Raw genomic sequence first — 54,765 nt, forward strand, 5'->3', positions numbered from 1 at the left:
GCGCGCGGCGTTTGTGTCGGTCTGTGGCTGGTGGCCGGGATGGGTCGGTCGTTCAGGCCTCGCGGCGGGATGTCACCGTGAACTGGGCGCCGTCCGGGTCGCGGGGTACGGCCTTGTCGGGGCCCTCGCGGGACGCTGTCGGCGTGGATCTTGGCGGCCGTGGGCGCGCGGCGTTTGTGTCGGTCTGTGGCTGGTGGCCGGGATGGGTCGGTCGTTCAGGCCTCGCGGCGGGATGTCACCGTGAACTGGGCGCCGTCCCGGTCGCGGAGTACGGCCTCGTCGGGGCCCTCGCGCAGGACGCTGCCGCCGTGGACCTCGGCGGCGCGGGCGCAGGCGGCCACGTCGGCCACGCGGAAGTGGATCTGCCAGTGCGGGCGGATCGTGGGGTCGGGCGCCTCCTCCAGCGCGCCGGACTCGATACGCGCCACGACCTCGCCGTGGCTGCGCAGCACCACCTCGTCGCGCTCGTAGCGGACCTCGCAGCAGCCGGGCCGCCGTGAGGCCCAGTCCAGGACCTCGCCGTAGAAGATCGCGGCGTCGAAGGCGTCGCGCGTGTGGAGCCGGATGAAGGCCGGCGCGGCCTTGCGCCAGGTCTCCCAGTCCGTGAAGAGGTCACCCTCCCAGATCCCGAAGGTCGCGCCGTCCCGGTCGGCCAGCAGCGCCGCGCGCCCCGGCGGGAAGGAGATCGGGCCGACCGCGGCCGTACCGCCGCGTTCCTGCACCCGTGCGACGGCCTGGTCGGCGCTGGGCACGGCGAAGTACGGCGTCCAGGCGACCGCCATCTGCCACATGGTGGCCACCGCGCCGATCCCCGCGACCGGTGCGCCCTCCGCGAGCGCGATGCGGAAGTGGTCGCCGAGTCTGGCGGGACGCCACTCCCAGCCCAGCACCGCCTGGTAGAACTCCTCCGTGGCCTGGAGATCGTGGCTGGTCAGGCTCACCCAGCAGGGCGCGCCGCACACCGAGTGCGTGGAGATGACGTCGGGGGAACTGCCGGAAGGTGTCCTGTCGTGGTTCATGGCCCGTCCTGGTGGTGTCAGACCGGTTTCCACCAGCCTGACACCAGTGTCCGACCGGCGCGCGGAAGACGCCTGCCGAGTACCCGCCGGACGCCGCCGAAACGGCGCGGGACACGGCCGCCCCGTCGGGCGAGCCGCGGCGAGGCTCACCCGGCCTCGGCGAGCAGCTCCTCGCGCAGATGGGCGAAACACCCACTGAGCAGGCGCGAGACATGCATCTGCGAGATGCCCAGCTGCTGCGCGATCCGGCTCTGCGTCATGCCCCGGAAGAACCTGAGGTACAGGATGGTGCGCTCGCGTTCGGGCAGCGCCTCCAGACAGGGCCGGACCGCCACCCGGTCCACGACCAGGTCGAACCGCGCGTCGGCCTCGCCCAGCCCGTCGCCGAGCGCGTAGCCGTCCGTACCGGGGACCTCCGCCTCCAGCGACAGCGCGGCGAAGCAGTCCAGGGCCTCCATCCCGGTGTGCACGTCGCTCACGCTCAGTTGCGCGTACTCGGCGATCTCGGCCACGGTCGGCGTCCGGCCGGGCGTGGTCTGCGCCAGCTCCTTCGTGGCGCGCCGTACCCGGTTGCGCAGGTCCTGCACCCGGCGCGGCACGTGCAGCGTCCACATGTGGTCGCGGAAGTGCCGCTTGATCTCCCCGGTGACCGTCGGCACGGCGTACGCCTCGAACGCGTAGCCACGCGCCGGATCGTAGTGGTCGACGGCCTTGACCAGGCCCAGCGCGGCCACCTGGTACAGATCCTCCAGGGCCTCGCCGCGCCCGCGGAACCGTACGGCGATCCGCTCGGCCATGGGCAGCCACACCTGTACCAGCTCGTCCCTCAGCGCTTTGCGCTCGGCGCCGTCGGGCATGCGGGCGAGCCGCTCGAACGCCTCGGCGGTGTCGGGGGCGTCGTCGTGCGGATGGGTCTTCGTTCTGCCGGTGGTACGCATGAGCTGCGCCTCCCTCAGCAGGTGCTGGATGGACGGACACCTTGGGAGGGGCGGGGCTCGGACCGGACGGAGATGAACATCGGGGCCCGGCGCGCCGGCTCCCACGGACGTGCCTCCTGTCCGAAGCACTGGACTCGGGATTCCCGAAGTCGGCGATTTCAAAACTGTTCCGGGAATGCGGTGACGGTATGCGACCGCACGAATATCAATTGTTGTCCAGAATCCGGAGAATCGCCACCGGAGGAAATGCGTGCATTTCCATGGCGGTGCGAATGCGGAAGCGCCCGCCGGTTCCGTGCCGTGCCGGAGCCGCCTCCGTACCCGCCTCCCGCCCGCCTCCGCCCCCGCCTGCCGCCGCGGCATCCTTGACCGGCTTTTTGGGGTGATTACCTCTACTACAGAGGTAATCTGGCGGACGTGACCCCGGAGACCTTCCCCGAAGAGCTGGCCGACGCCCTTGTCGGCGTCCAGCGGCTGATCCGCCGCCGGCTGCGCGCCGGGATGACCGTGCCCCGGCTGCGCGGCGCCGAGAACGAGCTGCTGCGCCTGGTCGAGGGCCGCCCCGGCATAGGCGTCTCCGAGGCCGCCAAGGAACTGCACCTGGCGGGCAACTCCGTCTCGACACTGGTCAACCAGCTCGTCCGGGACGGTCAGTTGATCCGTGAGACGGACCCCGCCGACCGGCGGGCCGCGCGCCTGCTGCTGACGGAGGTCGCCGGGACCCGCCTGCGTGACTGGCGGGAGCGCCGCGCGGCACTCGTACGCCATCAGGTGGACCGGCTCGACGAGGCGGACCGGGACGCGCTGCGCGCGGCGATCCCCGCCCTGCGCAAACTGGCCGAGAACCTGCACGAGGAGGCCGATCGCCCATGACCCGGAACGCTGCCGCCGAGCCGGCCGACGACGCCGTCGCCTGCACCCGACTCGCCTACGCCTTCGGCGACACCAACGCCGTCGACGGCGTGGACCTGTCCGTGCGCCCGGGCGAGGTGTTCGGGCTGCTCGGTCCGAACGGCGCCGGGAAGACCACGGCGATCCGCTGCATCACCACCCTCCTGCCGGTCCCCTCCGGCATGGTCCGCGTCTTCGGCCACGACGTCGCCTCCGACCGCATGGCGGTACGCCGCCTGCTGGGCTACGTCCCGCAGCAGCTGTCCGCCGACGCCGCCCTCACCGGCCGGGAGAACGTCACCCTGTTCGCCCGCGTCTTCGACGTCCCGCGCCGCGAACGCGCCGACCGGGTCGCCCAGGCGCTGGCCGCGGTAGGTCTGGCCGACGCCGCCGACCGGCTGGCGAACACCTACTCCGGCGGCATGGTCCGCCGCCTCGAACTCGCCCAGGCCCTGGTCAGCTCACCCCGCCTGCTGATCCTCGACGAGCCGACGATCGGCCTGGACCCGATCGCCCGCACCGGGGTGTGGGAGCACATCGGCGTCGTCCGCGCCGCCACCGGCATGACGGTCCTGGTGACCACCCACTACATGGACGAGGCCGACACGTACTGCGACCGGGTCGCCCTGATGCACCGCGGCCGCATCCGGGCCCTCGGCACCCCGGCCGAACTGCGCGAAGGGCTCGGCGAGCGCCTCCGCTCCCAGGGCGCCCCGGCCACGGACCCGCTGCCCACGCTGGAGGACGTCTTCCGCGACGTGGCCGGCAGCGGCCTCGACGACACCTCAGGAGGCTTCCGCGATGTCCGAAGCACCCGCCGCACCGCGCACCGCGTCGGCTGACGCCGTCAGCGCCGACGACATCGGGCTGTTGCTGCGGCCCCCGCAGCCCCGCGCCGGCTGGCGGCTGCTGCCCGCCCGGGTCGTCGCCATGTGCGCGGTGGAGCTGCAGAAGCTCCGCCACGACCGCACCGAGCTGTACACGCGCGCCGTGCAGCCCGCCCTGTGGCTGCTGATCTTCGGTCAGACCTTCACCCGCATCCGGGCGATCCCCACCGGCGGCATCCCGTACATCGACTTCATGGCACCGGGCATCATCGCCCAGTCCGCCATGTTCATCGCGATCTTCTACGGCATCCAGATCATCTGGGAGCGCGACGCGGGCGTCCTCAACAAGCTCCTGGTCACTCCGACCCCGCGCTCCGCCCTGGTCACCGGCAAGGCGTTCGCGGCCGGGGTGAAGGCGCTGATCCAGGCGATCGTCGTGATCGTCATCGCCGCCCTGCTCGGCGTGGCGCTGACCTGGAACCCGCTGAAGCTGCTGGGCGTCGCCGCGGCCGTCGTCCTCGGCTCGGCGTTCTTCGCCTGCCTGTCGATGACCATCGCCGGCATCGTGCTCAGCCGAGACCGGCTGATGGGCATCGGGCAGGCGATCACGATGCCCCTGTTCTTCGGCTCCAACGCCCTCTACCCGGTCGCCGTCATGCCCGGCTGGCTCCAGGCCGTCAGCAAGGCCAACCCGCTCAGCTATCAGGTCGACGCCCTGCGCGGGCTGCTGCTCGGCACCCCCGCGCACCTCGCCACCGACTTCGCCGTCCTCGTGGTGGCCGCCGCGCTCGGCATCACCGCGGCCTCCACGCTGCTCGGCCGGCTGGCCCGCTGACGACGCCCGGCGGACCGCCGCCCGTGCCGCCCGTGGGAGTGATGTGCGGCACGCCTCGGAGGCCGCCTCGACGGACCGCCGGCGAATTCCTCCTGTCCACGGCTTGATCAGCGATCAAAGACGGCGAATTCCCCGGCCACGGCGCATTCCGCACATTTGACAGTGCGCTGAGCGCGCGGATAGGAAGCAGCTCTTGGAAGTCGAGAGGTGCATTGTGTACGAGCCGAACGTGGTCGGGGACTGGCAGGAGTACGAGGAGCATGCCGGTCTGCGCGTCCGCGTCCACCGCCTGGAGCGGTCGGAGCCGCCGAGGGGGCGCGACGAGGCCGCCGAGGGTCTGACGTACTTCCGCCTCCGCGTCACCGTGGAGAACCGCGGCACGCGGCGTTTCTGCGTCCACCTGGAGGACGGGCAGATCGACGTGCGGATCGGCCCCGACGGGGAGGGCGCGTTCGTCGACTGGCGCAACTCGCAGTTCGTCGAGGGCTTCGACGTCTATCCGCTGCGCCGGGTCACTGCGGTGCTGTACGCGGCGGGGCCGGAGGCCGCCCTGTCCCAGATCGACGCGCAGATCCAGCTGCGGGTCGACGACGAGTGGACCTCTCGCGCGCTGTGGACCGGCTGTGTCGACGGGCACGAGGAGTCCGCCGGGACCGGCACGCCCGCGGCCGGCGGGCAGGGCGGGCTGGCGCACCAGATCAGCACCTTCCTGCGCGACCAGGCAGGACCGGGAACCGCGGGCTGATCCCGCCGCCGTTCCGTGGGCCGTCGTGCCCCGCCGGGCTCCGGTGCGCCCGCGTCGTCAGTGCGGGATGCCGTCGATGATCTCCCGGGCGCCCTGGCGGAGCAGGGCGACGGCGACCGATGTGCCGAGTGTGGCCGCGTCCAGCCGGCCCGCCCACTCGTGGGCGTTCAGCCGGGTCTTGCCGTCGGGGGTGAACACACAGGCCCGCAGCGAGAGTTCCCCACCGCCGTCGACGTGCGCGTACCCGGCGATCGGGCTGTTGCAGTGGCCCTGGAGCACATGCAGGAACATGCGTTCCGCGGTGGCCGCGCGATACGTGCCGGGGTCGCCGAGCGCGCCGACCGCCTCGATGAGTGCGCCGTCGCCCTCCCGGCACTGCAGGGCGAGGATGCCCGCGCCGATCGGCGGCATCATCGCCTCCGGGGACAGCACCTCGCTGGCGACGTCCGCACGTCCGATGCGCTCGAGTCCGGACACGGCGAGCAGGAGCGCGTCCGCCTCTCCCGCGGCGAGTTTCTCCAGCCGCCGGTTGGCGTTGCCGCGGAACGGCACGCACTCGAGGTGCGGGTGGGTGGCCGCGAGCTGGGCGATGCGGCGCACCGCGGACGTGCCGACGCGGGTGCCGGCCGGCAGCTCGTCCAGGGTGAGCCCGCCGGGGTGGACGAGGGCGTCGCGGACGTCGTCCCGCTTCAGGAACGCGGCGAACGTCGTACCGGCCGGAAGCGGCCGGTCGGCGGGCACGTCCTTCAGGCAGTGCACCGCGAGGTCGGCCTCGCCGGCCAGCAGCGCGGCGTCGACCTCCTTGGTGAAGGCGCCCTTGCCCTCGACCTCGGACAGATCCCCCAGCCACTTGTCGCCGGTGGTCCGCACCGGGACCACCTCGGTGCGCACACCGGGGTACGCGGTGGCCAGTTCGGCGCGGACCCGTTCCACCTGGGCGAGTGCCATGGGGGAGTCACGGGAGACGATACGGATCAGTTCGGGGACGGACATGCGGGACACAATAGACCTCGGCGCGGGCGCCCGGTGCCGCTGTCGGTCGCCGGTGTACGGAACTTGACGCCCTGTCACCTGCCCCGGGCCCGCGCTTCTCCCGGTCCGTCACCCCTCCAGGTCGTCGGGCAGGTCCACCACCGCGGCCTCCTCGGGAGTGAGGTCGGGGCGCAGCCGCAGCCAGGAGGGCTGGCGCAGCATCCCCGCCCGGGTGCGCACGCTGTAGCGGACCTCGCCGACCAGGCGCGGCAGCACCCAGTGCGCCCCGCGCACCGCCGGTACGGGGTCGAAGGGGCACGCGTCGGTCGCCAGGACCGCGAGCAGCGCGGCGAGCTCGGACCTTTCCGCCTCGCTCCAGCCGGTGCCCACACTGCCCACGTAGCGCAGCCGCCCGCCCGCGCGCCGGCCCATCAGGACGGCGCCCGGCAGGCCTGTCAGCCGCCCCTTGCCGGGCAGCCAGCCGCCCACGAGGACGTCCTCGCTGCGCATGTTGCGGATCTTGATCCAGGCCCGGGAGCGCACCCCCGGTTCGTACACCGAGTCCAGCCGCTTGCACATCAGGCCCTCCAGGCCGTGCTCGCGGGTGGCGGCCAGGGCCTCGGCGCCGTGGCCGACGACCGCCGAGGGCGTCGACCAGTACGGACCCGTCAGGCCGAGGTCCTCCAGGCGCTCGCGGCGCCGGACGTAGGGAAGCGCGAGCAGCGGGCGCGCGCCCAAGTGCATCACGTCGAACAGGACGAGGTGGACGGGGACCTGGGCGGCCCTGCGCGCTGCCCGGCCGGGGGCGTGGGCCAGCCCCATGCGCCCCTGGAGCAACTGGAAGCTCGCCCGGCCCTGCTCGTCCAGCGCCAGTACCTCCCCGTCCAGGATCGCGGGCGTGGCGCCGAGCACCCGGCCGAGGGGCCGCAGTTCGGGGTAGGCGGCGGTGATGTCCTCACCGGAGCGGGCCCGCAGCAGCAGCCCGCCGTCACCCGGCAGATAGGCCACCACGCGCTGGCCGTCCTGCTTCGTCTCGTACGCCCACCGCGCGTCCTGAGCGGCCGGCGGGAGCGGGCCGGGCGTGGCCAGCATGGGCGGGATCAGCGGCAGGGTCACAGCAGAGATGTCGACGAACCGACATGCCGCCACGCGCGTAGGGCGGCACTTTCCCCTGAACGGGTTCCGTGCGGCTGAAAGGGTTCCCCGCGGCGGCCTGTGCGCCGCGGCCCTGCCGCGGACGGGGGAGCGGAGGCCCTGTCGCCGGGGGTGGAAAACGCTGTCACGATCGGCGGAGACCGTTACGACGACCATCGGAGCGCGCGGATGACGACGGACACGGGCACAGCGGGCGGGCGCGGGGCCGGCGGGATCGAGGTGAGGCCGGTCGCCGGGTACATCGGGGCCGAGATCACCGGAGTGGATCTGGCCGGAGGGTTCGACGACGCCGTGGCCGCGGAGATCCGTGCGGCGGTACTGCGCTGGAAGGTGGTGTTCTTCCGCGGGCAGCGGCTGGACCACGCCTCCCACGTGGCCCTCGCCCGCCGCTTCGGCGAGCCGGTGGTCCTGCGGCGTCGCGGTGGTGCGTCACCGCCGGACGTGCCCGAGGTGGAGACCACCGCGGACCGGCTGGAGCTGGGCGGGCGGTTCGGCATGGACCACGAGGAGTGGCTGCGGCGCCGCCGGCACACGCTGCTGCGCGGCTGGCACTGCGACCACGGCGCCCGCGCCGACCCGCCGGCCGCGACCATCCTGCGCGCCGAGTCCGTCCCGCCGTACGGCGGCGACACCACCTGGTCCAACCTGGCCGCCGCCTACGCCGGGCTGTCGGAGCCGGTGCGCGCCTTCGTCGACGGGCTGCGCGCCGAGCACCGGCTCGGGGTCGGCTACCAGCCGCGGCCCGGGGCCGACGCGTACGTCCGCCACCTGATGGGCCATCAGATCGTCACCGTGCACCCGCTGGTACGCGTCCATCCCGAGACGGGCGAGCGGCTGCTGTTCGTCAACGGCTACTACGTCGAGCAGATCGAGGGCCTCTCCCGGGCGGAGAGCGCGGCGATCCTGGAGATGCTGCTGGAGCAGGCCGTCCGGCCCGAGTACACGGTCCGGTTCCGCTGGGAGCCGGGCAGCGTGGCCTTCTGGGACAACCGGGCCACCATCCACCTGGCACCCGGCGACAGCGCCCATCTCGGCTTCCCGCGGATCATGCACCGGGTGATGCTCGCCGGTGACGTACCGGTCGGAGCGGACGGCAAGCCGTCCGAGCCGGTCACCGGCAGTGAGCCGGGCCGCTGGTGACCGGTTCGGGCGGGGCCGGAACGCCGGCGGTCAGGTCAGGGGGATGGTGACCTCGTCCTCGACGGGCGGGGCGATCTCCTGGGCGCGCCCGCCGGTCGCCGCGAAGCAGCGCAGCCGGACCGCCTCCCCGGTGACGTCCAGACGCAGGAACGACTTGAAGAACGGCGGGCTGTACGTCGCCGAACTCGGCGAGAACAGCTGGGTGTAGAGCTCGCGCACCGGAAGGCGGAAGCGGGCCCGGCGCTCCGGGCGGCGGCCGGCGCCGAGCAGGCTCGCCACCAGGCGGACGCGCCGGGTGACCCGTACCGGCGCGCCTCTGGGACGGACGGACGGGATGCCGAGCCGCTCGGCGACGACGGCCATCGCCTCGGCCTCGCTGATCGTGAGGAAGCGGCGCAGCCGCAGCCGGCGGGCGTACACCCTGCTGTAGAAGGCCAGGGAGTCGCCGCGCAGCGGATAGCAGCGGAAGTCCGACTCGGTGACGTTCGCGACGGAGACGCGCGGGATGGTGTGGGTGGCGTGCATGAACGCGCCCCCGCCGCCGGAGACGACGTACTGGACGGTGCGGCCGTCCACGTCGACCGGATAGCGCTGGTAGTTGTGGATGTCGCCGCCGATCGCCGCCACATAGCGGTGGGCCGGGTCGCGCACGATGTCGTCGACGGTGCCGCCGCCCTCGATGGGGCAGGGATGGTGCTCGCCGTCCACGTACAGCGGCGATCCGGTGAGGAGGATCTTCGGGCGGGGCCCTCGCGAGACCTCCCGCAGCCAGGCGCCCTGCTCGGCGTCGATCGTGCCGAGCAGACCGGTGTCGATGCCGACGATCCGCAGCGGACCCGCGTCGATCGCCCAGTACGGGCCCGGCTGGACGGCCTGTTGACCCGGTTGCGACCTCAACTTCCGAGCCGCGGCGAAGCGTTGCTCGTCCACCGGGCGCGGCCGGTGCCACAGCAGCGCACGCCACCAGGCACGGCCGAGCGGCCGGGGCCTCGGCTCGGGCGGCAGCGGCGGGGCGTCGTCGCAGAAGACGCGCATGAAACCGCCGAGGTCCTCGTACCAGTCGTGGTTCCCCGGTATCGCGTAGATCGGCGCCGGATAGTCCTGGTACGGGCGGAAGAACTTGGTGCCGTAGTCGTCGGTGCTCCCGACGGGATAGATCACGTCACTGGTGATCACGGCGAACGACGTTTCCCGACCGGCCTGCAGAAGGCCGGGTACGACGGCGTACTGCGAGTCGTCGCCCGCGCCGGTGTCCCCGATGACCAGGAAGGAGAAGCGGTCCCCCTCCGGTCGCCGTACCACCTTGTCCGCCGGGGCGCCGGCAGCCGTCCGCTGCGCCACCCAGCGGTCCCGGGTGCGGCCCGTGGGGTCCCCGAACCAGGAGGCGACCACCCCGTTGCGGGCGGCCCACAGGACGCGCGGGTCGAGCCAGGACAGCTTCCGCACCCTGGCGGGGAGTAACTGCCGGTACGTTCCGGGTTCGACGCCCGTCCAGCCGGCGCCTTCGACGGTATCGCGTGAGGAGTCAGACACGCGGTGCACCGTAACAATGATCATGCCCTGTGTACGAGAGGGGTCCGGCGATCGAGCGCCGGACCCCTCCGTGGTCAACTCGGTGCTAATCCAGGGGATCGAGGGTGAGGTGGGCCTGCTGCGGATCGCCGTCGTGGACCAGGGACTCCTGGTTGCCGACGTCGTCGAAGGCGAACGCGTAGGCCTTGGAGTCGGCCATCCGGTCATGGATGATCCGCGCGTAGTGGTTGGTCACCGAGTCCTGGTAGAAGTTCGCCGCCGTGGCGTCCGGCTGGTCGGGGTTCACCAGGAGCGTGGACCGGTTGAACGCGGCGCACAGGGTGCGGGAGATGGGCCCGCGTACCGCGTCGTTCGGGGCGTCCAGCAGTTTGTGGCAGCCGAAGACACTGTCGGCGTCCGGCTTCTGGAAGCTCGTGATGACGGCGCCCGAGGCGTCGGTGAAGTTCATGACGCCGCCCGAGACCCGGCCGTAGTAGCGGGTGCCGGGCTGGTCCCCGAACGGGGTGACGGTGAGCGTGGTGCCGGCGTACTTCTGCCAGACCCGGTTGACGTAGTCGTCCATCACGCTGCCCGGCAGGGCGCCGTTCTCCATGCCGTGCCCGGGGGAGAGCGCTCGCAGCACGGTGCCGTCGGACCGGGTCTGGATCAGACCGCCCCAGCCGCCGGGCTGCGCGCGCAGGGCGTCGAACACGGCGCGGTAGCCGCCCGGCTTGAGGCGGCCGGTGTTCACGGTGCTCCCGTCGGCACGCCGGACACCCACCGAGTACGGCACCGAGAACATGTCCACCTGGGTGCTGTTGAGCCACAGCCCGGCGTCGTTCAGTGTGTACTCGGACCAGTTGAAGAGGATGTCGTGGTTGGGGTCGCTCGGGTTCTGCACGGCGGGCTGGACCAGTCCGCCCGTGGTCAGCCTGAAGTCGAGTTTCTCGCCGTAGGAGAAGTAGATCCGCCCGGAGAACTTGGGGATCCGGATGGTCGCCGGCTGTCCGGCGGCCGGCCCGGGGATCGAGGCGTCGGGGGCGGGAGTCGGCGGGTTCCCGCCCGCCGGCCACGGGTGGAAGGCGCCGTTCGCGTCGGCCCAGCCCTGCTGGCCGGTCGCCAGGGACGTGCCGATGTCGTAGATGTACAGCTGCTCGCCGCGGGCGGAGTTGTTGGTCACCTCCAGCGGGATCGTGTCGGGCACCGCCGCCTCGGCCGGGGCGGGGGCACCGAGTCCGAGCAGCGCGCCGACGAGGGCCGTCGCCCCTGTCGTCGCGAGCACCTTGAGTCTGCTGAGCATGCTCCACCTCCGTGGGGGGTTGGGGGATACGGAGTTGGGTGGTCCGTACCTGAAGTGAGAGCGCTCTCAGAATCCCGTCTAGGGTGCGTACATGTCAATCAAGACTGTGGCGCGGCACGCCCCCGGGCACCTCGCGGCGGTGGCGGACGCCCGTCACCGCCGACCGCCCGCCCAGCGCGCAGCGCTCCTTATTCGAACCGGGAGGTGTCGCCCGCTCCCCGCCGTACGATCTCCGCCTCGCCGCCGGAGAAGTCGACGACCGTGGTCGGCTCGGTGCCGCAGTCGCCGGAGTCGACCACCGCGTCCAGCACGTGGTCGAGCCGGTCCTTGATCTCCCAGCCCTGCGTCATCGGCTCCTCCTCGTCGGGCAGCAGCAGCGTGCTGGACAGCAGCGGCTCGCCGAGTTCCGTGAGCAGGGCCTGGGTGACGACGTGATCGGGGATGCGCACCCCGACGGTCTTCTTCTTGGGATGCTGCAACATGCGCGGCACCTCCCTCGTGGCGGGGAGGATGAAGGTGTAACTGCCGGGCGTGGACGCCTTGATGGCGCGGAAGACGTCGTTGTCGATCCGCACGAACTGACCGAGCTGCGCGAAGTCCTGGCACATCAGGGTGAAGTGGTGCCGGTCGTCCAGCTGCCGGATCGTCCGGATCCGCTCGATGCCGTCCCGGCTGCCCAGCCGGCAGCCCAGGGCGTAGCACGAGTCGGTCGGATACGCGATCAGCGCGTCGTCGCGCACGCTGTCCGCGACCTGACGGATCGCACGCGGCTGCGGATTGTCGGGGTGCACGTCGAAATACTTCGCCATCCGTCGAGCTTATGCCGAACCCCACCCACCACGACGCAGGCCCCTGCCAACGGCCCCTGCGCGCCGCCCCACCGCTCGGCGCCCCACCCGCACCCGACAACGCTCCGGCCGCATGCCCCACCCGCGCCCGCCCGGTCAACACCGCGCCACCGGCGCCCCTTGCACGGAGGCGCCAGTGCCGCCCGCTCCGCACTGTGCCGCTCGCGCGGGCTGCGGGGGTGCATCGGCGAGCCTGAGCTGCCAGTCGCGCCTCGCCACGTCGCACCGTGCAGACGGCGATTGGCTGCCGCGCCGCCGGCGCCCCGGCGCTCGCACCGCGCCAAGTCGTCGGGCCGCCGTCCACCCTGTGCACTGCCGCAGGCGCTGCGGTGTCAGCGGCGGCTGTGCCCATTGCGCGGCGCCGCTCGCGCGGGTTGCGCGGACTGCGCCGTTGGGGCAGAGGTGTCCGCACCGCACCGCGGGTGCTGAGCTGCCCGCGTATCGGCGCCTTGGCGCTCGCGTCGCGCCGAGCTGCGTCGTGTCACCGGTCGCAGCGCGTCACACCGTGCCGAGCGCCCGCCGTGACGTGCTGTTGATGTTGTGCCGTTGGCGCCGGCCGCGCCTCTTGTGCGGCGGAGTCTGTGTCGAGCTGTCCGTGCTGTCTGCACGGCACTGCACTGGGCGCTGTGCCGTCCGCGCAGGCTGCGCCGGCGGGCTGAGCTGTCCGCTCCGTGCCGTGCGCGCCGCACCGAGCCGCGTTGCTCTGTCCGCGCCGCACCACCGGAGCTGGGCTACCCGCGTACCGGCGCTCGCATCTCGCCCAACCGCCCCGTGTCACCGGCCGCGGTGACGTGCCGTTGGTGGCGCCTGCGCCGAGCGGTCTGTGCTGTCTGCACGGCACCGCTCTGCGCGCTGTACCGCCCGCGCGGGCCGCGGAGGCGGCGCCGGCCGGGTTGGGCTCTACGTGCCGCAGCCCGCACTGCACCGCGTTGCTGTGCGTGCTACGCCGCTCGCGCGGGTTGGGCCGCGTCGGTGGGCTGAGCCGCCCCCACCGTGCCGCGCGCCCGAGCCGTGCCCGGCGCCTGCCCGCCTCATGCCCGCCTCGCGCCCGGCACCTCGGCGCCCCGCCAAGCTCCCGGCGTCCCGCCAGACTCCCGGTGTCCCGCCAAGTTCCAGGCGCCCCCCCCAAGCTGCCCCGTTCCGGCGGAGTCGTACCCGCTTCGAATTTGTAGGCGTACTTCCTGGGAACGGGGGAAGCAGCGTTCTCGTGTCGCTCGGGAGCTGTCCCCCCGGCCTCGGGCGCGTGGCTTCGCCGGTTGTTCACCACCCCCCCCGTGAACCGCCGGCGAAGCCGCCCTCCTGACCGTTCGTCCGGTCGTGCGACGTGCCCGGGGCCGGAGTGAAGGGGCACTGCCTGGTAACGTCCAAGATCGGAAACGCCGAGGTCAAGGCCACGGACAGGCGACGGACGAGGAGAGGGCCGACATGGCCGGGCGAGAGGACGGGACCGCCGGACCCCCGGGACGGGACGACCGGGCGTCCTGGGCCGAGGGGCTCCTCGACCAGTTGCGACCGACCGGACGGGACGTGCGCAAGGTCGTCGCCTGGCTCGCCGCGTCCGTGCACGGGACCGGCTGCCTGCTGGACGGCACCGGCACCCTGCTCGCAGGGGAGCCGCTGGCCCTGGACGAGGACCTGGTCGAGGACGTCGTCGCCGGCCGGTTCGCCTCCGCCGCGCTGGAGGACCGGGGACACCACGTCCGCCTGGTGCGCGTGGGAGGCCCGCATCCGGAGTCGGCCCGGGTCCTGGCCGTCTCCCGCGCCGAGCCCTTCGACCGGCAGGCCGCCGAGATGGTCACCCACACCGCCGGAGTGCTCGAACTGCTGCTGCGGGCCGACGAGTCGACCGTCGCCGGGCACCGGCTCGAAAAGGCGACGGCGGCCCTGCGACTGGCGATCCTGCAACTGCTGATGGTGGAGGACACCGTCTCGGCCCGCCGGGTGGCCGCGGGGCTGTGGCCCGGACTGCTCGACACGGACGCCGCCTGGGTCTACGTCGTCGAAACCCACCGCGAAGGACGCGACCGGCTGGCCGCCGAGTGCCTGGACACCACCGGGGAACGAGCCCTGGTGGTGCTCTGCCCGGCGGTGGACGAGCACGTGATCGTGCTCGCGCCGCTCGAGACCGACGGCCGCAACCTGCGTTCGCTGGTCGGCGCGCGGCCGCGCACCTTCCTCGGCGGCAGCACCCGGCACGGCCTGGCCCGGACCGCCACCGCGTACGGGCAGGCCGTGAGCGCCCTCGCGGTCGCCCGGTTCCGTCCGGAGGGGGCCGCCGTGTACGCCGAGCGCAGCCACCCCGAGCGCCTGATGGACCCCGAGGCGCTGCGCGCCTGGTCCGCCCGGCTGCTGCGGCCGCTGGACACACTGGCGCACCACACGCGCGCCGAACTGCTCGCCACCACCAGGCTGGGCCTGGAGTTCACCGCCGTGAGCGCGGCGAAGGTCCTCGGGGTGAGCCGCAACACGGTACGGGCCCGTATGGAGCGGGTGGAGGGACTGGTCGGCGCGGACTTCGGCAGGCTGACCGACCGGGCCGCCGTCCACCTCGCCCTGAACACCCAGGCCGGCCTGGACCACCAGCCGGCCGTCGGCCCGGCGCCGTGGACGGGCGCGGTACGCCTCGGCGACCTGCTGACCGGCCCCGCCCTGCGTACCTGGGCACGCGAGCTCCTCGGCCGTCTGGCGGCGGACGCGCGGGACCTGCGCGGCACCCTGCGCACCTGGATCACCGCCGGCGGAAACGCCGAGCGCGCCGCGCAACTGCTCGGCGTGCACGCGCAGACCGTCCGCGAGCACGTCCGCGGGGTGGAGCCCGTCCTGGAACGCCAGCTCCTCGCCGCCGGCAGCGACCTGTACGAGGTCGTCCTGGCCCATGTGGCGGTGGGCGACCTCGAACCGCCCGCCCTCGGCGCGGAGTGAAGCGGGCATTCCGGACTCACTTGTGCACGGTTGAGCCCTCCACCGGGCCGAAGGGGCATCGGCGCAGTACCCAACGGCTGCCCCGTACACATAGGTTCGACGAGCCGCGGACACGGGACCGGAACGGGGGACCGGTCCCGTGCCGTCGGGCGCCCGGGCGCAGGTCAGCGCACCGCACGGCGCCCGGACACGGCGAACTCCGCGCCGCGGGCCGCCCCCAGCAGTCCTGGGGGCGGCCCGCCACCGAGCACCGCGCCCCGACGCCGCGGGAGCGCCCGGCACTCAGCCGTCCAGTCGCACCGGCACCTCCTGCCAGCCGAAGGCGATGAAGGACGGCACCTGGCGCAGTTCCTCCGCGTCGACGGCCAGACGCAGACCGGGGAAGCGGTCGAAGAGGGCGGGCAGCGCGGTCAGGGCCTCCATACGGGCCAGCGGCGCCCCGATGCACCGGTGCACGCCGATACCGAACCCGAGGTGGTCGTCGGCACCGCGCGCGGCGTCGAAGACGTCGGCGTCCGGGCCGTAGTGCGCGGGGTCCAGCCCGGCGGCGGCGTAGGTCGTGATGATCGCGTCCCCCGCCGGGACGGTGACGTCGCCGACGGTCAGGTCGCTCACCGCGAACCGCAGGGGCAGGGACGCGATGGACGGGTGCACGCGCAGCGTCTCGTCGACGACCGCGTCCCAGCCGGTCTTCCCGCCGCGCACCGCCTCCACCTGCCCGGGGTGGGTGAGCAGCGCGACGATCGCGTTGCCGATGAGGTTGACGGTGGTCTCGAAACCGGCGCCGATCACCAGCAGCAGCGTGTAGAGCAGTTCCTCGTCGCTGAGCCGGTCCCCGTCCCCGTCCCCGTCCCGGACCCGGATCAGCTCGGTGGTCATGTCGTCGCCCGGGTGCTCGCGCTTGTGGGCGATCAGCCCGCCCAGCACCGCACCGATCTGCCGCTGCACGAACGCGGCGTGCTCCGGGCTCGGATCGGAGGTGTCCATGATGGCCGCGACCAGCCGCGAGGTGTCCTCCCGCAGTTCGTCCGGCACACCGAACAGCTCGCAGATCATCCGCAGCGGCAGCGGATGCGCGAACCCCTGCCGGAGGTCCACCACCTCACCGCGCGCCCCGGCGGCCGCCAGCTCCTCCAGCAGCTCCGCCGTGATCGCCTCCACCCGTGACCGCATCGCCTCGGTGCGCCGGTGCGTGAAGCTCGGCGCGACCAGCTTGCGCAGCCGCGCGTGGTCGGTGCCGTACGTCGACAGCATGTTCACCACACCGACCCAGCCGAGGATCCAGCCCCACGAGGGGTTCTGGCCGACCTCCGGCCACTGCCTCCAGTGCTTGCGCGGGTCCTTGCTCACCCGCGGGTCGAGGATCAGCTCCTTGAGGGTGTCGTAGCCGGTGGGCGCCCAGGCGGGGATACCGCCGGGCAGTTCGACGGGCACGATCGGGCCGAGGGCGCGCAGACGGGCGCTCTCGGCGGCGATGTCGGCCCCGAACGGGTCGAGGGCGATACGGTCGGTCACGGTCACGGCGACTCTCCAGGCTGGTCGGGGGAGCGGGGGCTGAACCGCACGGGCAGGGACGTCAGCGAGCGGTGGAACGGGCCGGGCCGCCAGGTCAGCCGCTCGCGGGGCAGGACCGGCTCCAGGTCGGGCAGCCACTGGGTGAGCCGCTCGATCGCCTCGGTGGCGATGAGCAGCGTGGGCTGCTTGACCGGGCAGGCGTGCGGGCCGGCCGACCACGAGAGGTGCGAGGCGTCCTTCGGGTGGCGGCCACCGGTCGCCTCCCGCTCGGCGAAGTGGGCGAGCGCTCCGTACGAGACCACGACCGGAACGGCGGCCCGGATCCAGACCCCGTGGAAGGTCGTGGACCGGCGGGCGAAGTGGATGCCGTAGTTGGCCAGGGGGGTCTCGTGGTGCAGCACCTCCACGACGGCGTCCATCACCGGACGGGCCCCGCTGGTCAGGGTGGAGTAGTAGTCGGGGTTGCCGAGGATGCGGGACAGCGCGTTGGACACCAGGTTCGCGGTCGGCTCGTGGCCCGCGCCGAGGGTGAGGAAGACCTGCCAGGTGACCTCCTCCGGGCTGAGCCCCGCCGGGTGGTCGAGCAGCAGGCTCGGCAGGTCGTCGCCGCGCCGTTCGGTCTTCGCGGCGATCAGCTCCAGAACGTAACCGGCATACTCGGCCTCGCCCTCGGCCGCCTGGTCGCCGCCCTCCATCATCTTGCCCAGCGCCTCGTTCAGGCGGTCGCTCGCGTTGTCCGGCAGCCCGAACAGGCTGTTGAACACCAGCGCCATCAGCGGGCGCGCGAAGTCGGCCACCAGGTCGGCCTCGCCGCGCGGTCCGACCCGGCCCACCAGCAGGCGCACCGCCCGGTGCACCCGTGCCCGCAGGTCGTGCGGCTCCAGGCGGTCGAAGGTGTCGATCAGCGAGGTGCGGTAGCGGACATGGGCGGCGCCGTCGGCGAACAGGGTGTTCGGCCGCCAGCGCATCATGCCGAGGACCGGCGAGTCGTCGGGGACGGTCGCCTCCCACGGCCGCGGGTCGTGCGAGAACGACTCGGTGTCGTGCAGCAGGTCCAGGGCGGCCCGCCGGTCCGTGACGACGTACGCGGGTACGCCGGGCGCGAGTTCGGCCCAGCCCACCGGGCCCTGGGCGCGCAGGGCGGCGTAGTAGCGGTGGGGGTCCAGGGCGAACCCGTCCTCCCACAGCCGTACCGGAGCCGAACGCGAGAAGGCCCGCTGGGCGGGGGAGTGGCTGGTCACCGGCGCTCCGAGGGGTGGTCGATCAGATGCTGGACCAGAGCGAGCAGCGCGTCGATCGAGGAGTCGGCGTCCCGGGCGTCGCACGTCACCATCGGGGTGGCGGGCTCCAGGTCCAGGGCCGCGCGCAGCTCCTCGTCGCTGTAGTGGCTCGGCGAGTCGGGAAACGCGTTGAAGGCCACCGCGTACGGCAGTCCGCTCTCCTCCACCAGTCCGAGCACGTCGAACGAGGCGTCGATGCGGCGGCTGTCCACGAGCACGAGCGCCCCGAGGGCGCCGTGGGTGATGTCGTCCCACAGCGGGCGGAACCGCTCCTGTCCGGGTGTGCCGAACAGGTACAGCACGATTCCGCCGGGCAGGCTGATCCGCCCGAAGTCGATGGCGACCGTGGTGGTCGCCTTCTCCCGGACCCCGGCGAGGTCGTCCACCCGCGCGGACGCCTCGGACAGGGTCTCCTCGGTGTGCAGCGGGCGGATCTCGGAGACGGAGTCGATGAGGGTCGTCTTGCCCACTCCGAACGGGCCCGCGACGATGATCTTCACCAGGTCGCGGGCGGTGTCGGGCAGGTGGATGCCGCTAGTGCTTGAGGGCGCGGAGGCCATCGGCCACTCTCTTCAGCAGGTCGGGGTCGAACCGTTCGGCGGGCGGGATCGGCGCGCGCGCCAGCACCAGGTTCCGGTCGATCAGGTCGCCGGCCAGGACACGGAGGGCCGAGACCGGCAGTTCGAGCAGCGCCGCCGCCTCCACCACTGTCAGCGAACCGTCGTCCAGGACGTCCAGCAGGGCCAGTTGGGCGGCCGGCAGGCCCGCGGGCGCGGACCCGCCGACGGCGGTGAGCACCGACAGCCGCTCCAGGTGCGGTCGGCTGGGCCGGGCCGTGCCGCCGGTCGACAGGTACGCGGGAACCAGGGGACGGCCGCCACGGCGGCCGGTCATGCCGGCGCGCCGCCGTCGGATCCTCTGGCCGCGGCGGCCATCGCCTTCTCGCCCATCCGTGCCACCTGGGAGTGGACGCGGTGCGCCAGAAGGTCCAGGCGAACCTCCGGATCCCCGTAGGCGGCGACACACGTGCCGTGGTCGGTGGGGACGATCAGGACGTAGCCGTGGTCGGACTCGACGACCACCTGCCGCACCTCGGCCCGGTCCTGGTCCGCGAACGCCGCCGCCGCGGTGCGGCACGCGCCCTGCACGGTGCTGGTGATGGCGGCCACCCGCTCCGCCGAGGCCTGCGAGAGCGCGTCGGTGTATCCGGTGGCGAGTCCGTCGCGGGTGAGCAGGACGGCGGCCACGACATGCGGCACCTCGAGGATCGGGTCCAGCACCCATGCCGTGTCGCCTGCCTGACGGCTGGTCATCGAGCCGCTCCCTTTTCATGGTCGTTGTGTTCGTTCTCGGCTGCGCCCGCGTCGCGCGGGCCCCCTGCCGCACCTGGGCCGCCCCGGTGTTCCGGCCCGACCTCCCCCGCCCCGTCCCGAGCCGAGTCCGTCCCGGCGGACAGGGTTCGGGAGTCCGGCGCCTTCGCCGCGGCGGACCAGTGCTCGGCTTCCCCGGGTCCTCGCGGGGCGGTTCCGCCGTCGGTACCGGGGCGGTCGTGTGCGGCGGGCTCGACTCCCTCGGGCGCCGACCGCCCTCCGAAGGCCCGACTCTCGGCGCTCGCGGGCCTTCCCGCGGCGTCCGCGGGCCTTCCTTCGGTGCTCGCGGGCCTTCCCCCGGCGTCCGCGGGCTTTCCTTCGGGATTCGCGGGCCATTCCTCGGCGTTCGTGGGCTTTCCCCTGGCGGGTTCGCCGTCGTCGGCCGCCGGTGTCCGTGCCGCGCGTCCGGCCCCGGCGCGCGCGGCCACCGGGTCGGCTGCGCCGCGGGCCGCCGCCGTCGCGGACTGCAGACCGCCGAGCACGGCCGCGGCCTCCTCCGGCGTGCGCGCCGAGAGGTGCGGGCCGGACACCGTCGTGGGCGGCGCGGTACGGCGCGAGCGGCGGCGGCGCTGCGGCAGACCTCCGCCCGTGTCGTGCGGAGCCCATCCGGCCGGGGCGGCGGGCTGCGGCTCGCGGCCCTGTTCCGCGGCGTGGGAGTGCGCGGTGTCCGCACCGCCCGGTGCCGGGGCCTGGCGGTGCTCCGCCGCGGTCTCCCGCGGCGCGGTCCGGCCGCGCGAGGAAGGGGACGCGGGCCGCGCGCTCGCCTCCTGGTGCGGATCCGTGGTCTGGTCCGGCGCGGTGGGTTTCAGGGTCGAGCGGGGCGCGCTGGCCGCCGGTGGCCTCGCGGCCGGGTCGATACGGGTGAGCAGATGGCTCTCGACCCGCAGGACCGCGCGCACTCCTCCGTAGGGCGAGGGCGAGGACACGTCGACGCCCAGGTCGAACTGCCGGGTGAGCTGCCCGATCGCGGCGAGCCCCATGCGCGGCGGGTCTCCGAGATCGGTCAGCAGGATCGGCTCGCCGCCGGCCACCAGCCGCTGCGCGCGGGCCCGTTCGTCCTGTGTCATACCCAGACCCGCGTCGTCGACGGTGACGCAGACCCCGTGGTGGACGTGTTCCAGGTTGACCAGGACATCGGTGTCGGGCGCCGAGTGGCGCAGGGCGTTGTCCAGGAGTTCGGCGACGATGAGGGCGACCGGCTCGACGGCGTGCGAGACGAGCGCGGTGCCCTCCTGGAGATGGTTGTGCACCCGCACCCGGTGGTAGCCGGCGAGCCGTGCCTGGCCACCGGTCACCGCGTCCACCAGGTGCGACTCCTCACGCGCCAGCCCGACCCAGGCCCCGCACACCACCGCGGCGACCTGGGCCCGGCGCAGCGACTGCTCGTTCTCGTGGTCGAGCGTGAACAGGGTCTGCGCCAACTCGGGGTCGTCGTAACGCTGTTGCAGGCCGCGCAGGGCGTCCTGCAACCGGTACAGGGCGGCCTGGATCTCCCGGGTGGCGCCGCGCATCCCGGCCTGGGCGGCGGAGTCGATCCGGGTGCGCTGGGCGAGAAGTTCGGTGCGCAGGGCGCTCAGCACGCCCTCCATCGCGACGCCCGGCGGTGTACCGGTGGTCCCCGGCTCCAGCGGACCGGGCACGACGACGTGCGGATGCGCCGTCTGCCGGGCGGCGGCGGGGATCCGCTCCGCCGCCAGATGTTCCACCTCGGCGGTCAACGTCCCTTGTGCATCCTCCAGTTGCTGGAGCAGGGCGGCGATCCGGTCGCGTTGGACGGCCTGCCGGCGCCGGGATCGCAGCAGGCCGCCGCCGAGGGCGAGGGCGGACAGTGTCCCGGCGGCGAGACCACCGGCCACCAGGTCCGGCATTTCGATCATGGGAGGCGGTTCCAGGGGACGTCGGGAAGGGCTGGGTCCGCGACCCTGCCCCGAGGCATTCGGAGCACCGTACACGCTGTCATCGACCGAACTCACACGGTGGGCGACAAGTTTCTTACGAAACCGTTCAGTTGCCGTTCCTTTCCAGGTCAAGTGTCTGAATTGCCCGTCATTAAAGAATAGTTGATGTGCTGTCAGATAACTCAAGGCCGCAGGCTCAATCGGGCCTCAGCCTCAATCGGGCCTCAGCTCACTCGAGTTGAGGGCAGGACCGCCTCGACGGCCTCCGCCGGTGTCGCCACCTCGACCGGTCCGTGGATCCCACCGGTGGCGGACGGCGCGTCCGGCAGGGCCCAGCTCTCCAGCAGCGCGACCGGCTTGCCCGCCCGCAGGGCCAGAGCCACCTCGCTGAGCGTGCCCCAGCCGCCGCCCACCGCGACGAGCGCGTCGCAGGTGTTCACGAGCAGCCCGTTGCGCAGCTCGCCCAGGCCCGTCGCCACCGCGAGGCTCAGGTGCGGGCTCCCCGCGGCCCGGTCCCGGCCCGGCAGCAGGCCGACGACCGTACCGCCCGCCGACGTCACACCCTGCGCGCACGCCTCCATGACCCCGCCCAGGCCCCCGCACACCACGACCGCTCCTTGCCGGGCCAGCAGCACACCCACCTGCCGAGCGAGTTCCGCCTCCCGCTCGGAGGCCTCTCCGGGCCCGGCGACGGCTACACAGGGACGCATACGCCCATGGAACGGCCCTCGAACCCCGTCGGCAAGGCAGGCGCCGGCCATGCGACGAAGACCCCGACACCCCGAGCAGGACGTCGGCGCGCACACCGAGATCTTCGCCGCCGCCCTGGCCGAACTGTACGGCTGACGGCAGGGCCTACGCTGGGGCGATCCGGCCGGAGAAAGAGAGCGACGCACGTGGACGAGATCGACCGGGCCATCCTGCGAGAGTTGCAGACCGACGGGCGTATCGCGTACGCGGACCTCGGCCCCAAGGTCGGTCTGTCCGCGTCCGCCGCCCGCCAGCGGCTCCAGCGCCTGCTGGACTCCAAGACCGTCCAGGTGGTCGGCGTGACCGATCCGATGGCCATGGGCGGACAGGCCATGGCACTGCTCGGCATCGGCGTGGACGGCGACCCGCGGGCGGTCGCCGACGAACTGGCCGGGCGCCCCGAGGTGGTCTACTCGGTGCTGACCTCCGGCGGATTCGATCTGTTCGCCGAGGTGGTCGCGCCCGGCCCGAGGGACCTGCTGGACTTCGTCAACGACGTGGTCCGTCCCATCGAGGGCGTCCGGCAGGTCCAGTCGTTCCCGTACTTCGGCATCCACACCCACCGGTTCCTGTGGGACGTGGGCTGACCGGCCCGCCCCCGGCCGGGGTCAGCGGCCCTCCGGCGGATGGGGCGCGAGCACGAGCATCGTCACGTCGTCGCTGAGGGTGCCGCAGTGCGCGAGGAGGTCGGCCATGACGTGGTCGGCGAGTTCGGCCGGGTCGACGGCGGCCAGCCTGGGCAGCCGGTCGAGCAGGGGGTAGAACTCACCGGCCGCGTCCCTGGCCTCGGTGACACCGTCGGAGGCGAGGAACAGCACATCACCGCGGCGCAGGGGCAGGACATGCCCGCCGCGCCGCGGGACGCCGTCGGGCAGGCCGAGACCGAGCGGGGTCCACGGCACGAGGCCGACCTCCTCGGCGTGCCCGTCGCGCAGCAGCACCGGCGGGGGATGGCCGCAGGTCACCAGCCGCACCGACCGCGCGTCCCCGTCGAACTCCAGCAGCACGGCCGTCGCGAACAGCTCCGCGTGCCGCACCTCCTGCGAGTCCACCACCAGCCGGCGGTCCAGGGCGGCGGCCACCCCCGGCAGATCCGTCCGGTCGAGCACCGCCTCCCGGAAGCTGCCGAGCAGCGCGGCGACGGTGGACACGGCGGCCAGGCCGTGCCCCTGCACATCGCCCATGACCGCCCGCACCCCCTCGGGCCCCCGGCGCACGTCGAAGAAGTCCCCGCCGACCAGCGTGCCGCGCTGCGCGGCCCGGTACAGGCCCGCGCACCGCACCGGACCGACCTGCTCGGGAAGCGGCGGGACGACGGCACGCTGCGCGGCCTCCGCGACCGTGCGCTCCAGGTCCAGCTGCGCGTCCCGGCGGCTGCGCACATAGGACAGGAACACGCTCAGCACGGCGACGAAGGTGACGGTCTCCAGGTCGGTGTTGCCCGGCCGGTTCAGCTGGAAGGCCGGCACGCTCAGCAGGGTCACCACCGTAGAGCCCAGCAGCGCGGTCGCCACCGGCCCGTACGACAGCACGGCCAGCGGCGGTATCGCGCCCAGCAGGAAGCCGATGTCGAGCGGGTTCGGACTCAGCAGCGTGACCGCGCACACGAAGACGACCAGGACGACCGGCAGCGCACGTACCCAGCGGGGCGGCGGGGCGCCGCGCAGCCAGCCGCGCCGGTGCGGGTCCCGACGCCGGACCGGGGCAAGCAGCTTCACCACATGACCACGCTGCTACGCCGGACCCGGTACCGCACGCCGGAAACCCCGGCCCGCCAGGGGATCAGTCAGGGTCGCGCGCCAACTCGGCCTCCGCCGCCGCGAGTATCTCGGTGACCCGCAGGCCGAACGCCGCGTCGCACGGATGCGGGCGCCCGGTGCGCGCGGCGGCGAGCAGCGCGTCCGTCGCCCGGCCGTAGGCGGCGACGGCGTCCTCGGAGCTCTCCGGGAGCAGGGTCACCCCGGCCTCGCCCCGCAGCTCCACGGTGGCCCCGGCCGCCGCCGGGGGAGCGGTCAGGCTCAGCGTGAGGGTGCTGGACGCGCCGCCCACGTGGTCGAGGACTGCGTGCACCGTGTCCCCGGGGCCGTACGCAGCGGCCGTCACACGCTGTACGTCGCCGAGGACCGGCAGCAGCACCGACAGCGCGTGCGGGCCGACGTCCCACAGCGCGCCCTTCTCCCGCCGCCACGGCGAGGCGGCGAACGGGCTGTCGCCGGTGAACACGGCGCCCAGCCACTGCGCGCGTGCCGTGAACCAGTCCCCCCAGGCCGCCTGCTCGGCGATCCAGGCCTCCGGTTCGGGCTGGAAGCGGGCGGTGAAGAAGACCACTGAGGCCACGCCGGTCTCCCGGACGGCCCCGACCACCGCGCGGCCCTGCTCCACCGTCGCGGCGAGCGGCTTGTCGAGCAGCAGATGGCAGTGGGCCCGCGCGGCCCGCACCGCGAGGTCGGCCTGCACGTGCGGGGGCAGCGCGACGGCGACCGCGTCCACCTCAGCCAGCAGGGCGTCGAGATCGTCGTAGGCGTGCGTACCGTGTCGTTCGGCAAGATCCTTGGCGGCGGCCGTGCGTCGCCCCCATACGCCGGCGAAGTCCAGCTCGCCGTGTCCGCTCAGGGCGGGAGCGTGGACCATCCGTGCCCAGGGGCCGGTGCCGAGCAGTCCGATGCGCATACCGGTGCCTCTCCACTGTGCCGGACAGGGTGACGGCCGGCCGTACGGGCCGGTCGTCACCGAGCGTGTCACAGGAACCGGGTGCCGGAGCAAGCCCGCGGACGAAAGCGGGCACGGCGGGCGCGGCCAGGCGTACGCCCGCCGGGCGGGGCGCACGCCGGCTCAGGCGGCCCGGCGCCGCTCGGCGGTGGCCGGGCCCGGTGCGGACGCGACCGGGCCGGCAGCGGCCCCGGTGCGGCGGCGGCCACCCGGGAGCAGCCGCAGATGTGCGCGGCGCCCGGCATGGCGGCCCCGCGCCGGAGCCGGATCCAGCATCCGCTCCTCCACCCGGGCCATGACCGCCAGCAGCACGGACACGAGCGGCAGCAGCAGAACAGCGACGAAGACCATGACACCCCCTTGTCCGACAGAGGATCCGGGTGCTCCGTACCGCGCGGATGATGAGTGCCGCCCGGTGAAGAATTCGTGAGGATCGGGACAGACCGTGATGCCGTCACGGGCCGTCGTTCGCCCCCGGGCTGGTTTGGGAAGACGCGGCTTCCCTAGGATGTACTCTCAGTCGGACCGGCCCAGTTGGCGCGGTGGAATCGGCGAATCTGGGGGACTGATGCCTGCGGAGAACCAGCTGTTCACGAACATCGACGAGAACGTGCCGACAGCTGCGCGTATGTACGACCACTACCTGGGTGGCAAGGACAACTACGCGGCCGACCGGTCCGCGTGCGAGGAACTCGACAAGGTCGTCCCCAGCACCCGCCGGCTCGCCCTGAACAACAGGCGCTTTCTGCAACGGGCCGTCCGCACGCTCGCCGAGGAGCACGGGATCCGGCAGTTCCTCGACCACGGCTCCGGTCTGCCCACCCAGGACAACGTGCACCAGGTCGCCCAGCGCGTCGACCCCGAATCGCACGTGGTGTACGTGGACAACGACCCGATGGTGCTGGTCCACGGCCGGGCCCTGTTGCAGCAGGACGAGCGCACCGCGGTCATCCACGCCGACCTGCGGCAGACCGACGAGATCTTCTCGCACCCCGAGACCCAGCGCCTGATCGACTTCTCGCAGCCGGTGGCCGTGCTGTTCAACTCGGTCTTCCACTGCATCCCGGACAGTGACACCGACGGCCCGATCGCCGTGGTGGAGCGTGTACGGGAACGGCTCGCGCCCGGCAGCATCATGCTCATGTGCCAGCTGGTCAGCGAGGATCCCGAGGTGCGGGCCTTCGTCACCGACTTCATGGACAAGGTCACGCAGGGCCACTGGGGCCGGGTGCGCCAGGAGAAGGACGTCGCCGAATGGTTCGAGGGCCTGGAGCTTCTCGAGCCGGGTCTGGTGGAGGTGTCCACCTGGCGGCCGGACACCGAGGTGGCGCCCCGTCAACTCACTCACGAATGGGTGGAGTTCGGCGGCATAGGCCTGATCCGCTAGCGGACGGGCGTACGGCGGCACCGACACGAACGACGACGCCCCGTCCAGGGCCCGGACACCGGGTTGTGGACGGGGCGTTCGCGTTGACCGGGTCTTCGCGCCCCGGGTGGATCGCCTTCGGGCTAGGAGGCGGACGCGTAACGGTCGTTGGCCGTCTTGCGCAGTAGTGCCAGGGACTCCTGCGGCGTGAGCGCCTCGTCGGCCAGCCGGTCCAGGGCGATCCGGTACTCCTCCGTCTCGTCGCGGTCCTCGAGGAAGTTGGCGCTTCTGATGTGCTCGAGGTAGACGACGTCGGGCAGGTCGAGGCCGCCGAACCGGAGATACGTGATCGGGATGGCGGGCGCGGACGCGTTCGTCACGTCCAACGGAACGATCTGCACGGTCACGTTGGGGCGCTGCGCCATGGTGACGAGGTGGTCGAGCTGCTCGCGCATGACCTCGCGGCTGCCCAGAACACGCAGCAGGACCGATTCGTCAAGGACCGCCCACACCTGCGGCGCGTCCTGCCGCAGTAGCAACTGAGCTCGTCGCATGCGCAGTTCGACGCGTCTCTGCACCTCGCCCGCCGGGGCGGTCGGCAGACCCCGCTCCACCACGGCCCGGGTGTACGCCGCGGTCTGGAGCAGACCGGGAACGTACTGGATCTCGAAGGTGCGGATCGCGGCGGCCGCCTCCTGGAGGCCGACCAGCCGGTCGAACCACTCGGGCATCAGCCGCTTGTCGTAGCGCTGCCACCAGCCGGGCTCGCCCGCCCGCCGCAGCAGCCTGAGCAGGACCGAGGACTCGTACTCGTCGGTGCCGTACAGCTTCAGCAGGGCCCGGACGTCGCCCTCGGCCGGAGGGCGGCGTCCCTTGCCCGATTCGATGCGCGAGAGCTTCGCGGCGCTGAACCCGAGTTCGCGCGCCGACTGCTCCTGGGACAGGCCCGCGTCCTCGCGGAAGCCCGCCAGCTGGACACCGACCAGCATCTTCAGCAGAGTCGGGGCCGGCTCGGGCCGGTCCAGATAGGGTTCGAGGCGGGAGATGCGATGTGGCTCGGCGGACATCCTGACTCCCAGTAGACCGGCAGACTGAAAAGTCACCGTACCGCACCGTTCGGCTGCGGAGCGCACTCGCCGGGGGAAGTCGGCAAGTTCGTTCCGCTTCACAGGAGATGGTCGAACTCGCCCTCCTTGGCGCCGGCCAGGAACGCGGCCACCTCCGCGGGGGTGTAGACCAGCGCGGGGCCGTCGGGGTCACGGGAGTTGCGCAGGGCGATGTCACCGCCGACCAGAGTGGCGACTTCCACGCAGTTGCCTTCGGCGTTGCTGTGCCGGCTCTTCATCCAGCGGGCGTCCAACGAACTGGCCCGCACTCCGTTCCGGACTGGTGGCACCGCGGTCTCCTTGCTGTTCACGTTCGCACGTCCGCACGCACTTTCACGAGAAATTTCGCGTGCAATTGCACGCGGACGCTTTCAGCGTGGATAATAGCCGGGGCGTCAACCCCCTGTGGACGCCGTTCGGTGACGTCGCATCAGGGAGATGCCGTGCCCTCACCAGTGAGTCGAGAGCTCGAAGTGCCGAGCGCGGCCGCCGTGATCGCGCCGTGGGCGGAGGGGACCCACGGCGCGCTCGCGGCCGCAGCGCTGCGGATCGAGTGCGGACGGGAGGGATTCGCCCGGGCCCGCGCCTTCACGCGCGAGACCTTGGGCAGATGGTCGGTCGACCACCGCGCCGACGACGCCGCCGTCATCGTCACCGAACTCGCGGCCAACGCGGCGACGCACGCGGTGCCGTACGCCCCGCCCGGCGACAGGGCCGTGTGGCTCGGACTCGCCGTCGACGCCGCACAGTTGATCATCACGGTCTCCGACCCCTGCGCCGGCCGGCCCATACGCCGCAGTCCGGCGGGCTTCAGCCTGCTGGAGCACGGCCGGGGCCTGTGCATCGTCGACGCCCTGGCCGAGGAATGGGGCTGGACCCCGAGGCCTCCGGCGGGCAAGTCGGTCTGGGTGAAGCTGTCGACGCGTCCGCCCCGCTGAACCGCCGTTCCCTCCATAGGACCGCCGCCGGAAAGGACGACGCCATGCGCACCGTACCGACGGAGCAGCCCGGCACTCGGCGCACCGACCGCGCGACCCCGTTGTCGGCCCTGGGGCAGGTGCCCTGGAGCGACATCAGGGACTCCACCGGCTCCGCGGCCGCCGTCCCCCTGCTGCTCTACAAGGTGGCCTCGCGCGACGCGCGCACCGCCCGCGCCGCGCTGGACGATCTGCGCGGACGGATCTGCCAGTACGGCTTCGTGGTCGAACAAGCCACCGCCGCCGCGGTCCCCTTCCTGTGGGAGCTCGCCCAACTCCCGGGCGTGACCTGCCGTCCGCAGATCATCCAGCTGCTCCGGAGCATCGCCGGCGCCCGGCAGTGGGAGAGCGTCGCCGCGGTCTACCCCAAGCTCCTCAACCACCGGGAGAACCCGGTGGTCTGGGAGCGCAGGGCGCGGCAGGCCGTGCGCTCCCGGCGCGGCGCGCTGGCGGCGCTGCTGGCCGACCGCGACCGCGAGCTCGCCGCGGCCACGGCGGAGCTCGCCGACGCGCTCTCCGACTGAGCCCCGACACCGGGACCTCCGGGCGGCCCCGACCGCCCGGACCCACTGCGCGGATTCGGCCACCAGCACGAAGAATCACTCGCCGAGTGGGCCCGTGGCCGCAGGCCGTCCGCTCCGAGGGGCTCATGGCGGAGTGTTCTCCTGTTCGCCTCCTGCGTGGCGCTCACCCAGTCATGGCCGTGGGGCCGAAAAGCACCTATATTGCGGATACCTCTGCCGGGTCGTGCGGCGCCCTGCTGCCGCAGACGGGAGCTGCCCGGAAAACCGGAAAATGTGCGGCCGAGTGTTCAGCGGAGGTCCCGGTGAGCGTTGTCCGAACGATCGAGAACTGGCGCGAGCGCGGGGCGTGCCGCTTCGAGGATCCCGAGTTGTTCTTCCCGCTCGGGGAAAGTGGTCCGTCCATGCGTCAGATAGAACAGGCCCGGGCTGTGTGCCACCGGTGTCCGGTGCTGCGCGAGTGCCGGGCTTGGGCTTTGCGCAACAGCGAGTACGACGGTGTCTGGGGAGGCATGACCGCCGGGGAGCGCCGCGCCGCGGCGCGCCGCAGGTCCCGGGACCGCGGCCGGTAGAGCCGGCGGCGCCCCGGTGGGCGAGTGGCGGCCGTGCCACCGGAAACCGACTGAATTCGGTCAAACTTATGCCCGCGAGTCGCTCGCCGTGCATGGCACGGCGTGCCGCGGGCATACGGAGCAAAAATCGAGAGAGGGGCGCTCCGTGCTGGTTCCGGACCCGAAGGTCGTCAGGACGTTGCTGACTCGGTACGCATCGCTGAAGATCGCTCAGGCGGAGAGGGAGCGGGTCGAGACGGCCCGGGAACTGGAGGACGTCAGCTACACCTTGTGCGTCATGATGGGGGCCACCGGCATCCACGAGGCCATCGGCAAGGCGGACGCCCTGCTGCTCGCCCCCGGGCGAGCAGCGGACACGGATGTGAGCACCGACCCCGACGGGGACGGCGCCCTCCCCCTGGCGGTCTGATCCCGCGGCAGACGTACGGGCGCTCCCCTGGCACGGCGTGCCGCGCTCAAGGAGCGGCCGTACGCCTGCCGTTGGCGTGTTCGCGCTCCCGTGGGCCGGGGCAGGCCAGCCACTCGGCGATGGTCCGGGCGATCGGCTGGCCGGTCTCCACCTCGACGAACCCGAACTGGCCGGACTGGTTGCACTCGAGGAACCACCACGTGCCGTCGGCGTCCTCGGCGAAGTCGAAGGCGCCGTAGGCCAGTTCGGCCTGCCGTAGATAGGTGCGCACCGCTGCGGCCACGCGCGGCGGGACCTCGGCCGGCCGCCACTGTGTCCCGGACGTGGCGAACCGGACGTCCACCTCCTGGGGGTCGGCGTCCGCCGGGGTCGCCTTGCGGGCGGCCAGCAGCGTGTCGCCGACCGCGGTCAGCCGGATGTCGGCGCGCTTGGCGATCCTGCGTTGCAGCAGGGTCGGGCCGTAGGCCACCGCGCCGAAGTCCGCGTCCGGGGCGACGCGGCTGGTCGGCACCGCCCTCGGCGGCTCCTGCGGATGCGCGCCGGAGACCGGCTTGACCACCAGGTCCGGGAACCGCTCGGCGAACTCCCGGGCTGCGTGCGGGAAGGTGGTGATCAGCGTGGCCGGCACGGGCAGACCGCTGCGCTGGGCGGCCCGCAGCTGCCAGGGCTTGTGCCGGGCCCGCTCGGCCGCGTCCGGATGGTTCATCCAGCGGGCTCCGCAGCCGCGCAGCATTCCGTACAGCGCCTGTGCCGCCTCCTCGGTCAGCCACGCGGACGGCTGGGCCGCCCGGGCCGCCGGAGCTCCGGGCCTGCGCACCCAGACCGAGCACAGGCGGCTCACGCTCACCAGCCGTCCGCCCGTCGACAGATGGCCACTGAAGGAGTCGTGGACGTATTCGCCCGACAGGGCGGCGCCCGCGGTCAGATCGGCCGGATCCAGCCGGACCACCGGAGTCGAGGAGGCGTTCAGGTGCATCACCACCATGTCCGCCGTCACGTCCTCCTCGCCGGTGAGGATCAGTACGGTCATCTCCGCGGCCGTGTTCAGTCGTCGAAGTGCGTCTTGGAGCCCGCCGTGGAGGTCGTGGTGCCCAGCTCTCTCAGCAGCGCGTGGTCGGATGCGGCGATCCGCCCGTCCATGAGAACGTTCAACTGCAGCCCGGAGTCGTAGGCGTACGGCGTGGCAGCGTCCCGTTCCACTGCCGGACGAGCGTAGTTGAGCGCGAACGGTTGCATCGTCTCTCCCCTGTCGGTGCAGCCGCGACCAAGCGGTGGTGCTGCTTGTGGCGTCGCCCGGCCCGCTGACTTCGTTTCGGGTTCCCGAGACTTATACGAATCGAACGAGTGAATGGTTTCCTTACGGAGCGTAGTCCTTGGCGTCCGGCTGTCCACGACGTCCGAAAAGTCCGGGCCGCCGCACCAGGGCGGGCAGCTGGTCCCCGCCGGCGGCGTGCAGTGAGCGCAGGGCCAGGAGCAGGACGCCGATGTCGTCGAGGTACACCGGGTCGGGCAACAGGTCCGTGGGCAGGACGAGATAGAGGACGGCACCCCAGAAGACCCAGCGCGGACCCGTCGGAAGGCCGGCGCGGCGCAGCTCCCGCCGGGTGCGCACCAGACGCCTCAGCAGTACGACGGCCATGGCCAGCACGGCGGCCAAGGCCAGCGCGACGGCCGCGATGACGGCGGCCATGAGCAGCACCTTCGCGGTGGAGTCCACGGTTCGTGCCCTTCCTCGTCGTGCCGCTCACCGGCGCATCTCCTTGTCTGATGCCCGGTTGCGGCGCTTCCATGACCGGATGTCACCCCGCTGCGTCGTCCCGGTGGCGCGCCGCGCGGCACCCCGCTTGTAATGGCGGGGTAAAGGCGTGTCGCGCTTCGGGGGTGCAGGAGCGGCCGCACCCCTGCCATGGAGCCCAGCATGACCACCCGCTCTTCACCATCCCAGACGAACCAGGTTGTCATCGACTTCACCGACGAGTTCCACTGGTCCGGGCCGCCCGACGGCATGGCGGGACGCGGCGACGGCGAGTGCGCTGCCGGTGATCCGGTCGGCGGCCTCGTCCGTGCCGCGGTCGACGACCGGCCCCTGGAGGAGGTCCTCCGGCTCGTCACCCTGCTGGAGGGATCGCCCGAGCACGCCGAGGCCGTCCGGCACGCTCTGCGAGCCGTCGCCCTGGACCGGCCCGTGGAGGACGTCGCCCGACTGGTCGCCGAGCTGACCCGGCCGCCGCGACCGGCCGACTGCGCCGACGACACGATCCGCGCCGCGGTCGGCGGCCGCTGCGTCGCGGACGTCACCCGGCTGGTGGTGCTGCTGCACCGGCCGCCGCAACTGCCGCACTGCGGCCGGGCGGCGATCCGCGCGGCCGCCGCGGGACGCACGGTCGAGGACCTCGTGGAGCTGATCGGGCGGCTGGCCCGGGAGCGGTACGACGAACCGTACGACGAACCGGGTCCGACGCCCGGCGTGGCCGCGGACCAGGAGCAGAAGGCCGAGGGCGAGCCCGGCGAGCGGCCCGTACGGCCCGTCTTCTGGCCCAGTTGGATCGCCGCGGCGGCCCTCGTGGTGTGCGGCGCGGCCTACTTCCCGCTGCGCTGGCAGGGCGTTCCCCTCTTCGTCTGCCTCCTCGCCCTCACCGTGTCGGGGTTGTGTGGACTGCTGGCCGTGCTGCTGGCCCTGCGCACCGGGGTGGCGGCCCTGGTGGCGGGAGCGGTCGTCCCGGCGGTGCTGGCCGGAGTCGGCTACGTCGAAGGCAGGTTCGCCCCGGTCCAGGTATCCCGCGCCCTGGCGATCACCGTGGCACCACCGCTGAGCGCCGGACTCACCGCGGTGTGCGCGTCGCTGGCGAGTCTGGCCGCGCTCTCGCTGCTGCTCATGGTGCAGGCGGCCGAGCGACATCCGCCGCCCCGGTCGGCCGGACTGGGCTCACGGGCCGTCAACCCGCCTGCCCCGTGAACCGGTTGCCCGATGCCGGGAAGGGCTTGTTCGGTCACGAACACCCGTGGCCTCGCGGACGGCGCCGCCCGCGAGGGAGCCGCCTCGCCGCGGCGCGTCCGGGCGGCCTCCCGGACGTGCCGCCGCGCGGACCGCGTGTCCGCGAACGCGGCGCCCGGCTGGTCCGGGCACCCGTGCCGCCGTGAACCGGGTTCAGTCCCCGGTCCGCGGCTTCGAGCCTCCGGCCGGTGGGGACGTGCCGGCGTCCCCACCGGCCGGAGATCCGCCCTCGTCGCCGGAGGCCGCACCGGCCTTCGGCCGCCGCTCGGGCGCGGTGCCCGGGCGCAGCGACAGGGCGGTGCCCTTCAGGCGTTCCAGTCCGCGTGCCAGTTGCTGGAAGGGGGACCCCGCGGCCGTACGGGCCTGCCTCCTGGCGGGCAGCGTGCCCTCGGCCTCCGACTCCCGGTACACGGCGAGGGCCTCGTGGGCGCGTTCGGCGGCCTCCCGGTACAGGTCCCGGGACTTCGTCATCGCCTCCAGGGCCGCGGAGTACATGGTCACGAGCTCGCGTGCCCGGGCGAGTTCTTCTTCGAGGGTCAGCAGCTGCCACTCCTCGCGCAGCGCGGTGAGGGCCCGGTCGGCGCCGTTCGGCAGGGGCCTGGGCAGCGCGGCGAAACGGTTGACGGCGTCGATGAGTTCGGAGGGTTCCGTGCCGTCCAGGAAGACGCTGCGCACCGAGAAGTCCCGCACGTCGTAGCCGGGTGGCGCCGGACTGCCAGGCAGGACCAGGGCGCCGCCGCGGGGCAACCGGACGTCGAAGTCGTCCAGCACCCAGTTCACGGCCCTGAACCGGTGCGGCGCGGCCCGGTGCTCCACCACCCGGTGCCGCAGGCCCTCGGGCAGGGCCCGCACCACCGCCGCCCGGCCGCGCTCGTCGGGCGTCATGGCCTCGTGGACGACGACGTGCAGGGTCCAGGTGTCCCGCGCCGCGTGCCGCAGGACCCGCCTGAGGTCCTTGTCGTCGTCCGGGAGGGGAGTGACCTCCCCGAGCCGCAGCCCGGTGACGGCCTCGTACTCCCAGTCGGCGCCGGGCCCCTGCGGCCAGAACATGGTCGCGGGGGAGGGCCACCGCGGGTCCCACGGCTGTTCCGCCTCCGCGATCAGCACCCACTCGCGCCCCTGTCCGGAACCGGAACCGGAGCCGGCGAGGGGCGACAGGGCGAGCCGGGCCCGTATGGTCACCTCACCGGGCACCAGCCAGCGGGCCTCGAAGACCTTCTCGCCGCCGGGGCCGGTGTGCTCCGGTTCGAGGTGGTCGTGGATGACGCCGTCGGCCTTGAGCTGCTTCAGGCGGCGCCGCACGACGTCCTCCGCAGCGGGTCCGGTGTGGCGGCCGCGGGCCGGCCACACCGTGGGCGGGCTCGCGGGGCGGGGGGAGGGAGAGTTCGACATGAGCCAATCTGAGAGCGGGGACGGCGGTCGCGTTCAGTATCGCCAAGCCGGATCATGCCGGGTCGCGCGGGGTCGGTGTCCGTCCCACCGCGGCGGCGGCGCCGGGCGCCCACGGCCGTGCGCGTGCCGTGGCGGGGCGTTCTCCGTGGTCAGCCGGTCCGGGCGGAGGCCCGGCCGGCCCCGGTCGGCCGGTCGCTGACGTCCACGGCGAGTCCCCGGAGGGCGGCGGCACGGCGTTGACGCGGGCGCCGAAGCCGGGAGCTCCGGCAGGGCCGACGCCCTCCTGCCGCGGGGCCCCCTTCGTCCGGCCACGGTCCGTCACCTCCCCCTGCGACGCGTTACCCCGTGCCGCCTTCCCCATTCGGAGCATGTCACGCCCTGTGAGGCTGACAGTCCTACTGCATTCGGCGGTGAAACGATGTTCTGCGGCGCCCGGGACCCTCACCGTGGGAGCGCCCGTGTTCTTCGAGCGACAGGAGTTCTCCATGAGGATCAGAATGACGGCTGCCGCGGCCCTGGCCGGTGCGGCCCTGATGACGTGCGCGGGAACCGCCGCGGCCGACGCCGGCGCGACCGGTACCGCCAGCAACAGCCCCGGGGTGCTCTCCGGCAACGTCATCCAGGTCCCCCTCGACCTCGGCCTCAACCTGTGCGGCAACTCGGTCAACCTGATCGGCCTGCTCAACCCCACCGCCGCGAACGTGTGCGCGAACAGCTAGGGCGACCCCTGGCGGGGCGGTGCGCGTCCGGCGCACCGCTTCCCGTGAAGCGGAACGAGCCGTGCCCGGCCAGGGGCACGGCTCGTTCCGCCTGGGCTCCGGACAGGGCTCGCCGTCCGCCGGCGGCCGACTGGGCGTGCCGGACTACGCGCCGCTCGCGCGGAGCATGTCCTCGCGTTCGACGATCTTCACGCGCTCGCGGCCCTGCGGCTCGCCCAGGGCCTTCTCGGCGGCGTCCAGCCGGTACCAGCCCTCCCACGTGGTGAAGCGGACGTTCCGCTCGGCGAGGAAGGCGTCGACGGCCTCCGGGGCGGGCGAGGCGGGGGTGTGCAGGCGCTCGTTCGCGAAGTCGTCCAGCAGGTTGGAGACCGTCTCGTTGGCGTCGCCCTTGGTGTGGCCGATGAGGCCCACGGGGCCGCGCCGGATCCACCCGGTGACGTACAGGGACTGCACGTGCTCGCCGGACTCGGCGACGATCCGGCCGCCCTCGTCCGGGACCGTGCCCGACTCCAGGTCCCAGGGCAGCTTGGGCAACTTGTCGGAGAGGTAGCCCACGGCGCGGTACACGGCCGTGACGTCCCAGTCCTTGAAGACGCCGGTGCCCTTGACGTTGCCGGTGCCGTCGAGCGCGGTGCGCTCGGTGCGCAGGCCGACGACCCTGCCGTCCTCGCCGAGGACCTCGGCCGGGGACTCGAAGAAGTGCAGGAACAGCTTGTGCGGCCGGTCACCGACGTCGCGGATGGCCCAGTTCTCCAGCGTCTTGGCGACCATGTCGGCCTGCTTGTTGCCGCGCCGGGTCGCGATGGAGCCCTCGTCGTAGTCGATGTCCTCGGGGTCGACGATGACCTCGATCGACGGGGAGTGGTCCAGTTCCCGTAGCTCCATCGGGCTGAACTTCGCCTGCGCCGGGCCCCGGCGGCCGAACACGTGGATCTCCACCGCCTCGTTGGCCTTCAGACCCTCGTGCACGTTCGGCGGGATCTCGGTCGGCAGCAGCTCGTCGGCCGTCTTCGCCAGGAAGCGGGCCACGTCGAGGGCGACGTTGCCGACCCCGAGCACGGCGACCTTCCGCGCCGTCAGCGGCCAGGTGCGCGGCACGTCCGGGTGCCCGTCGTACCAGGAGACGAAGTCCGCGGCGCCGTACGAGCCGTCCAGCTCGATGCCGGGTATGGACAGTGCCCGGTCGGCCGTCGCGCCGGTGGAGAAGATCACGGCGTCGTAGAACGCGCGCAGGTCGTCCAGGTTGATGTCGCCCGGGTAGTCGACGTTGCCGAAGAGCCGGATCTGCGGCTTGTCGAGCACCTGGTGGAGGGCCGTGACGATGCCCTTGATGCGGGGGTGGTCGGGGGCGACTCCGTAGCGGATCAGGCCGAACGGGGCCGGCATGCGCTCGAAGAGGTCGATGGACACGCCCGGCTCGGTGGCCACGTCGGACTTGAGGAGGGCATCGGCGGCGTAGATCCCGGCGGGGCCGGCTCCGACGATGGCTACCCGCAGGGGGCGGGGCATGATCAGGTTCCCTTCGAGCGAGGATGGTCGACTCGTCGGCAACCTTAAACTAAGGCAAACCTAAGTTGGTACGCGGGTCCGGTCTATGGACCCATAAAGTCGATTTATGGCTTGCTCGACGGCAGGACGGCACGGCGCCGGTCGGGCATGGTGGACCTGTGATCGAGTTGGCTGCGTGCTTCGCCGTCATGGGAGCCGCCAGCAACGCCATGGGCACGGCCTTCCAGCGCAAAGCGGCCTCCACCGTCGCGCGCGGCGGTGGACTGCGCCTGCTGCTCGCCCTGGCGCGCCGCCCCGCCTGGCTGGCGGGCATCGGCGGGGTGATGGGGGCCGCCCTCTTCCAGGCCCTCGCGCTGGTGAACGGCCCGATGGCGCTGGTGCAGCCCCTGTTCATCCTGGAACTGCCCTTCGCCCTGCTCATCGCCGCTCCCCTGATGCACCGCAGGCTGCCCCTTGCGGGCTGGTGGGGAGTGGCGGGCATGGTCGGCGGGCTCACGCTGGTCCTGGTCTCGGCCGCGCCCTCCGGGGCCCGGGACCAGGCGTCCATGGTGCGGTGGGTCCCGGCCCTGATGGTGTGTCTGGGAGCGATGGCGGCGGCGGTGGTCCTCGCCCGGCCGGGACGCCCCTCCCTGTTCCGCGCCGCCGTGCTGGCCGCGGCCGCCGCCATCGGCAACGCCCTGACCGCCGCCCTGCTGAAGTCGGCTGCCGGCACCATGGACAGCTCCGGCTTCGCGGTCTTCCTCACCACCTGGCAGACATACGGTTTCGCCCTCACCGGGATCGGTGCCCTGTTGCTGCTGGAGAACTCCCTCCAGGCCGGCTCGCTGGCCGCCTCGCAGCCGGCGCTGACGCTCGGCGACGCGACGGTGAGCCTGCTGCTGGGCGTCACGCTCTTCGGTGAGCAGATCCGTGCGGGCTGGTGGCTCCTGCCGGAGCTGGTCGGTGCCGGGCTGATCCTGTGGGGCGTCCTACGCCTCATCCACGTGGTCCCGCACGCCCAGCAGACCCTGGTCGGCGGCGGCCGCGCGACCGGCAGCCCCGCCCCACCCGGGCGCGCGTCCGGGAGCTAGGGGCCGGACGTGGTTCAGCGGGTGGTCAGCAGGCCCTGCCGCAGCCGGCCCAGCAGGCGGTTGAGCAGGCGGGACACATGCATCTGGGAGATGCCCAGGCGCTCCCCGATCTGTGCCTGGGTGAGTTCCTCGACGAACCGCATGTGGATGATCAGCCGGTCCCGTTCCTCGAGTTCCGCGAGCAGCGGAGCCAGGCTGTGGATGTCCTCCACGAGTTCCATGCCGGTGTCCTCGGTGCCGATGAAGTCGGCGAGGACGTTCTCGCCCTCCTCGCTGCCGCTGACGGCGGCGTCGAGGGAGGAGGAGGTGTAGCCGTTGGAGGCCACCATCGCGTCGAGGACCTCCTGCTCGGGCAGGTTCATCAGCTCCGCGAGCTCCGCGGTCGTGGGCTTGCGGCCCAGCCGGCTGCCGAGCTCCTCGGTGGCCTTGGCCAGCTCGACGCGGGCCTCCTGCAACCGGCGCGGGACGTGCACGGCCCAGGAGGTGTCACGGAAGAAACGCTTGATCTCACCGACGATGTACGGCACGGCGAAGGACGTGAACTCCACCTCGCGGGCGAGCTCGAACCGGTCGATCGCCTTGATCAGCCCGATCATGCCGACCTGTGCGATGTCCTCCATCTCCTGCGGTCCCCGGCTGCGGAAGCGGCCGGCCGCGTACCGGACCAGGGACATGTTCATCTCGATCAGCGTGTTGCGGGCGTACTGGTGCTCGGGCGTGCCCTCCTCCAGCCTCGCCAGCCGTTCGAAGAACAGGCGTGACAGGGCCCGTGCGTCGGTGGGCGCGACCTTGGAGGGGTCGGCCACCTCCGGCAGCTCCGTACGAGCCCGAGTCGCCTTCGCCTCCGTGGTCACCGCCATCGTGCGGCCCTCCCTCTCAGCCGGAACATCCTCAGTACGCGTCCACCTTGTTGATCAAGGCGGACGCGTCAGTGCCTACCCCAGTGCGTAAACCTCACACCCACATATTTCCTCCTCCCGCGCCGACGCGCCTGCCGAGCCGCGGTGGGAGAGGCCTTCCGGGGGTGGTGCCGCCCGGGTGCGGCACGGCCGGGCCGGCTCACGGGAAGCGCCGGGCGATCTCCTCCGGACCGTCGGACAGGGGTGTGTCGTCCGGGACGTACAGCCGCAGGCCGGCGACGGGTTTTGAGCCAGCGGATCGCGTCAACGGAGACTGTATGGGCCGGCCGTGGGGAACGGGCGGCGGCCGGGGTACGCGAACGGCAGCCGTTGGAGATGCGGGGCCGCACCCCGCGGTCGGGCCCGCGCCGCGAACGTGCGTGGCGGGGAAGGCGACCGGAGCGCGCGGATTCCGACCGCCGGTGCGTGCTTCGGCGTCAACCGGGAGGAGCCTTCGTTGAACGAGGAGCCTTCGTTGAACGAGGAGCCTTCGTGACCAGGGACGCGCGGGCAGGCGGACGCACCGGCGATACGGCGGGACGCGATCCGAGGCGCTGGAAGGCCCTGTGGGTCACGCTCGCCACCGGATTCATGAGCCTGCTCGACGTGACGATCGTGGCCGTGGCGCTGCCGTCGATGCAGCGGGACCTGAGCGCTTCGCCGGCCGCTGTGCAGTGGGTCGTCTCCGGCTACGCCCTGTCGTTCGCCCTCGTCCTGGTCCCGGCGGGCCGGCTCGGCGACGCCATGGGACGGCGCAGGATCTTCCTGTGGTCCCTGGCCGGCTTCGTGGTCTGCAGCGCCGGAGCGGGCGCCGCGCCCACGATCGCCTGGCTCGTCGTGGCCCGGATCGCGCAGGGCGCCTGCGCGGGCTGCCTCGCCCCGCAGAACTCGGCGCTGATCCAGCAGATGTTCCGCGGGGCCGAGCGAGGCCGCGCCTTCGGCCTCTTCGGCGCCACGGTCGGCATCTCCAGCGCGGTGGGACCCGTCACCGGAGGCCTGATCCTGGCACTGGCGCACGGCACCCAGGGATGGCGCTGGATCTTCTACGTCAACGTGCCGATCGGCGCGGTCGCGCTGCTGCTGGGCCTCCGGCTGCTGCCCCGCGTGGCGCGCGGCCGCCGGGAGAGCCTGGACCTGCCGGGCGTGGTCCTGCTGGGCGCCGGGGTGCTGGGGCTGATGCTGCCCCTGGTGTTCGCCGACAGCGGGGGACTGCGCCGGCTGTGGTGGCTGTTCCCGGTGGGGCTGGCACTCCTGGCGGCCTTCGCCCGCTGGGAGCGTTGGGTCGCGGTGCGCGACGGCCGGCCGCTGCTGGACCCACGGCTGCTGACCTGCACGCGCGGCTACGCGGCGGGCACGTCGCTGGGCGCGCTGTACTTCGTGGGGTTCAGCGGGGTGTGGCTGGTGTTCGCCCTGTTCTTCCAGGACGGCCTCGGCTACGAACCGCTGGACTCCGGTCTCGCGGTGACCCCGTTCGCCATCGGTTCGGCGGCCGCGGCGGTGGTCTCGGGCCGGCTGGTGGAGCGGTTCGGGCGGCTGCTGACCCTCTGGGGGCTGGTCACCGTCGTCATCGGGCTGGGGGCCACCGCGCTGATCCTGCGGTCGGCTCCGCCGGGCGCGGAGGCGTGGTGGGCCGCGCCCGCCCTGTTCGTGGGCGGAGTGGGCAGCGGCTGCGTCATCTCCCCGAACGTGACCATGACGCTGAGTGACGTGCCGGTGCGGATGGCCGGGGCCGCGGGCGGCGCCCTGCAGACCGGGCAGCGGCTCGGGGGCGCGGTGGGCACGGCGGCCCTGCCGGGCCTCTTCTACATGGTGCTCGCGGCGAACGGCAAGGACTACCACGATGCCGTCGCCCTCGCCGTGGGCTGCGCCCTCGTGGCCCTGCTGGGGGCCCTGGCGCTCGCCGTCCTCGACCTCCGCCGCGACCGGCACCCCCGCGGCCGGCGCGATGCGCGCGGAGTCCGCGCCGAGCACACCCGTGCGGGCCACGGCTGACACAAGCCGGTCACTCGTCGTGATCGGGAGGTTTGCCCGCCGCCCCGCCGAGCACCCGGAAGGTGACACCGACAGCGATGTGCTTGGAGTGAGCGACAGTGGCTGGTGACCAGAAGGGCAAGGCCAAGAAGGAACAGATGAAGGGCAAGGCCAAGGAGACGGTCGGCCGCGCGGTGGGCAACGAGAAGATGACCGCCGAGGGGCAGGCCGAGAAGGCCAAGGGCAACGCCCGCCAGGCCAAGGAGAAGACGAAGGACGTCTTCAAGGGTTGACCCCCGGCCGACGAGGGCGACGACCCGAGCGCCCTCAGCGGGACCCCTGCTCGCCGAGCGAGGGTCCCGCCGACGTCTTCCCGGGCAGTGGGGCCGGGCGCAGGGACCCTTCGTCGGGCAGCCGGTGACGGCCGCGGAGTGCCGAGGCCACCGCGGAGACGAGGGCCATTGCGGCGGCGACGCCGAAGACGATGGTCAGACCGTGGTGGAAGGGCCCGGAGACCAGCTGCGGGAAGAACGTGTGCCCGGTCAGGGCCTGCTGCTGCGCCGCGGACAGCCGATCGAGCGTTCCGCTCGGTCCGAGCAGGTGCTGTACGGGGTTGTCGCCGAGGAACGTGGCGAACAGCGTGCTCACCGGCGGCAGCGAGGCTGCGGCCGCCGGGACGCCGTGCGCCCGCAGCCCGTCGCCCAACGCCGACGGCAGGGAGGATGCGAGCCCCGAGATCATCAGCGAGAAGAACACGCCGATGGACACGCGGTGCCGGAGTTCTGGAAGGTGGAGCGCATGCCCGAGGCCACGCCCCGGGACTCCGGCGGCACGCTGCCCATGATCGACGATGCAAGCGTCGGTAATCGTTGGGCCATTCACGCACATGGGCCGCGGTCAGCGGCACGTGGCCGCGGGTCCCTTGCCCCCGAGTGGCATCGCGGGTGCGGATCAGCGGTCCCGGAAGACCTCCGCGGCCTGGAGCCTGCGCAGTTCCTCGACGACGCGCCGCTGCCGCCGGGCCCGTTCGAGCAGGTCGTCGAGTTGCTGCCGGTCCAGGCGCGTGTCGCGGTCGGCGAGCCCGCGCAGGACCTCCCAGACGCAGGCCTTGCCCTGCACGCCCATCTGCAGCAGCTCCAGCTCCAGCAGGGAGGTCAGCGGAGAACGCCGGATCAGGCCGCCGTTGCTCTTCAGCCGCGCGGCCCGTTCGCCGAGGCGGCCGGCGTACACCTTGTAGCGCCGTACGGGGATCCGGAGCCGGCGCATGATCTCCAGCAGGCTCCTGCGGTCCTCGGCGATCTCGGCCGCGATCGGGCCCATCGCGTCGCCGATCTCCGAGCCCCGGTACGCCACGGCGAGGTGGCGGGAGCGGTCCGTACCCGCGGTGGCGCCCGCCAGGTGGTCGTTGAGATAGATCCCGAGCAGGTCGTGACCGGACTGCCCGGTGAACACCGGAAGGCGGCCCCCGGCGCGGGCGTTCTCTTTCATCGCGTGTCCTCCTCGTCGCGGGAGCCTCGGACCTCGCCGTTCAGCCGCGGCCCTCGCCGTTCATGCGCCGTTCCGGGCGGGCAGCTTGGCGCGCAGGCCGCCGACCGCGGCGGCCGGGCGTGCGGTGGCCCGTACCGAGCGGCGCACCAGCCGCGCTTCGCGCCGCAGTTCGTGGGCCGTGTGACGGCCGCGCCACAGCAGGGACGGCGCGCCGCCGGTGTCGTCGGCCGCGATCAGCAGACCGCCCAGCATGGACAGGTTCTTCAGGAAGTGGATGCGCTGCTGGACGCGCCCGACGTCGTCCTCCGCCTCCCAGAAGCGGTGTCCGGCCAGGGTGGTGGGCACCAGCGTCGCGGCCAGGGCCACGGCCGACAGCCGCGGAAACCGCCCCATGCCGAGCAGCACGCCCGCCACGACCTGGACGCCGCCGCTGAGCCGCACGACCTGCTCGGTGCGGTCCGGCAGCACCGCCACCCGCTCGGTGATCGGCCGTACGACGGGTTCGGCGGCCGTCGCCACCGCCTCGGGACTGCACAGGGAGTTCATGCCTCCGGCGACGAACATGGAGGCGAGCAGAGGACGACCGGCCACGCGCAGCAGACTCATGATCCTCTCCCAGGAGTGAGGGGGTGAGGGGAGTGAGGGGGTGAGGGAGTGAGGGGGTGAGGGGTGTGACAGGTGTGTGCGGCGTCAGCCCGGGTTCCCGGGCCACGCGAGGACAATCGGGCCGGGCGTGACCCGCGTCCGCTCGGCGGTGTGCCGGCGCCCGACGCGGGAACCCGGCGGCAGTCCAGCGGTACGACCCGCAATGCCCAGCAGCAAGGAGCCCCGCCATGGGACACGGCGGAGACGTCATCCGTGAACTGACCACCGACCACCGCGAAGTGGAGGAGATCTTCGCGCAGATGGAGGCCCTCCCGGCGGGGAACGCGCGGCGCAAGGACCTCGCCGACCAGGCCACCATCGAACTGGTCCGCCACTCCGTGGCCGAGGAGATGTACCTGTACCCGGCGGTGCGTCACCACGTCCGGGACGGCGACGCGATCGCGGACCGGGAGATCGAGGACCACGCGGAGGCCGAGCGGACCATGAAGGACCTGGAGGGCCTCGGCGCGGACGACCCGCGGTTCGACGAGCTCGTCGGCCGTCTGATGCGGGAGATCCGCGAGCACGTCACCGACGAGGAACAGAACCTCTTCCCCCTGCTGCGGGAGGCCACCGGGCCCGAGGACCTGGAGCAGCTCGGCGAGAAGGTGCGCTCGGCGAAGAAGACCGCACCGACCCGGCCGCACCCCGCCGCTCCGGACAGGCCGCCCGTGAACAAGCTCCTCGCGCCCGGCGCGGGACTGGTCGACCGGATCCGGGACTCCGTGACCGGACGCGGCAAGACCGACTGAGGGCAGGCGCCGGTCCGGCAGCGCGCAGCCGACCGGCAACGCGCGACCACCTCGCTCGCGGGGCCGTCAGGACCGTCACCGGCCGACGGCCCCGCGGTCATGCCCGTATGCGCGCCTGTGCCACGGGCGCACCCGGGGGCCGTAACCACGGCCCGTACCCGAGGTCCGTACCCGGCGGTCCAGGTCCGCCGCGTCCGCGGTCGTCGCGCCCGGTGTGCGCGGGCCGTGCGGACCCCCGCCGCAGCCGCTACCTTCGACGAAGGCGCGTCGGAATCCGCGGGGAGGGCCCGTTCACCCCCAGGGAGGCGATGTGAGCCCGCACCACGCACAGGAGCACACGGGGGACACGGGACACGCGGGGGCGGAGCGCACGGGAAAGGGCTCCGGGCACGGCGGCCCGGCCCGCAGGCAGTTCCTCGGCCTGTGCGCCGGGGCCGGACTGGGCGCGGCGGCCGTCGCCTGCGACCACACGTCCGCGAAGAGGCCGTCCCCCGCGGCGGACAGCCGCCGCCCGGAGGCGGACCGGGACCGCCCGGGGACCCGGGACTGGCGGATCGGCTCCCTCGGCCCGCCGGACGCGGTGGCCGGCTACACCGACCGGACCAGCGTCACCCCGGGCCAGGAGTGCGGCCTGCACGTGTCGACCACGGCGTCCTCCTTCCGCGTCTCCGCCTTCCGCGTCGGCTGGTACGGCGGCAGCCACGCCCGGCTCGTGTGGCGCTCCGGTCCGGTGCGCGGACGCGCACAGCCGGCCGCCCGGACGCTGTCGGCCACCCGCACCGTCCGCGCCGACTGGCCGCGCACCCTGGCCTTCGGCACCGAGGGCTGGCCCGAAGGTGCCTACCTGCTGCGCCTCGACGCGGACCACGGCCATCAGCGGTACGTCCCGCTCATCGTGCGCTCCACGCAGGGCGCCGGCCGCACCGTACTCCTGCACGCCCCGGCGACCTGGCAGGCGTACAACCGCTGGGGCGGCTCCAGCCTGTACTCCGGCGCCTCCGGCGCGTACGCGACCCGCTCCCTGGCCGTCACCTTCGACCGGCCCTACGACGCGAACGGCGCCGAGAAGTTCCTGGTGTACGAATGGGCGGCCGTGGTCCTCGCCGAACGCCTGGGCATACCCCTCGCGTACACCACCGGAACCGATCTGCACCACGACCCCGGCGTGCTGCGCGGCGCCACCGCGATCGTCTGCCTGGGCCACGACGAATACTGGACGCCCGAGCAGCGCAGGCATGTCGCCGAGGCCCGCGACGCGGGCACCAACGTGGCCTTCCTGGGCGCCAACACCTGCTTCCGCCGGGTCCGCCTGGAAGGGGGCGGGGCGGAGGCAGGACGCACCGTGGTCTGCTACAAGTCCTCCTACCGGGACGACCCCTGCTATCCGTCCCGCCCGGCCCTGGTCACCACCGACTTCCGGCAGGTCCCGGGTGCCGACCCCGAGTCGTCCCTCACCGGGGTCCTGTACGAGGGCTATCCGGTGGACGCCCCTTACGTCGTGCACGCGGCGGACCACTGGCTGTACGGGGGAACGGGAGCCCGCTCCGGCGAGAGCTTCGACCATCTGGTCGGAGTGGAGTACGACCGGGTCACCCCCGGCTCGCCCGTGCCCGAACCGCTGGAGATCACCGCGCACTCGCCGCTGGTGTGCGCCGGCTCCCGCAGCCACAGCGACTCGGCGTACTACACGGTGCCCGGCGGAGCGGGCGTCTTCGCGACCGGCACCATGCGCTGGGTGGAGGCGCTGATGGCCGGCACCCCCGAAGGGGGCCGCGACCACGGCATGGATGCCCGCACCCGGGCCTTCGTCACCCGTACCACGGAGAACCTGCTGCGCGCCTTCGCCGAGGGCCCCGCCGCCCGGCACCGGCCGACACCCCGTCCCAACACGCGGCAGGTGTACGGGACGCCGGGGTGATCCGGCTTTTCCGGCCGTACGGGTCAGTGGGCCGCCAGGGCCGCCTCCAGGGTGGGGTAGCAGGGTATGAGCGTGTCCAAGCCGACGAGTTGGAGCACGCGCAGGACCGCCTCCTGCGGTGCGGCCAGGCGCAGCCGGGTGCCGCCCGCCTGTGCGGCCTGGTAGGCGGCGATGAGGGCGTTGATGCCGCTGGAGTCCATGAAGGTCACGTCACGGAGGTCGACCACCGTGCCGGGCGCGGTCTCGGGGCAGGACAGCAGGGCGTCACGAAGCTGTGCGCTGCAGTCGAGGTCGACCTCTCCGGCCAGGGCCACGACACAGCTCCCGTCCTCGGCCGTGGTACGCGTGATCAGCAGCCGCTCGGGCACCGCCGGTCCCTCGGTCTCTGCCACACTGCCCTCACTTCTCGTGAACATCCGGCCATGGTCAGGGGGGTGTTGGCCATGATGTTAGGGCTTTGTGAAGCCCGTGGTGAGTGGACGTTCGGGGAGTCCGGCGGGCATCGACCCTCCCAGGCCCGGTGCACCACCCCTCACCTCGGTAAAGAATCCGCTCCGGCAGTCCCGGCACCGCGGGTCGCTACCCGCCGATGCCTGCCCTCGATGCTGGGATGAATCCGGCAGAACGGGAGAAAGGGGTCGCGGTGGAAGGCGAGTTGGTGTCGGGCCCCGGGAGTGCCGCGACGGACCGCTTCGCACTGGCCCGGCGGGCGGTCGCCGCGATCGGCACGACCCTCGACGACCGCAGGACGGCGGCCGAACTCGCCGCCTTCCTGGTCGACGAGCTGTGCGACTCCGCGACCGTCGATCTCTACGGCCCGCAGGAGGGCCACCGTGAACCGGGCGAGTCCCTGCGCTCCGCCGCCGTGGCCGGGCGGCGCGACCTCCTCGACAGCCTGGAGAAGGCCCCGCGCGATCAGGTCTCCGTCCGCGCCCTGGACGCGGGCCACCCGATCACGGCCTCGTCCACTCACGGCAGCGCGGCCCTGGTGACCCTCTCGGTGCCGCTGCTGGCCTGGGACCGGGTCTACGGGGTCGTGCTCGTCCTGCGGGCCGGCCGGCCCTTCGACGACCACGAGACGGCGGCCGTCCACTACGCGGCACGGCTGGCCGCCGCGCACATGCGGCACGCGGAGGAGCAGCGCGAGGCAGGCCCGAGGGTGTGGGACCTGCGGAAGGTGCTGCCGGCCGACCCGGAGCGTACGCACCCCGACGTGGACCTGGCGGCCCGTCACGTGCCCTGCGGCACGGGCGGGCGCGTGGGCGGCGACTGGTACGAGACGCTGCACCTGCATTCCGGCCGCGTCCTGCTGGTCGTCGGTGACGTGATGGGCCACGGTCTGGACGCTGCGGTCGACATGAACGCCTATCGCTCGACCTTGCGGTGCGTCGCCTCCACCGATCTCGCGCCGCACGGCATCCTGCGCAGGCTGGACGCCATGATGTCCGCGGAGAGCGGCCGCCGCCCGGCGACCTGTCTGCTGGCCCTGCTGGACCCGGCGGACGGCACGGCCCTGTTCGCGAGCGCGGGGCACCTGCCGCCGGTCCTCTTCCACCACGACGGCACGGCCGGGCCGGTCCCGCTGCGGGTGGGCCCCCCGATCGGCACCGGACCCGGCACCGGGCTCGCCGCCCACGAGGCGACGCGGCTGCCCCTCGCACCGGACGACACCCTGGTCATGTTCACCTACGGGCTGATCGAGCGGCGCGGCGAGGACATCGACACCTCGCTCGCCCGGCTCTCGGGCCTGCGGACGGGGCCCGGTACGGACGCCGGCGAACTCCTGGACGGCATCCTCGGCGAATTCCTGTGCGCCCCGGGCTCCGGCCAGACGGACGACGATGTCGCGGTTCTCGCGGCCCGCTTACGCCCTCGCCCGTGAGAAGCCCGGCCGTGGCCATGGTGCAGCTGAAGAGGACCCCCGCCGGCCGGGAACAGCTCAGCCGGCATCCGGCGGCTCTGCTTCTGTCGGTGCGTCACGGCTCACGGCCAACGACCAACGCACCGCTGGGGGCGCCTCGACGGCCACGATCCCGCTGCGCTCCACCCCGGAGACGGCGAACTCGTTGGAGATGGTGCTGACCTGGTCAGCACCACACTCCAGGGGGAAGAAGACGTGCACGGGCTTCACCGTCACAGTGATCTTCCCCTGGCCCTGACAGCTCACCGCGATGGTGAGAGCGTCACCTTTCTTGCCCTGGCTGTAGGGAACGGCGGCGTTCCCCGTCGTCACCTTCTGGCGGCCGGCGAGTGATGCGCCCGGGTCCAGCTCCGGCGGCTTCCGCAGGGAGGACTGCGTGGTGTCGGCCACGGTGCCGGCCGCTGCCGGGCCCGGCGTCGTGGAGGCCTGGGGCCGCGTGGGCTGCCCGGCGTCCGAATGATCCGTGGTGCACGCGGAGACGGACAGGAGCACCGCGGCACACGCGATGCTCACCACCGCACGGGTTCGGCAAGACATATCAGCTCTCCGAGACAGCCCAGCCGTCGTAATGCGGCGTGTGGATGATGACGTTGCTTCGCTGTCCGGCCGGCAGCTGTCGAGATCATGTCAGCACTGAAGGCCCACCACCAGCCTTCCGTCTCCTTTCTGAGCAAGACCTGAGCTGGGCCGATCAACCTGCCGCCGCCGTGAGCGCGGTCCCTCGGCGGTCGCGCTCGCGGCGGCCGGCCGGTCAGGACAGTGCCAGCATGAGTGCGGCCGCCACGGTGAGGGCCGCCAGAGGCAGCATGACCAGGCGTGCGCGTTCCCACCAGGCCGGCCAGCCGACGCCGCTCCAGTGCCAGGGGCGATCGACGCGGAGCCCGGCGTCCGGAACGGAGAGGGCCCGGCCGGAGCCGAGCAGCGAGCGGCACCAGGGGCATTCGCCGTCCTCCCACGCTTCCATGCCGCGCTCAACGACACCCCCGGGGCCGGGCAACGCCCACGCCCACCATCGTGATGCCGCCGTCACCGAGCCGTGAGCAAGCGGTGCCCCGGGCAGTCCGGGCCGGGCCCCGGGGAACGGCCCGGCCCCTCCCTCGTCCGGACTCACAGGCCCGGGAGCCCGCGCGGCACCGGCACCGCGGGGACCGCGGGCACGACCCGCGCCGCCTCTTCTGGCGGCGGCTCCTCGGAACCGACGCCCCAAGGCCGCAGCAACGGCGTGACAGGCTCCCGCCCCGCGGACGCCCCGGCCGTTGGCGGCGCGCCGGCGTCCGCGAAGGACGCCCACTGCACTCCGGACGGTTCGGGCGCGTGCCGCCCGGTGGCCCGCGGTGGTGCCAGGTCCACGGCGCGGGGTGGCGAGTGGACCGGTGACTGGTTCGACGGCCCGCCGGTCGGTTCCGCGTAGGGCTGTTCCGCGGGGAGGTGGCCGGGCGAGCGCGGCACGACCCCAGAAGTGCTCTCCATGCCGGAGCAAACGGTGCTTGCGCCGCTTGCGTACGCCTCCTGCCGCAACCCCTCACCACATCAGGTGAGGACACCGCTCGAACGGCCGCTTCCGCTCATGCGACAAGCAGTCCAGGGCGGCGGCCCGAGAGGCCTCCCCGGCCCCCCGTCAGTTCTTCCCGGGGGTCAGCTCGGCCAGCAGCAGTGTCCGGTCGTCCGTGACGTCGTCGGCGCCGTCGTGACCGGAGTCGGCCAGCAGCCGCCGGCACAGCGACGGCAGGGCGTCCGGGTGCGCGGCGTCCGGTACGTCGTCGGTCCCGGCGTCCAGGGCGTCGGCGAGACGCGAGATGCCCTGGTCGATGTCATGGATGCGGGACTCGACCAGGCCGTCGCTGTAGAGCAGCAGCAGGGTCGGCTCGGACAGGTGGAGCACGGTCGGCTCGTAGGGGCTCGTGGCCAGCCCCAGAGGGAGACCGGCGGAGGCGAGGGCGACCGGCGCCGCCGGCCGGCCGGGACCGCGGATCAGGGGCGGTGGATGGCCGGCGCCGACGAACGTGCAGGTGTGCAGTTCCGCGTCCCACTCCGCGTAGATGCAGGTGGCGAAGGAGGCGCCGGGCGTCGTGCCGGCGACGGCGTCCAGCCGGTCCATGAGCTCGGCCGGGCTGATGTCGAGCGCCGCGAGGGTACGGACGGCGGTGCGCAACTGGATCATGGCCACGGCGGACTCCGGCCCGTGGCCCATGGCATCGCCCACGATCATGGCCAGTCGCCGGTCCCCTCGGGGCAGCACGTCGTACCAGTCGCCGCCGATGACGTTGTCCTGCCCGGCGGGCCGGTAGCCGTGCGCGACCCGGCAGCTCTGGAAGGCCTGCCCGGTCTCCGGGAGCAGGCTGCGGCGGATGGCCAGCGCCGTGCGGCGTTCGCGTTCGTAGCGGCGGGCGTTGTCGAGGGCGACGCAGGCCCGGGTGCCGAGCGACTCCACCGCCACCGTCTCGCCGCGGGTGAAGGGGTCCTTGCCCGCACCGCGTGTGCAGGCGATGAAGCCGACCGCCGCGCCGCGCAGCCGCAGCGGGACGATGAGGAACGAGGCGCTGCGCAGCAGGGCGTCCACCCCGGCGTCGTCCGGGTCGGTGCTGCGCAGCCTCTCGAAGGTATGCCGGTCGACGCCGTCGAGCAACTGGGTCTGTCCGGTCGCCACCGCACGCGCGTACGGCGTGTGGCGGGGGAAGACCAGCACCTCCCCGACCGGCAGCAGGTGCTCCCAGTCCTCCGAGGTGTCCGACCCTATGCGCAGGGCGAGCCGCCGCGCCTCGATCTGCGGCGGGTCGGCCGCCGTGCGCGAGTGTTCCTCCAGCAGCCAGCGCTGGAGCAGGTATACCGAGGCCGCGTCGCAGAAACCCGGGGCGAGCGCGTGCACGACATGACGGCCGGTCAGGTGCAGGTCGAGCTCGGAGCCGATGGCGTCGGCCGCGGGGGAGAAGTACGAACGGCGGCGGAGCGGCCCTGTGGGGGGTGGATCTGCGGGCCGGCTGCGTTCTGTGTTCCGCAGGATCGTGTGCCTTCCGGGTGGGGCCGGTGGGCCGGAGGTCCGGTGGCGCGGGGACGGACAGGCCGGTCGGACCGGTCGGGCGGTATCGCGTCGTATGCCACTGGCAACTTATATGATGCATCGTCAAGGTCATTTAATAGTAGGAGAGTTGGTCATGCGGGACGGAGACGGACTGCCGCGGGGCGTGGATCCGGGCAAGGCCAGCGTGGCCCGGATGTACGACGCCATGCTGGGCGGCGAGCACAACTTCGCCATAGACCGGGAGGCGGTGGCCGCCTTCACGGCGATCGATCCCCAGGTGCGCACCCTGGCCCGCGCCAACCGCGCCTTCCTGGGCCGCGCCGTGCGATTCCTCGTGGACGCCGGGGTGCGCCAGTTCATCGACCTCGGCTCCGGGATCCCCACCCAGGGCAATGTGCACGAGGTCGCCCAGGCCGCCAGCCCCGGCGCCAAGGTGGTGTACGTGGACAACGACCCGGTCGCGGTCGCCCACAGCGAGGCCCTGCTCGCCGACAACCCGGACGCGGCGATCGTGGCCGCCGACATCCGTGATCCCGCGGGGGTACTCTCCGCGCCGCAGGTGCGCAAGCTCATCGACTTCGAGGAGCCCGTCGCCGTCCTGATGATCACGATCCTGCACTTCGTCACACCGCAGGAGGACCCGGGCGGCATCGTGGCCGCCTTCCGGGACGCGCTGCCCGCGGACAGCTGGCTGGCCCTGACCCACGCCACGGACGAGGACCGCCCGGACACGGCCGCGGCCGTCGGGCAGCTGTACCGCGACCGGGCGACCTCGCCGGTCACGGCACGCTCCCACGACGAGATCAAGTCCCTCTTCGACGGCTTCGACCTGGCGGAGCCGGGGCTGGTCTACGTCCCGCTGTGGCGCCCGGACCGGGACGAGGAGATCCCGGAGGACCCGTCCCAGTTCTGGGTGTACGCCGGGGTGGGCCGCAAGGACGCGTGAACGGCGGGTGGGGAGGCTCCGGCTTCCCGGACCTCCCCACCCGTGACGGCCGTGGCAGCCGTGACGACCGTGGCGGCTCAGGCCGGCCGTATCGCGCTGTGGATGGCCCGCGGACCCGCGAAGAAGATCGACTCCTCGCGTATCGACGCGCCCGGACTCGGGGCGTGGACCATGGTGCCGTTGCCCGCGTACAGGCCCACGTGGCTGACCTCGCCGTAGAAGAAGATCAGGTCCCCCGGCTCCAGTTCGGCGAGCTGGACCGCCGCGCCGGAGCCGACTTGTTCGTGGGTGGTACGGGGCAGGGCCACGCCGGCGGCCCGCCAGGCGGCCTGGGTGAGACTCGAGCAGTCGTAGGAGCCCGGACCGGTGGCTCCCCACACGCACGGCTTGCCGATCTGGGCGCGGGCGAAGGCCAGCGCCTTGGCGGCCTTCCGCTCGTAGGCCGAGACCGGGCTGTCGCCGACGCCGATGCCGGAGCCGGTGGCGGGGTCGGGGCTGGTGGCGGCTCCCACCTCCACCGCCGCTCCAGGGCCGCTGGCCTGGCTGGCGTCGAAGAGCGAGTTGCCGTCCAGCGGCGGGGTCGTGTCGAACAGTCCCGTGGCGTGCTGCTGCCACTGGGCCGCCTCCGGCTGAGGCGCGGGCCGGGGCTCCTCGGCCGGGCGCGCCCCTACGGCGGCGGGCGGTGGCGCGCTCTGCTGCGCGGCGTGCCGGGACAGCATCTCGCCGGCCCGGGCGAGCTTGTTCCGCATCTGCTCCTCGGCGGGCCGCTGCACCGCGGCCTGCCGGTGGCGGGCGACCGGGACACCCGCCCCGCCGACCGCCTCCCGCCCCGCCTCGGCCATGCCCGCAAACCCCGCGACGGGGCCCGCGGGCGGAGTCGCAGCGCTCGGGCTTCCGGTGCTGAGCACCTCCATGGCCCCGGTGGCCGACGCCTCCAAGGCTTCGGCGGATAGCGCCTCCATGGTGCCGGAGGGGGGTGCCTGCATGACGTCGGCGGGGAGGACTCCCATGGTGCCGGTGGGCGAGGTGGGTAGCACTCCCATGTTGCCGGTGGGGGGCGGCTGCATGATGCCGACGGGGAGGGCTCCCATGGTGCCGGTGGACGGCGCTTCCATGGTTCCCGTCGGGAGGACCCCTGTGGTCCCGTTCGGCAGCGAGTCCATGGTGCCGGTGGGCGGGGGCTGCATGGTCCTGCTGGGCAGTGCTCCCATGGTGCCGGTGGGCGGTGCCTGCATGGTGTCGGCGGGGAGGACTCCCATGGTGCCGGTGGGCGGCGGCTGCATGGTCCTGCTGGGCAGTACTTCCATGCTGCCGGTTGGTGGCGCCTGCATGACGTCGGCGGGGAGGACTCCCATGGTGTCCGTGGGCGGCTGCATCGTCCTGTTGGGGAGTACTTCCATGGTGCCGGTGGGCACCGGTCCCGCCGTCCCGGTGGCCGGCGGTTCCATGGAGCGGGCGGTCAGTTCCGCCACGGAGGAGACGGCCGCGGCCGCGGTGGGTGCGGCGGGCAACTCCGGTGGGGGCGTGGTGTCCCGTACCGCCGCCGGCAGTTCGGGTACCGGGCCCGCGGGGCCGGCGGTCAGCTCCGGCCGAGGCGCCCTGCCCGCCTCGAGGCCCAGTCCCTCGCGGACATCCGTCGGACGCCTACTCGACGCGGTGTCAGAGGAGTTGGCCGGATTGGGCATACGGTCCGGCGGCAGGACCGCGGGCATGGTCGGACCCAACTGGGCGCGCCCCACGTCGAACCACTTCCTGGCCACCCGGTCGAGCGCCGGATCCGATCCCCCGGAACCGCTCCAGGCAGCCGAACCGCGCCGCGTACGTGCGCTCTTGCTCATCGCGCGGGTGGCGTTGAAATTCCCCGTGGCGTTCTCCGCCTGGTCGTAGAGGCTGCTGATCCGCTGCTGGACCTCGGCGCGGCTGGGCCTGTCGTCGCTCGGTCGTTCCCGCGTCAAGAAAGGCGCACTCCTCCCATGGGCCGCCTACCGGTTCTGCTCTCGGCATCGGGCGGACGTTCTGTGGAAGGCGTGCCCTACGGCCCTTGTCCGGAGGGACAGTTGAGCCGCTTCATCCCGAGGTTGGTCGGTTCCCCGGCTCCGGCCGCTGTGGGGGCGTACCGGACTCGGCGGAGGTCGCACGATCCGACGCGACTCGCCGGAGGCAATCGTGCGGCCTGGTCGTCAACTTAGCGAACATGTGTGCCTGGTGTGAAGATTGAAGCGTGGAATGTCCGATACGTATTCGTGACCTTCCCCTGAGGTGCCTCACGCTCGTCCGGCCCGCGTTCCTTACGGAATGCGGACGTCCGAGGGCGGGGAGGGCTCGAGGGCGGCGTGGGTGTGGGGATGGTGTCAGGCTGGGGGCATGCAGGAGTCGTACGAGCCCACGGGTGCCGGGTCCGGCGAGCGGCGGCCGGCCGGGGCGGCGCGGGTGCTGGTCGTCGAGGACGATGCCACGGTCGCCGAGATCGTCTCCGGCTACCTGGGCCGCGAGGGCCATGTCGTCGACCGCGCCGGGGACGGGCCGACCGCGCTCGCCCGGGCGGCCGCCCACTGGCCGGACCTGGTCGTGCTCGACCTGATGCTGCCGGGCATGGACGGCCTCGAGGTGTGCCGCCGGATGCGCGGGCGCGGCCCGGTGCCGGTCATCATGCTCACCGCCCGCGGCGACGAGGACGACCGCATCCTGGGTCTGGAGGTCGGCGCCGACGACTACGTCACCAAGCCGTTCAGCCCCCGCGAGCTCGTCCTGCGGGTGGAGTCGGTGCTGCGCCGCACCCGGCCCGCCACCGCGCCGCGGCCGCTCGCCGCGGCCGGACTCGCCGTGGACCCGCCCGGCCGCCGCGCCACCAAGGACGGCGCCGAACTCGCGCTCACCCTCCGCGAGTTCGACCTGCTCTCCTTCTTCCTGCGCCACCCCGGCCGGGTGTTCAGCCGCGAGGACCTGATGCGCGAGGTGTGGGGGTGGGACTTCGGCGACCTCTCCACGGTCACCGTCCATGTCCGGCGGCTGCGCGGCAAGGTCGAGGACGACCCGGCCCGGCCCCGCCTCATCCAGACCGTGTGGGGCGTCGGCTACCGGTTCGACCCCACCGGACACGAGGGGAGCTGACGGTGCGCGACACCCTGTACATCGCCCTGTACGCCTTCCTCGGCGCCGCCGTGGCGGGTCTGGTCGGCGCGGGCGCGCTGCGGCTCATCCGGCGGCGCTCGCTGACGGCCTCGCTCGCCGTGGTCGCCGCCGTGGCGGTGGGTGCGATGCTGACCGGCACCCTGGCCGTGGCCCAGGCGATGTTCCTGTCCGCGCACGACCTGTCCGTCGTCACCACCGTCGTGGCGATGGCGGCGGTGGTGTCCCTGGCCACCGCGCTGCTCCTGGGCCGCTGGGTCGTCGCCCGCAGCCGCGAGCTCGCCCGCGCGGCCCGCTCCCTCGGCGACGGCGGCGGCTTCGCCGCGCCCCACGGTCCGGCGACCGCCGAACTTGAGTCGCTGAGCCGCGAGTTGGCGACCACCAGCGCCCGGCTCGCCGAGTCCAGGGAGCGCGAGCGCGCCCTGGAGACCTCCCGCCGGGAACTCGTCGCCTGGATCTCCCACGACCTGCGCACCCCGCTCGCCGGACTGCGCGCCATGTCCGAGGCGCTGGAGGACGGGGTGGCCGCCGATCCGGACCGCTACCTCCGGCAGATCCGCACCGAGGTGGAGCGCCTCAACGACATGGTGGGCGACCTGTTCGAGCTGTCCCGCATCCACGCCGGCTCCCTGGCCCTCACCCGCTCCCGGATCTCCGTGTACGACCTGGTCGGCGACGCCCTCGCCGGGGCGGATCCGCTGGCGAAGGAACTCGGCGTCCACCTCGTGGCCGACCACGTCGATCCGGTGCCGGTCGAGGTGGACGGCAAGGAGATGAGCCGCGTGCTGGGCAACCTGCTGGTGAACGCGATCCGC

At 73.0% G+C, this 54,765-nt stretch carries 56 protein-coding genes, 1 pseudogene and 1 riboswitch (1 of these 58 only partly in view); of the genes and pseudogenes, 23 read left to right on the forward strand and 34 right to left on the reverse strand.

Annotated elements, in window-relative coordinates:
• Window positions 1-215 precede the first annotated feature (215 nt).
• Complete coding sequence (locus tag ABZ818_RS13695) at window positions 216-1,019, reverse strand: VOC family protein (RefSeq protein WP_361413633.1); 804 nt, start codon at window positions 1,017-1,019, stop codon at window positions 216-218.
• 146 nt (window positions 1,020-1,165) lie between these two features.
• A complete protein-coding gene (locus ABZ818_RS13700; protein ID WP_361413636.1) occupies window positions 1,166-1,957 on the reverse strand; it encodes a SigB/SigF/SigG family RNA polymerase sigma factor in 792 nt (263 codons plus the stop codon).
• 417 nt (window positions 1,958-2,374) lie between these two features.
• Here ABZ818_RS13700 and ABZ818_RS13705 point away from each other — a divergent pair, with 417 nt between their 5' ends.
• The 4 genes from ABZ818_RS13705 (at window position 2,375) to ABZ818_RS13720 (ending at window position 5,255) form a co-directional block, all read left to right on the forward strand.
• Window positions 2,375-2,830, forward strand: a complete 456-nt coding sequence (locus ABZ818_RS13705) for a MarR family winged helix-turn-helix transcriptional regulator (protein ID WP_361413638.1) — start codon at window positions 2,375-2,377, stop codon at window positions 2,828-2,830.
• A complete protein-coding gene (locus ABZ818_RS13710; protein WP_361413640.1) occupies window positions 2,827-3,690 on the forward strand; it encodes an ATP-binding cassette domain-containing protein in 864 nt (287 codons plus the stop codon). The genes ABZ818_RS13705 and ABZ818_RS13710 overlap by 4 nt, the downstream gene beginning before the upstream one ends.
• On the forward strand, window positions 3,650-4,510 hold the full coding sequence (locus ABZ818_RS13715; RefSeq protein ID WP_361413643.1) for an ABC transporter permease: 861 nt from the start codon (window positions 3,650-3,652) through the stop codon (window positions 4,508-4,510). The genes ABZ818_RS13710 and ABZ818_RS13715 overlap by 41 nt, the downstream gene beginning before the upstream one ends.
• A 214-nt stretch (window positions 4,511-4,724) precedes the next feature.
• The gene (locus ABZ818_RS13720) at window positions 4,725-5,255 is read left to right on the forward strand and encodes a hypothetical protein (protein ID WP_361413646.1); all 531 of its coding nucleotides are present in this window, start codon (window positions 4,725-4,727) and stop codon (window positions 5,253-5,255) included.
• Between the two features lie 57 nt (window positions 5,256-5,312).
• Here ABZ818_RS13720 and hemC read toward each other — a convergent pair whose 3' ends face one another.
• Together hemC and ABZ818_RS13730 are read right to left on the reverse strand one after the other, a co-directional pair.
• Complete coding sequence (gene hemC / locus ABZ818_RS13725) at window positions 5,313-6,248, reverse strand: hydroxymethylbilane synthase (protein WP_361413649.1); 936 nt, start codon at window positions 6,246-6,248, stop codon at window positions 5,313-5,315.
• 108 nt (window positions 6,249-6,356) lie between these two features.
• The gene (locus ABZ818_RS13730) at window positions 6,357-7,343 is read right to left on the reverse strand and encodes an ATP-dependent DNA ligase (RefSeq protein WP_361413652.1); all 987 of its coding nucleotides are present in this window, start codon (window positions 7,341-7,343) and stop codon (window positions 6,357-6,359) included.
• 207 nt (window positions 7,344-7,550) lie between these two features.
• Between ABZ818_RS13730 and ABZ818_RS13735 the strand changes: the two genes are divergently transcribed.
• Window positions 7,551-8,522 carry a TauD/TfdA family dioxygenase gene (locus tag ABZ818_RS13735; RefSeq protein ID WP_361413655.1) on the forward strand — a complete coding sequence of 324 codons (972 nt, stop codon included), beginning with the start codon at window positions 7,551-7,553 and terminating at the stop codon, window positions 8,520-8,522.
• Between the two features lie 30 nt (window positions 8,523-8,552).
• Here ABZ818_RS13735 and ABZ818_RS13740 read toward each other — a convergent pair whose 3' ends face one another.
• The 3 genes from ABZ818_RS13740 to ABZ818_RS13750 all read right to left on the reverse strand — a co-directional run bounded on the left by ABZ818_RS13740 (window position 8,553) and on the right by ABZ818_RS13750 (window position 12,143).
• Window positions 8,553-10,055, reverse strand: a complete 1,503-nt coding sequence (locus ABZ818_RS13740) for a metallophosphoesterase (RefSeq protein WP_361413658.1) — start codon at window positions 10,053-10,055, stop codon at window positions 8,553-8,555.
• Between the two features lie 85 nt (window positions 10,056-10,140).
• Window positions 10,141-11,334, reverse strand: coding sequence for a glycoside hydrolase family 64 protein (locus tag ABZ818_RS13745; protein WP_361413660.1), 1,194 nt, complete (start codon window positions 11,332-11,334; stop codon window positions 10,141-10,143).
• A gap of 188 nt (window positions 11,335-11,522) precedes the next feature.
• Complete coding sequence (locus ABZ818_RS13750) at window positions 11,523-12,143, reverse strand: L-threonylcarbamoyladenylate synthase (protein WP_361413663.1); 621 nt, start codon at window positions 12,141-12,143, stop codon at window positions 11,523-11,525.
• Between the two features lie 1,464 nt (window positions 12,144-13,607).
• Here ABZ818_RS13750 and ABZ818_RS13755 point away from each other — a divergent pair.
• Entirely contained in the window at window positions 13,608-15,104 is a 1,497-nt protein-coding gene (locus ABZ818_RS13755; protein ID WP_361413666.1) for a helix-turn-helix domain-containing protein, read from the forward strand.
• A 282-nt stretch (window positions 15,105-15,386) separates the two neighbouring features.
• Here the strand turns inward: ABZ818_RS13755 and ABZ818_RS13760 are convergent, their stop codons facing one another.
• From ABZ818_RS13760 to ABZ818_RS13790, 7 genes are all read right to left on the reverse strand, one after another.
• Window positions 15,387-16,625 carry a cytochrome P450 gene (locus ABZ818_RS13760; RefSeq protein WP_361413668.1) on the reverse strand — a complete coding sequence of 413 codons (1,239 nt, stop codon included), beginning with the start codon at window positions 16,623-16,625 and terminating at the stop codon, window positions 15,387-15,389.
• Complete coding sequence (locus tag ABZ818_RS13765) at window positions 16,622-17,860, reverse strand: cytochrome P450 (protein ID WP_361413671.1); 1,239 nt, start codon at window positions 17,858-17,860, stop codon at window positions 16,622-16,624. The genes ABZ818_RS13760 and ABZ818_RS13765 overlap by 4 nt, the downstream gene beginning before the upstream one ends.
• Window positions 17,857-18,459: an ATP/GTP-binding protein gene (locus tag ABZ818_RS13770; RefSeq protein WP_361413674.1), complete on the reverse strand. Its 603-nt coding sequence runs from the start codon at window positions 18,457-18,459 to the stop codon at window positions 17,857-17,859. The genes ABZ818_RS13765 and ABZ818_RS13770 overlap by 4 nt, the downstream gene beginning before the upstream one ends.
• Window positions 18,434-18,793, reverse strand: a complete 360-nt coding sequence (locus ABZ818_RS13775; protein ID WP_361413676.1) for a DUF742 domain-containing protein — start codon at window positions 18,791-18,793, stop codon at window positions 18,434-18,436. Before ABZ818_RS13775 ends, ABZ818_RS13770 begins: the two co-directional genes overlap by 26 nt.
• Window positions 18,790-19,212 carry a roadblock/LC7 domain-containing protein gene (locus ABZ818_RS13780; RefSeq protein WP_361413679.1) on the reverse strand — a complete coding sequence of 141 codons (423 nt, stop codon included), beginning with the start codon at window positions 19,210-19,212 and terminating at the stop codon, window positions 18,790-18,792. Before ABZ818_RS13780 ends, ABZ818_RS13775 begins: the two co-directional genes overlap by 4 nt.
• Window positions 19,209-21,146, reverse strand: a complete 1,938-nt coding sequence (locus ABZ818_RS13785; protein WP_361413681.1) for an ATP-binding protein — start codon at window positions 21,144-21,146, stop codon at window positions 19,209-19,211. The genes ABZ818_RS13780 and ABZ818_RS13785 overlap by 4 nt, the downstream gene beginning before the upstream one ends.
• Before the next feature lie 245 nt (window positions 21,147-21,391).
• Window positions 21,392-21,877: a TIGR00725 family protein gene (locus ABZ818_RS13790; RefSeq protein ID WP_361413684.1), complete on the reverse strand. Its 486-nt coding sequence runs from the start codon at window positions 21,875-21,877 to the stop codon at window positions 21,392-21,394.
• 186 nt (window positions 21,878-22,063) lie between these two features.
• Between ABZ818_RS13790 and ABZ818_RS13795 the strand changes: the two genes are divergently transcribed.
• Entirely contained in the window at window positions 22,064-22,504 is a 441-nt protein-coding gene (locus ABZ818_RS13795; RefSeq protein ID WP_361413686.1) for an Lrp/AsnC family transcriptional regulator, read from the forward strand.
• A 21-nt stretch (window positions 22,505-22,525) separates the two neighbouring features.
• On the opposite strand, the gene ABZ818_RS13800 is transcribed toward ABZ818_RS13795, so the two are convergent.
• From ABZ818_RS13800 to ABZ818_RS13810, 3 genes are all read right to left on the reverse strand, one after another.
• The gene (locus ABZ818_RS13800) at window positions 22,526-23,638 is read right to left on the reverse strand and encodes a PP2C family protein-serine/threonine phosphatase (RefSeq protein WP_361413689.1); all 1,113 of its coding nucleotides are present in this window, start codon (window positions 23,636-23,638) and stop codon (window positions 22,526-22,528) included.
• Between the two features lie 61 nt (window positions 23,639-23,699).
• On the reverse strand, window positions 23,700-24,587 hold the full coding sequence (locus ABZ818_RS13805; protein WP_361413691.1) for a Gfo/Idh/MocA family oxidoreductase: 888 nt from the start codon (window positions 24,585-24,587) through the stop codon (window positions 23,700-23,702).
• Window positions 24,588-24,749: 162 nt separating this feature from the next.
• Window positions 24,750-24,977, reverse strand: a complete 228-nt coding sequence (locus tag ABZ818_RS13810) for a hypothetical protein (RefSeq protein ID WP_361413694.1) — start codon at window positions 24,975-24,977, stop codon at window positions 24,750-24,752.
• 217 nt (window positions 24,978-25,194) lie between these two features.
• Between ABZ818_RS13810 and ABZ818_RS13815 the strand changes: the two genes are divergently transcribed.
• Window positions 25,195-26,013, forward strand: a complete 819-nt coding sequence (locus ABZ818_RS13815; protein WP_361413696.1) for an SAM-dependent methyltransferase — start codon at window positions 25,195-25,197, stop codon at window positions 26,011-26,013.
• A gap of 122 nt (window positions 26,014-26,135) precedes the next feature.
• Here the strand turns inward: ABZ818_RS13815 and ABZ818_RS13820 are convergent, their stop codons facing one another.
• Together ABZ818_RS13820 and ABZ818_RS13825 are read right to left on the reverse strand one after the other, a co-directional pair.
• The gene (locus ABZ818_RS13820; RefSeq protein WP_361413699.1) at window positions 26,136-27,059 is read right to left on the reverse strand and encodes a helix-turn-helix transcriptional regulator; all 924 of its coding nucleotides are present in this window, start codon (window positions 27,057-27,059) and stop codon (window positions 26,136-26,138) included.
• Window positions 27,060-27,157: 98 nt separating this feature from the next.
• A complete protein-coding gene (locus ABZ818_RS13825; protein ID WP_141364546.1) occupies window positions 27,158-27,388 on the reverse strand; it encodes a DUF397 domain-containing protein in 231 nt (76 codons plus the stop codon).
• A 183-nt stretch (window positions 27,389-27,571) separates the two neighbouring features.
• Between ABZ818_RS13825 and ABZ818_RS13830 the strand changes: the two genes are divergently transcribed.
• The 4 genes from ABZ818_RS13830 to ABZ818_RS13845 all read left to right on the forward strand — a co-directional run bounded on the left by ABZ818_RS13830 (window position 27,572) and on the right by ABZ818_RS13845 (window position 29,577).
• Window positions 27,572-28,036, forward strand: a complete 465-nt coding sequence (locus tag ABZ818_RS13830) for an ATP-binding protein (RefSeq protein ID WP_361414017.1) — start codon at window positions 27,572-27,574, stop codon at window positions 28,034-28,036.
• A 44-nt stretch (window positions 28,037-28,080) separates the two neighbouring features.
• Window positions 28,081-28,599 carry a hypothetical protein gene (locus tag ABZ818_RS13835; protein ID WP_361413702.1) on the forward strand — a complete coding sequence of 173 codons (519 nt, stop codon included), beginning with the start codon at window positions 28,081-28,083 and terminating at the stop codon, window positions 28,597-28,599.
• 320 nt (window positions 28,600-28,919) lie between these two features.
• The gene (locus ABZ818_RS13840) at window positions 28,920-29,168 is read left to right on the forward strand and encodes a WhiB family transcriptional regulator (RefSeq protein ID WP_361414020.1); all 249 of its coding nucleotides are present in this window, start codon (window positions 28,920-28,922) and stop codon (window positions 29,166-29,168) included.
• Between the two features lie 145 nt (window positions 29,169-29,313).
• Entirely contained in the window at window positions 29,314-29,577 is a 264-nt protein-coding gene (locus ABZ818_RS13845; protein ID WP_361413705.1) for a DUF5133 domain-containing protein, read from the forward strand.
• Window positions 29,578-29,623: 46 nt separating this feature from the next.
• On the opposite strand, the gene tgmB is transcribed toward ABZ818_RS13845, so the two are convergent.
• From tgmB to ABZ818_RS13860, 3 genes are all read right to left on the reverse strand, one after another.
• The gene (gene tgmB, locus ABZ818_RS13850) at window positions 29,624-30,607 is read right to left on the reverse strand and encodes an ATP-grasp ribosomal peptide maturase (protein WP_361413708.1); all 984 of its coding nucleotides are present in this window, start codon (window positions 30,605-30,607) and stop codon (window positions 29,624-29,626) included.
• A gap of 14 nt (window positions 30,608-30,621) precedes the next feature.
• The gene (gene tgmA, locus ABZ818_RS13855) at window positions 30,622-30,813 is read right to left on the reverse strand and encodes a putative ATP-grasp-modified RiPP (protein WP_141364557.1); all 192 of its coding nucleotides are present in this window, start codon (window positions 30,811-30,813) and stop codon (window positions 30,622-30,624) included.
• 121 nt (window positions 30,814-30,934) lie between these two features.
• Window positions 30,935-31,294 carry a YkvA family protein gene (locus tag ABZ818_RS13860; RefSeq protein WP_361413711.1) on the reverse strand — a complete coding sequence of 120 codons (360 nt, stop codon included), beginning with the start codon at window positions 31,292-31,294 and terminating at the stop codon, window positions 30,935-30,937.
• Window positions 31,295-31,495: 201 nt separating this feature from the next.
• Here ABZ818_RS13860 and ABZ818_RS13865 point away from each other — a divergent pair, with 201 nt between their 5' ends.
• Window positions 31,496-32,533, forward strand: a complete 1,038-nt coding sequence (locus tag ABZ818_RS13865) for a hypothetical protein (protein WP_361413714.1) — start codon at window positions 31,496-31,498, stop codon at window positions 32,531-32,533.
• 192 nt (window positions 32,534-32,725) lie between these two features.
• Here the strand turns inward: ABZ818_RS13865 and ABZ818_RS13870 are convergent, their stop codons facing one another.
• A complete protein-coding gene (locus ABZ818_RS13870) occupies window positions 32,726-33,964 on the reverse strand; it encodes a hypothetical protein (protein WP_361413716.1) in 1,239 nt (412 codons plus the stop codon).
• 485 nt (window positions 33,965-34,449) lie between these two features.
• Between ABZ818_RS13870 and ABZ818_RS13875 the strand changes: the two genes are divergently transcribed.
• Entirely contained in the window at window positions 34,450-34,683 is a 234-nt protein-coding gene (locus tag ABZ818_RS13875; protein WP_361413719.1) for a chaplin, read from the forward strand.
• 144 nt (window positions 34,684-34,827) lie between these two features.
• Here the strand turns inward: ABZ818_RS13875 and ABZ818_RS13880 are convergent, their stop codons facing one another.
• Complete coding sequence (locus ABZ818_RS13880; protein WP_361413722.1) at window positions 34,828-36,192, reverse strand: FAD-dependent oxidoreductase; 1,365 nt, start codon at window positions 36,190-36,192, stop codon at window positions 34,828-34,830.
• Window positions 36,193-36,350: 158 nt separating this feature from the next.
• On the opposite strand from ABZ818_RS13880, the gene ABZ818_RS13885 reads away from it, so the two are divergent.
• Window positions 36,351-37,262, forward strand: a complete 912-nt coding sequence (locus ABZ818_RS13885; RefSeq protein WP_361413724.1) for a DMT family transporter — start codon at window positions 36,351-36,353, stop codon at window positions 37,260-37,262.
• Between the two features lie 14 nt (window positions 37,263-37,276).
• On the opposite strand, the gene ABZ818_RS13890 is transcribed toward ABZ818_RS13885, so the two are convergent.
• Window positions 37,277-38,122, reverse strand: coding sequence for a SigB/SigF/SigG family RNA polymerase sigma factor (locus ABZ818_RS13890; protein ID WP_361413727.1), 846 nt, complete (start codon window positions 38,120-38,122; stop codon window positions 37,277-37,279).
• Between the two features lie 531 nt (window positions 38,123-38,653).
• On the opposite strand from ABZ818_RS13890, the gene ABZ818_RS13895 reads away from it, so the two are divergent.
• Entirely contained in the window at window positions 38,654-40,153 is a 1,500-nt protein-coding gene (locus ABZ818_RS13895; RefSeq protein ID WP_361413730.1) for an MFS transporter, read from the forward strand.
• A 98-nt stretch (window positions 40,154-40,251) separates the two neighbouring features.
• A complete protein-coding gene (locus ABZ818_RS13900; RefSeq protein WP_361413733.1) occupies window positions 40,252-40,425 on the forward strand; it encodes a CsbD family protein in 174 nt (57 codons plus the stop codon).
• A 34-nt stretch (window positions 40,426-40,459) separates the two neighbouring features.
• Here ABZ818_RS13900 and ABZ818_RS13905 read toward each other — a convergent pair.
• The 3 genes and pseudogenes from ABZ818_RS13905 to ABZ818_RS13915 form a co-directional block, all read right to left on the reverse strand.
• A pseudogene (locus ABZ818_RS13905) lies at window positions 40,460-40,983 on the reverse strand (MFS transporter); the annotation flags it as partial.
• Between the two features lie 100 nt (window positions 40,984-41,083).
• Window positions 41,084-41,620: a hypothetical protein gene (locus tag ABZ818_RS13910; RefSeq protein ID WP_361413736.1), complete on the reverse strand. Its 537-nt coding sequence runs from the start codon at window positions 41,618-41,620 to the stop codon at window positions 41,084-41,086.
• Between the two features lie 60 nt (window positions 41,621-41,680).
• Entirely contained in the window at window positions 41,681-42,226 is a 546-nt protein-coding gene (locus ABZ818_RS13915) for a DoxX family protein (protein WP_361413738.1), read from the reverse strand.
• 227 nt (window positions 42,227-42,453) lie between these two features.
• Between ABZ818_RS13915 and ABZ818_RS13920 the strand changes: the two genes are divergently transcribed.
• Together ABZ818_RS13920 and ABZ818_RS13925 are read left to right on the forward strand one after the other, a co-directional pair.
• Window positions 42,454-43,017, forward strand: a complete 564-nt coding sequence (locus tag ABZ818_RS13920; protein WP_361413740.1) for a hemerythrin domain-containing protein — start codon at window positions 42,454-42,456, stop codon at window positions 43,015-43,017.
• Between the two features lie 310 nt (window positions 43,018-43,327).
• Window positions 43,328-44,935 (forward strand): N,N-dimethylformamidase beta subunit family domain-containing protein, encoded by a 1,608-nt coding sequence (locus tag ABZ818_RS13925; protein WP_361413743.1) that lies wholly within the window; start codon window positions 43,328-43,330, stop codon window positions 44,933-44,935.
• A gap of 23 nt (window positions 44,936-44,958) precedes the next feature.
• Here the strand turns inward: ABZ818_RS13925 and ABZ818_RS13930 are convergent, their stop codons facing one another.
• Window positions 44,959-45,351: an STAS domain-containing protein gene (locus tag ABZ818_RS13930; RefSeq protein WP_361413745.1), complete on the reverse strand. Its 393-nt coding sequence runs from the start codon at window positions 45,349-45,351 to the stop codon at window positions 44,959-44,961.
• Between the two features lie 194 nt (window positions 45,352-45,545).
• On the opposite strand from ABZ818_RS13930, the gene ABZ818_RS13935 reads away from it, so the two are divergent.
• A complete protein-coding gene (locus tag ABZ818_RS13935; protein ID WP_361413748.1) occupies window positions 45,546-46,817 on the forward strand; it encodes a GAF domain-containing SpoIIE family protein phosphatase in 1,272 nt (423 codons plus the stop codon).
• 57 nt (window positions 46,818-46,874) lie between these two features.
• On the opposite strand, the gene ABZ818_RS13940 is transcribed toward ABZ818_RS13935, so the two are convergent.
• The 4 genes from ABZ818_RS13940 to ABZ818_RS13955 all read right to left on the reverse strand — a co-directional run bounded on the left by ABZ818_RS13940 (window position 46,875) and on the right by ABZ818_RS13955 (window position 49,722).
• Window positions 46,875-47,369 carry a hypothetical protein gene (locus tag ABZ818_RS13940; RefSeq protein WP_361413751.1) on the reverse strand — a complete coding sequence of 165 codons (495 nt, stop codon included), beginning with the start codon at window positions 47,367-47,369 and terminating at the stop codon, window positions 46,875-46,877.
• A gap of 238 nt (window positions 47,370-47,607) precedes the next feature.
• A complete protein-coding gene (locus tag ABZ818_RS13945; protein WP_361413753.1) occupies window positions 47,608-47,820 on the reverse strand; it encodes a hypothetical protein in 213 nt (70 codons plus the stop codon).
• 143 nt (window positions 47,821-47,963) lie between these two features.
• On the reverse strand, window positions 47,964-48,326 hold the full coding sequence (locus ABZ818_RS13950; protein ID WP_361413755.1) for a hypothetical protein: 363 nt from the start codon (window positions 48,324-48,326) through the stop codon (window positions 47,964-47,966).
• Window positions 48,327-48,474: 148 nt separating this feature from the next.
• Window positions 48,475-49,722: a SpoIIE family protein phosphatase gene (locus ABZ818_RS13955; RefSeq protein WP_361413758.1), complete on the reverse strand. Its 1,248-nt coding sequence runs from the start codon at window positions 49,720-49,722 to the stop codon at window positions 48,475-48,477.
• A gap of 286 nt (window positions 49,723-50,008) precedes the next feature.
• Here ABZ818_RS13955 and ABZ818_RS13960 point away from each other — a divergent pair, with 286 nt between their 5' ends.
• Complete coding sequence (locus ABZ818_RS13960) at window positions 50,009-50,821, forward strand: SAM-dependent methyltransferase (protein ID WP_361413761.1); 813 nt, start codon at window positions 50,009-50,011, stop codon at window positions 50,819-50,821.
• A gap of 77 nt (window positions 50,822-50,898) precedes the next feature.
• Here the strand turns inward: ABZ818_RS13960 and ABZ818_RS13965 are convergent, their stop codons facing one another.
• Entirely contained in the window at window positions 50,899-52,776 is a 1,878-nt protein-coding gene (locus ABZ818_RS13965; RefSeq protein WP_361413763.1) for an NlpC/P60 family protein, read from the reverse strand.
• 8 nt (window positions 52,777-52,784) lie between these two features.
• Window positions 52,785-52,959, reverse strand: a riboswitch (cyclic di-AMP (ydaO/yuaA leader).
• 226 nt (window positions 52,960-53,185) lie between these two features.
• Between ABZ818_RS13965 and ABZ818_RS13970 the strand changes: the two genes are divergently transcribed.
• Complete coding sequence (locus ABZ818_RS13970) at window positions 53,186-53,932, forward strand: response regulator transcription factor (RefSeq protein ID WP_361413766.1); 747 nt, start codon at window positions 53,186-53,188, stop codon at window positions 53,930-53,932.
• A 2-nt stretch (window positions 53,933-53,934) separates the two neighbouring features.
• Window positions 53,935-54,765, forward strand: the 5' portion of a protein-coding gene (locus ABZ818_RS13975; RefSeq protein ID WP_361413769.1) for a HAMP domain-containing sensor histidine kinase. 282 nt of this gene lie beyond the right edge of the window; 831 of the gene's 1,113 nt are visible here — the first part of the coding sequence; its start codon is at window positions 53,935-53,937; the stop codon falls past the right edge of the window.

This window comes from Streptomyces sp. NPDC047453 (assembly GCF_040643155.1).
Classification (GTDB): domain Bacteria; phylum Actinomycetota; class Actinomycetes; order Streptomycetales; family Streptomycetaceae; genus Streptomyces.

Excerpts from the sequence above, each read along its gene's own strand:
- ABZ818_RS13875 (WP_361413719.1), top strand. The coding sequence starts at position 34,450 with ATGAGGATCAGAATGACGGCTGCCGCGGCCCTGGCCGGTGCGGCCCTG.
- ABZ818_RS13915 (WP_361413738.1), bottom strand. The coding sequence starts at position 42,226 with ATGAGTCTGCTGCGCGTGGCCGGTCGTCCTCTGCTCGCCTCCATGTTC.
- ABZ818_RS13820 (WP_361413699.1), bottom strand. The coding sequence starts at position 27,059 with ATGTCCGCCGAGCCACATCGCATCTCCCGCCTCGAACCCTATCTGGAC.
- ABZ818_RS13785 (WP_361413681.1), bottom strand. The coding sequence starts at position 21,146 with ATGATCGAAATGCCGGACCTGGTGGCCGGTGGTCTCGCCGCCGGGACA.
- ABZ818_RS13920 (WP_361413740.1), top strand. The coding sequence starts at position 42,454 with ATGGGACACGGCGGAGACGTCATCCGTGAACTGACCACCGACCACCGC.
- ABZ818_RS13695 (WP_361413633.1), bottom strand. The coding sequence starts at position 1,019 with ATGAACCACGACAGGACACCTTCCGGCAGTTCCCCCGACGTCATCTCC.
- ABZ818_RS13700 (WP_361413636.1), bottom strand. The coding sequence starts at position 1,957 with ATGCGTACCACCGGCAGAACGAAGACCCATCCGCACGACGACGCCCCC.
- ABZ818_RS13930 (WP_361413745.1), bottom strand. The coding sequence starts at position 45,351 with ATGTTCACGAGAAGTGAGGGCAGTGTGGCAGAGACCGAGGGACCGGCG.
- ABZ818_RS13745 (WP_361413660.1), bottom strand. The coding sequence starts at position 11,334 with ATGCTCAGCAGACTCAAGGTGCTCGCGACGACAGGGGCGACGGCCCTC.
- ABZ818_RS13810 (WP_361413694.1), bottom strand. The coding sequence starts at position 24,977 with ATGGTCTTCGTCGCTGTTCTGCTGCTGCCGCTCGTGTCCGTGCTGCTG.
- ABZ818_RS13790 (WP_361413684.1), bottom strand. The coding sequence starts at position 21,877 with ATGCGTCCCTGTGTAGCCGTCGCCGGGCCCGGAGAGGCCTCCGAGCGG.
- ABZ818_RS13755 (WP_361413666.1), top strand. The coding sequence starts at position 13,608 with ATGGCCGGGCGAGAGGACGGGACCGCCGGACCCCCGGGACGGGACGAC.
- ABZ818_RS13950 (WP_361413755.1), bottom strand. The coding sequence starts at position 48,326 with ATGGAGAGCACTTCTGGGGTCGTGCCGCGCTCGCCCGGCCACCTCCCC.
- ABZ818_RS13865 (WP_361413714.1), top strand. The coding sequence starts at position 31,496 with ATGACCACCCGCTCTTCACCATCCCAGACGAACCAGGTTGTCATCGAC.
- ABZ818_RS13880 (WP_361413722.1), bottom strand. The coding sequence starts at position 36,192 with ATGCCCCGCCCCCTGCGGGTAGCCATCGTCGGAGCCGGCCCCGCCGGG.
- ABZ818_RS13775 (WP_361413676.1), bottom strand. The coding sequence starts at position 18,793 with ATGACCGGCCGCCGTGGCGGCCGTCCCCTGGTTCCCGCGTACCTGTCG.
- tgmA (WP_141364557.1), bottom strand. The coding sequence starts at position 30,813 with ATGCAACCGTTCGCGCTCAACTACGCTCGTCCGGCAGTGGAACGGGAC.
- ABZ818_RS13770 (WP_361413674.1), bottom strand. The coding sequence starts at position 18,459 with ATGGCCTCCGCGCCCTCAAGCACTAGCGGCATCCACCTGCCCGACACC.
- ABZ818_RS13870 (WP_361413716.1), bottom strand. The coding sequence starts at position 33,964 with ATGTCGAACTCTCCCTCCCCCCGCCCCGCGAGCCCGCCCACGGTGTGG.
- ABZ818_RS13735 (WP_361413655.1), top strand. The coding sequence starts at position 7,551 with ATGACGACGGACACGGGCACAGCGGGCGGGCGCGGGGCCGGCGGGATC.
- ABZ818_RS13970 (WP_361413766.1), top strand. The coding sequence starts at position 53,186 with ATGCAGGAGTCGTACGAGCCCACGGGTGCCGGGTCCGGCGAGCGGCGG.
- tgmB (WP_361413708.1), bottom strand. The coding sequence starts at position 30,607 with ATGACCGTACTGATCCTCACCGGCGAGGAGGACGTGACGGCGGACATG.
- ABZ818_RS13890 (WP_361413727.1), bottom strand. The coding sequence starts at position 38,122 with ATGGCGGTGACCACGGAGGCGAAGGCGACTCGGGCTCGTACGGAGCTG.
- ABZ818_RS13750 (WP_361413663.1), bottom strand. The coding sequence starts at position 12,143 with ATGGCGAAGTATTTCGACGTGCACCCCGACAATCCGCAGCCGCGTGCG.
- ABZ818_RS13960 (WP_361413761.1), top strand. The coding sequence starts at position 50,009 with ATGCGGGACGGAGACGGACTGCCGCGGGGCGTGGATCCGGGCAAGGCC.
- ABZ818_RS13935 (WP_361413748.1), top strand. The coding sequence starts at position 45,546 with ATGAATCCGGCAGAACGGGAGAAAGGGGTCGCGGTGGAAGGCGAGTTG.
- ABZ818_RS13780 (WP_361413679.1), bottom strand. The coding sequence starts at position 19,212 with ATGACCAGCCGTCAGGCAGGCGACACGGCATGGGTGCTGGACCCGATC.
- ABZ818_RS13945 (WP_361413753.1), bottom strand. The coding sequence starts at position 47,820 with ATGGAAGCGTGGGAGGACGGCGAATGCCCCTGGTGCCGCTCGCTGCTC.
- ABZ818_RS13835 (WP_361413702.1), top strand. The coding sequence starts at position 28,081 with ATGCGCACCGTACCGACGGAGCAGCCCGGCACTCGGCGCACCGACCGC.
- ABZ818_RS13910 (WP_361413736.1), bottom strand. The coding sequence starts at position 41,620 with ATGAAAGAGAACGCCCGCGCCGGGGGCCGCCTTCCGGTGTTCACCGGG.
- ABZ818_RS13805 (WP_361413691.1), bottom strand. The coding sequence starts at position 24,587 with ATGCGCATCGGACTGCTCGGCACCGGCCCCTGGGCACGGATGGTCCAC.
- ABZ818_RS13715 (WP_361413643.1), top strand. The coding sequence starts at position 3,650 with ATGTCCGAAGCACCCGCCGCACCGCGCACCGCGTCGGCTGACGCCGTC.
- hemC (WP_361413649.1), bottom strand. The coding sequence starts at position 6,248 with ATGTCCGTCCCCGAACTGATCCGTATCGTCTCCCGTGACTCCCCCATG.
- ABZ818_RS13815 (WP_361413696.1), top strand. The coding sequence starts at position 25,195 with ATGCCTGCGGAGAACCAGCTGTTCACGAACATCGACGAGAACGTGCCG.
- ABZ818_RS13710 (WP_361413640.1), top strand. The coding sequence starts at position 2,827 with ATGACCCGGAACGCTGCCGCCGAGCCGGCCGACGACGCCGTCGCCTGC.